The 57,105-nt window shown below is 46.1% G+C and carries 61 protein-coding genes (2 of these 61 only partly in view); 29 read left to right on the top strand and 32 right to left on the bottom strand.

The features are described 5' to 3' along the window. Nucleotides 1-39 carry the start of a tetratricopeptide repeat protein gene (locus tag WH96_RS05010; protein ID WP_053005695.1) on the bottom strand. The gene continues 372 nt to the left of window position 1, outside the view, so only the first 39 of its 411 coding nucleotides appear in the window; its start codon is at nt 37-39; its stop codon lies beyond the left edge, outside the window. 123 nt (nt 40-162) lie between these two features. Continuing rightward, nucleotides 163-1,056, bottom strand: a complete 894-nt coding sequence (locus WH96_RS05005; protein WP_053005694.1) for a LysR substrate-binding domain-containing protein — start codon at nt 1,054-1,056, stop codon at nt 163-165. Between the two features lie 192 nt (nt 1,057-1,248). On the opposite strand from WH96_RS05005, the gene WH96_RS05000 reads away from it, so the two are divergent. Beyond that, nucleotides 1,249-1,677, top strand: a complete 429-nt coding sequence (locus tag WH96_RS05000; protein ID WP_047763026.1) for a carboxymuconolactone decarboxylase family protein — start codon at nt 1,249-1,251, stop codon at nt 1,675-1,677. A gap of 155 nt (nt 1,678-1,832) precedes the next feature. Here the strand turns inward: WH96_RS05000 and WH96_RS04995 are convergent, their stop codons facing one another. The 3 genes from WH96_RS04995 to WH96_RS21155 all read right to left on the bottom strand — a co-directional run bounded on the left by WH96_RS04995 (nt 1,833) and on the right by WH96_RS21155 (nt 8,302). Next, nucleotides 1,833-3,263 carry a tetratricopeptide repeat protein gene (locus WH96_RS04995; protein ID WP_156176701.1) on the bottom strand — a complete coding sequence of 477 codons (1,431 nt, stop codon included), beginning with the start codon at nt 3,261-3,263 and terminating at the stop codon, nt 1,833-1,835. A gap of 46 nt (nt 3,264-3,309) precedes the next feature. After that, a complete protein-coding gene (locus WH96_RS04990; RefSeq protein WP_047763024.1) occupies nt 3,310-7,218 on the bottom strand; it encodes a tetratricopeptide repeat protein in 3,909 nt (1,302 codons plus the stop codon). 100 nt (nt 7,219-7,318) lie between these two features. Beyond that, entirely contained in the window at nt 7,319-8,302 is a 984-nt protein-coding gene (locus WH96_RS21155) for an SEL1-like repeat protein (protein WP_053005693.1), read from the bottom strand. A 302-nt stretch (nt 8,303-8,604) separates the two neighbouring features. On the opposite strand from WH96_RS21155, the gene WH96_RS04980 reads away from it, so the two are divergent. After that, on the top strand, nt 8,605-9,483 hold the full coding sequence (locus WH96_RS04980) for a hypothetical protein (RefSeq protein ID WP_047763023.1): 879 nt from the start codon (nt 8,605-8,607) through the stop codon (nt 9,481-9,483). 112 nt (nt 9,484-9,595) lie between these two features. Here WH96_RS04980 and WH96_RS04975 read toward each other — a convergent pair whose 3' ends face one another. Genes WH96_RS04975 through WH96_RS21150 form a run of 3 tightly spaced genes read right to left on the bottom strand, consistent with a single transcriptional unit; the run spans nt 9,596 to nt 11,713 of the window. Next, on the bottom strand, nt 9,596-10,120 hold the full coding sequence (locus WH96_RS04975; RefSeq protein WP_156176700.1) for a hypothetical protein: 525 nt from the start codon (nt 10,118-10,120) through the stop codon (nt 9,596-9,598). Between the two features lie 8 nt (nt 10,121-10,128). Further along, the gene (locus tag WH96_RS04970; protein ID WP_047763021.1) at nt 10,129-10,605 is read right to left on the bottom strand and encodes a hypothetical protein; all 477 of its coding nucleotides are present in this window, start codon (nt 10,603-10,605) and stop codon (nt 10,129-10,131) included. Next, nucleotides 10,583-11,713 (bottom strand): helix-turn-helix domain-containing protein, encoded by a 1,131-nt coding sequence (locus tag WH96_RS21150; protein ID WP_053005692.1) that lies wholly within the window; start codon nt 11,711-11,713, stop codon nt 10,583-10,585. Before WH96_RS21150 ends, WH96_RS04970 begins: the two co-directional genes overlap by 23 nt. A 113-nt stretch (nt 11,714-11,826) precedes the next feature. On the opposite strand from WH96_RS21150, the gene WH96_RS04960 reads away from it, so the two are divergent. The 3 genes from WH96_RS04960 to WH96_RS22745 are packed head-to-tail and all read left to right on the top strand — an operon-like array spanning nt 11,827 to nt 13,002. Beyond that, nucleotides 11,827-12,207: a Rap1a/Tai family immunity protein gene (locus tag WH96_RS04960; RefSeq protein WP_047763020.1), complete on the top strand. Its 381-nt coding sequence runs from the start codon at nt 11,827-11,829 to the stop codon at nt 12,205-12,207. Between the two features lie 24 nt (nt 12,208-12,231). Continuing rightward, nucleotides 12,232-12,588, top strand: coding sequence for a Rap1a/Tai family immunity protein (locus WH96_RS04955; protein WP_047763019.1), 357 nt, complete (start codon nt 12,232-12,234; stop codon nt 12,586-12,588). 36 nt (nt 12,589-12,624) lie between these two features. Beyond that, nucleotides 12,625-13,002, top strand: coding sequence for a Rap1a/Tai family immunity protein (locus tag WH96_RS22745; RefSeq protein ID WP_047763018.1), 378 nt, complete (start codon nt 12,625-12,627; stop codon nt 13,000-13,002). 20 nt (nt 13,003-13,022) lie between these two features. Here WH96_RS22745 and WH96_RS04945 read toward each other — a convergent pair whose 3' ends face one another. Together WH96_RS04945 and WH96_RS22110 are read right to left on the bottom strand one after the other, a co-directional pair. Next, on the bottom strand, nt 13,023-13,682 hold the full coding sequence (locus WH96_RS04945) for a hypothetical protein (RefSeq protein WP_047763017.1): 660 nt from the start codon (nt 13,680-13,682) through the stop codon (nt 13,023-13,025). 134 nt (nt 13,683-13,816) lie between these two features. After that, the gene (locus WH96_RS22110; RefSeq protein WP_162200119.1) at nt 13,817-13,993 is read right to left on the bottom strand and encodes a hypothetical protein; all 177 of its coding nucleotides are present in this window, start codon (nt 13,991-13,993) and stop codon (nt 13,817-13,819) included. A gap of 422 nt (nt 13,994-14,415) precedes the next feature. On the opposite strand from WH96_RS22110, the gene WH96_RS21145 reads away from it, so the two are divergent. The 7 genes from WH96_RS21145 to WH96_RS04915 all read left to right on the top strand — a co-directional run bounded on the left by WH96_RS21145 (nt 14,416) and on the right by WH96_RS04915 (nt 20,537). Then, a complete protein-coding gene (locus WH96_RS21145) occupies nt 14,416-15,222 on the top strand; it encodes an XRE family transcriptional regulator (protein ID WP_053005691.1) in 807 nt (268 codons plus the stop codon). A gap of 224 nt (nt 15,223-15,446) precedes the next feature. Continuing rightward, the gene (locus tag WH96_RS04935) at nt 15,447-15,980 is read left to right on the top strand and encodes a hypothetical protein (protein WP_047763016.1); all 534 of its coding nucleotides are present in this window, start codon (nt 15,447-15,449) and stop codon (nt 15,978-15,980) included. 122 nt (nt 15,981-16,102) lie between these two features. Then, nucleotides 16,103-16,531: a hypothetical protein gene (locus WH96_RS04930; protein WP_047763015.1), complete on the top strand. Its 429-nt coding sequence runs from the start codon at nt 16,103-16,105 to the stop codon at nt 16,529-16,531. Between the two features lie 81 nt (nt 16,532-16,612). Further along, the gene (locus tag WH96_RS04925; protein WP_053005690.1) at nt 16,613-17,386 is read left to right on the top strand and encodes a substrate-binding periplasmic protein; all 774 of its coding nucleotides are present in this window, start codon (nt 16,613-16,615) and stop codon (nt 17,384-17,386) included. Nucleotides 17,387-17,583: 197 nt separating this feature from the next. Next, entirely contained in the window at nt 17,584-19,551 is a 1,968-nt protein-coding gene (locus WH96_RS04920; RefSeq protein ID WP_047763014.1) for a methyl-accepting chemotaxis protein, read from the top strand. Nucleotides 19,552-19,891: 340 nt separating this feature from the next. Next, on the top strand, nt 19,892-20,047 hold the full coding sequence (locus WH96_RS21885) for a hypothetical protein (RefSeq protein ID WP_156176698.1): 156 nt from the start codon (nt 19,892-19,894) through the stop codon (nt 20,045-20,047). A gap of 130 nt (nt 20,048-20,177) precedes the next feature. Next, on the top strand, nt 20,178-20,537 hold the full coding sequence (locus tag WH96_RS04915; RefSeq protein ID WP_053005689.1) for a hypothetical protein: 360 nt from the start codon (nt 20,178-20,180) through the stop codon (nt 20,535-20,537). Between the two features lie 79 nt (nt 20,538-20,616). Here the strand turns inward: WH96_RS04915 and WH96_RS04910 are convergent, their stop codons facing one another. The 4 genes from WH96_RS04910 to WH96_RS04895 form a co-directional block, all read right to left on the bottom strand. Beyond that, nucleotides 20,617-21,714 (bottom strand): hypothetical protein, encoded by a 1,098-nt coding sequence (locus tag WH96_RS04910; RefSeq protein WP_047763013.1) that lies wholly within the window; start codon nt 21,712-21,714, stop codon nt 20,617-20,619. Then, nucleotides 21,699-22,889 (bottom strand): ABC transporter permease, encoded by a 1,191-nt coding sequence (locus WH96_RS04905; RefSeq protein WP_047763012.1) that lies wholly within the window; start codon nt 22,887-22,889, stop codon nt 21,699-21,701. Before WH96_RS04905 ends, WH96_RS04910 begins: the two co-directional genes overlap by 16 nt. 290 nt (nt 22,890-23,179) lie before the next feature. Continuing rightward, entirely contained in the window at nt 23,180-23,767 is a 588-nt protein-coding gene (locus WH96_RS04900) for a hypothetical protein (protein ID WP_047763011.1), read from the bottom strand. Between the two features lie 111 nt (nt 23,768-23,878). After that, nucleotides 23,879-24,742, bottom strand: a complete 864-nt coding sequence (locus tag WH96_RS04895; protein WP_047763010.1) for a LysR family transcriptional regulator — start codon at nt 24,740-24,742, stop codon at nt 23,879-23,881. Between the two features lie 200 nt (nt 24,743-24,942). On the opposite strand from WH96_RS04895, the gene WH96_RS04890 reads away from it, so the two are divergent. Then, nucleotides 24,943-25,698, top strand: coding sequence for a class II aldolase/adducin family protein (locus tag WH96_RS04890; protein ID WP_047763009.1), 756 nt, complete (start codon nt 24,943-24,945; stop codon nt 25,696-25,698). Between the two features lie 63 nt (nt 25,699-25,761). Here the strand turns inward: WH96_RS04890 and WH96_RS04885 are convergent, their stop codons facing one another. From WH96_RS04885 to WH96_RS04865, 5 genes are all read right to left on the bottom strand, one after another. After that, entirely contained in the window at nt 25,762-26,208 is a 447-nt protein-coding gene (locus WH96_RS04885; RefSeq protein ID WP_047763008.1) for a methyltransferase family protein, read from the bottom strand. A gap of 148 nt (nt 26,209-26,356) precedes the next feature. Further along, nucleotides 26,357-26,923: a Crp/Fnr family transcriptional regulator gene (locus WH96_RS04880; RefSeq protein WP_204248127.1), complete on the bottom strand. Its 567-nt coding sequence runs from the start codon at nt 26,921-26,923 to the stop codon at nt 26,357-26,359. Nucleotides 26,924-27,031: 108 nt separating this feature from the next. Continuing rightward, complete coding sequence (locus WH96_RS04875; RefSeq protein ID WP_053005688.1) at nt 27,032-27,928, bottom strand: substrate-binding periplasmic protein; 897 nt, start codon at nt 27,926-27,928, stop codon at nt 27,032-27,034. A 126-nt stretch (nt 27,929-28,054) separates the two neighbouring features. Continuing rightward, a complete protein-coding gene (locus WH96_RS04870) occupies nt 28,055-28,936 on the bottom strand; it encodes a hypothetical protein (protein WP_047763006.1) in 882 nt (293 codons plus the stop codon). Between the two features lie 117 nt (nt 28,937-29,053). Beyond that, nucleotides 29,054-29,944, bottom strand: a complete 891-nt coding sequence (locus WH96_RS04865; protein ID WP_082130343.1) for an AraC family transcriptional regulator — start codon at nt 29,942-29,944, stop codon at nt 29,054-29,056. Between the two features lie 183 nt (nt 29,945-30,127). Between WH96_RS04865 and WH96_RS04860 the strand changes: the two genes are divergently transcribed. Then, entirely contained in the window at nt 30,128-30,580 is a 453-nt protein-coding gene (locus WH96_RS04860) for a VOC family protein (RefSeq protein ID WP_047763005.1), read from the top strand. Between the two features lie 94 nt (nt 30,581-30,674). Here the strand turns inward: WH96_RS04860 and WH96_RS04855 are convergent, their stop codons facing one another. Beyond that, nucleotides 30,675-31,751, bottom strand: a complete 1,077-nt coding sequence (locus WH96_RS04855) for an NADH:flavin oxidoreductase (RefSeq protein ID WP_047763004.1) — start codon at nt 31,749-31,751, stop codon at nt 30,675-30,677. A 130-nt stretch (nt 31,752-31,881) separates the two neighbouring features. Further along, on the bottom strand, nt 31,882-32,550 hold the full coding sequence (locus tag WH96_RS04850; protein WP_245629441.1) for a type 1 glutamine amidotransferase domain-containing protein: 669 nt from the start codon (nt 32,548-32,550) through the stop codon (nt 31,882-31,884). Nucleotides 32,551-32,750: 200 nt separating this feature from the next. On the opposite strand from WH96_RS04850, the gene WH96_RS04845 reads away from it, so the two are divergent. From WH96_RS04845 to WH96_RS04820, 6 genes are all read left to right on the top strand, one after another. Beyond that, complete coding sequence (locus tag WH96_RS04845) at nt 32,751-33,644, top strand: LysR family transcriptional regulator (protein WP_047763002.1); 894 nt, start codon at nt 32,751-32,753, stop codon at nt 33,642-33,644. Continuing rightward, nucleotides 33,637-33,873: a hypothetical protein gene (locus tag WH96_RS04840; RefSeq protein WP_047763001.1), complete on the top strand. Its 237-nt coding sequence runs from the start codon at nt 33,637-33,639 to the stop codon at nt 33,871-33,873. Before WH96_RS04845 ends, WH96_RS04840 begins: the two co-directional genes overlap by 8 nt. Before the next feature lie 177 nt (nt 33,874-34,050). Then, nucleotides 34,051-34,932, top strand: coding sequence for an FAD binding domain-containing protein (locus tag WH96_RS04835; RefSeq protein ID WP_047763000.1), 882 nt, complete (start codon nt 34,051-34,053; stop codon nt 34,930-34,932). Nucleotides 34,933-34,934: 2 nt separating this feature from the next. Beyond that, on the top strand, nt 34,935-35,411 hold the full coding sequence (locus tag WH96_RS04830) for a (2Fe-2S)-binding protein (RefSeq protein ID WP_047762999.1): 477 nt from the start codon (nt 34,935-34,937) through the stop codon (nt 35,409-35,411). 1 nt (nt 35,412) lies between these two features. Next, nucleotides 35,413-37,728, top strand: a complete 2,316-nt coding sequence (locus tag WH96_RS04825; protein WP_082130342.1) for a xanthine dehydrogenase family protein molybdopterin-binding subunit — start codon at nt 35,413-35,415, stop codon at nt 37,726-37,728. A 129-nt stretch (nt 37,729-37,857) separates the two neighbouring features. Further along, a complete protein-coding gene (locus tag WH96_RS04820) occupies nt 37,858-38,106 on the top strand; it encodes a MoaD/ThiS family protein (protein WP_047762998.1) in 249 nt (82 codons plus the stop codon). A gap of 29 nt (nt 38,107-38,135) precedes the next feature. Here WH96_RS04820 and WH96_RS04815 read toward each other — a convergent pair whose 3' ends face one another. Beyond that, nucleotides 38,136-39,398 carry a type II toxin-antitoxin system HipA family toxin gene (locus WH96_RS04815; RefSeq protein ID WP_204248126.1) on the bottom strand — a complete coding sequence of 421 codons (1,263 nt, stop codon included), beginning with the start codon at nt 39,396-39,398 and terminating at the stop codon, nt 38,136-38,138. A gap of 38 nt (nt 39,399-39,436) precedes the next feature. Next, complete coding sequence (locus WH96_RS04810) at nt 39,437-39,688, bottom strand: helix-turn-helix domain-containing protein (RefSeq protein ID WP_047762996.1); 252 nt, start codon at nt 39,686-39,688, stop codon at nt 39,437-39,439. A gap of 342 nt (nt 39,689-40,030) precedes the next feature. Between WH96_RS04810 and WH96_RS04805 the strand changes: the two genes are divergently transcribed. Beyond that, the gene (locus tag WH96_RS04805; protein ID WP_047762995.1) at nt 40,031-40,381 is read left to right on the top strand and encodes a hypothetical protein; all 351 of its coding nucleotides are present in this window, start codon (nt 40,031-40,033) and stop codon (nt 40,379-40,381) included. 190 nt (nt 40,382-40,571) lie between these two features. Here WH96_RS04805 and WH96_RS04800 read toward each other — a convergent pair whose 3' ends face one another. The 3 genes from WH96_RS04800 to WH96_RS04790 all read right to left on the bottom strand — a co-directional run bounded on the left by WH96_RS04800 (nt 40,572) and on the right by WH96_RS04790 (nt 45,382). After that, entirely contained in the window at nt 40,572-41,933 is a 1,362-nt protein-coding gene (locus WH96_RS04800) for a cytochrome P450 (RefSeq protein ID WP_047762994.1), read from the bottom strand. Between the two features lie 63 nt (nt 41,934-41,996). After that, a complete protein-coding gene (locus tag WH96_RS04795) occupies nt 41,997-44,279 on the bottom strand; it encodes a di-heme-cytochrome C peroxidase (protein WP_047762993.1) in 2,283 nt (760 codons plus the stop codon). 200 nt (nt 44,280-44,479) lie between these two features. After that, a complete protein-coding gene (locus tag WH96_RS04790; protein WP_047762992.1) occupies nt 44,480-45,382 on the bottom strand; it encodes a LysR family transcriptional regulator in 903 nt (300 codons plus the stop codon). A 151-nt stretch (nt 45,383-45,533) separates the two neighbouring features. Between WH96_RS04790 and WH96_RS04785 the strand changes: the two genes are divergently transcribed. From WH96_RS04785 to WH96_RS04775, 3 genes are all read left to right on the top strand, one after another. After that, the gene (locus tag WH96_RS04785; protein WP_082130341.1) at nt 45,534-46,199 is read left to right on the top strand and encodes a cytochrome b; all 666 of its coding nucleotides are present in this window, start codon (nt 45,534-45,536) and stop codon (nt 46,197-46,199) included. 64 nt (nt 46,200-46,263) lie between these two features. After that, nucleotides 46,264-46,872 (top strand): YceI family protein, encoded by a 609-nt coding sequence (locus WH96_RS04780; RefSeq protein WP_047762991.1) that lies wholly within the window; start codon nt 46,264-46,266, stop codon nt 46,870-46,872. A 273-nt stretch (nt 46,873-47,145) separates the two neighbouring features. Then, on the top strand, nt 47,146-48,144 hold the full coding sequence (locus WH96_RS04775) for an NAD(P)H-dependent flavin oxidoreductase (protein WP_047762990.1): 999 nt from the start codon (nt 47,146-47,148) through the stop codon (nt 48,142-48,144). Between the two features lie 117 nt (nt 48,145-48,261). On the opposite strand, the gene WH96_RS21720 is transcribed toward WH96_RS04775, so the two are convergent. The 3 genes from WH96_RS21720 to WH96_RS04765 form a co-directional block, all read right to left on the bottom strand. Then, nucleotides 48,262-48,423, bottom strand: a complete 162-nt coding sequence (locus tag WH96_RS21720) for a DUF1737 domain-containing protein (RefSeq protein ID WP_082130340.1) — start codon at nt 48,421-48,423, stop codon at nt 48,262-48,264. Between the two features lie 133 nt (nt 48,424-48,556). Next, nucleotides 48,557-49,333 carry a substrate-binding periplasmic protein gene (locus WH96_RS04770; RefSeq protein ID WP_047762989.1) on the bottom strand — a complete coding sequence of 259 codons (777 nt, stop codon included), beginning with the start codon at nt 49,331-49,333 and terminating at the stop codon, nt 48,557-48,559. A 195-nt stretch (nt 49,334-49,528) separates the two neighbouring features. Further along, nucleotides 49,529-50,476 (bottom strand): substrate-binding periplasmic protein, encoded by a 948-nt coding sequence (locus tag WH96_RS04765; RefSeq protein ID WP_047762988.1) that lies wholly within the window; start codon nt 50,474-50,476, stop codon nt 49,529-49,531. A gap of 573 nt (nt 50,477-51,049) precedes the next feature. Between WH96_RS04765 and WH96_RS04760 the strand changes: the two genes are divergently transcribed. Continuing rightward, nucleotides 51,050-51,502 carry a PAS domain-containing protein gene (locus WH96_RS04760; protein ID WP_047762987.1) on the top strand — a complete coding sequence of 151 codons (453 nt, stop codon included), beginning with the start codon at nt 51,050-51,052 and terminating at the stop codon, nt 51,500-51,502. Between the two features lie 122 nt (nt 51,503-51,624). On the opposite strand, the gene WH96_RS04755 is transcribed toward WH96_RS04760, so the two are convergent. Continuing rightward, nucleotides 51,625-52,479 carry a tetratricopeptide repeat protein gene (locus tag WH96_RS04755; protein WP_047762986.1) on the bottom strand — a complete coding sequence of 285 codons (855 nt, stop codon included), beginning with the start codon at nt 52,477-52,479 and terminating at the stop codon, nt 51,625-51,627. Nucleotides 52,480-52,591: 112 nt separating this feature from the next. Between WH96_RS04755 and WH96_RS04750 the strand changes: the two genes are divergently transcribed. The 3 genes from WH96_RS04750 to WH96_RS04740 are packed head-to-tail and all read left to right on the top strand — an operon-like array spanning nt 52,592 to nt 54,632. Continuing rightward, nucleotides 52,592-52,855, top strand: coding sequence for a hypothetical protein (locus WH96_RS04750; RefSeq protein WP_156176697.1), 264 nt, complete (start codon nt 52,592-52,594; stop codon nt 52,853-52,855). Between the two features lie 50 nt (nt 52,856-52,905). After that, the gene (locus WH96_RS04745; RefSeq protein ID WP_047762984.1) at nt 52,906-53,799 is read left to right on the top strand and encodes a class I SAM-dependent methyltransferase; all 894 of its coding nucleotides are present in this window, start codon (nt 52,906-52,908) and stop codon (nt 53,797-53,799) included. Nucleotides 53,800-53,852: 53 nt separating this feature from the next. Further along, nucleotides 53,853-54,632, top strand: coding sequence for a hypothetical protein (locus WH96_RS04740; RefSeq protein ID WP_047762983.1), 780 nt, complete (start codon nt 53,853-53,855; stop codon nt 54,630-54,632). A 200-nt stretch (nt 54,633-54,832) separates the two neighbouring features. Here WH96_RS04740 and WH96_RS04735 read toward each other — a convergent pair whose 3' ends face one another. After that, entirely contained in the window at nt 54,833-55,018 is a 186-nt protein-coding gene (locus tag WH96_RS04735) for a hypothetical protein (protein WP_047762982.1), read from the bottom strand. A gap of 565 nt (nt 55,019-55,583) precedes the next feature. On the opposite strand from WH96_RS04735, the gene WH96_RS04730 reads away from it, so the two are divergent. Continuing rightward, nucleotides 55,584-56,582, top strand: coding sequence for a sterol desaturase family protein (locus WH96_RS04730; protein ID WP_204248125.1), 999 nt, complete (start codon nt 55,584-55,586; stop codon nt 56,580-56,582). Here the strand turns inward: WH96_RS04730 and WH96_RS04725 are convergent. After that, a protein-coding gene (locus WH96_RS04725) for a PAS domain-containing protein (RefSeq protein WP_245629455.1) crosses the window boundary here: on the bottom strand, nt 56,579-57,105 show its 3' portion. The gene runs 7 nt beyond the window's last position; the window shows 527 of its 534 coding nt (coding positions 8-534); its start codon lies beyond the right edge, outside the window; its stop codon occupies nt 56,579-56,581. The two genes, WH96_RS04730 and WH96_RS04725, sit on opposite strands and share 4 nt — an antisense overlap.

Here is a 57,105-nt window from a genome sequence, read left to right as displayed (position 1 = left end):
GCTACAGAGAAAAAAAGCAAGGCAAAGAAATTGTTCCATAATAATTCCGATTTTTAATAACATTAATAAAACCACACATATCCGCTTAGCTTAGCATATCAGCCAAGGTTGACGATAAATCTTATATTTTACTGACGAAGAGTTACCGTACTCGAAAGCGCTCTAAAACTTTGCGTGCTCAGCCAAAAAATCGAGAAAAACACGGATGTGTCTGATCACTTTATGTTCAGAATAATAAACCGCAGATACAGGTATGCTGTGCGGAACGACTTTATCCCCAAGGATGGGAACAAGTTCGCCGCTTTCAAGTTCTTGACGGACCGTAAAATCCGATAGACACAAGATCCCATGACCATGTACTGCCAGTTGTTTAAGGGTTTCGCCGCTGTTGGCGCTCAGATGAGGTGTAATTTCATACCATTCGCCACTCTTGGTCAGAATTGGCCAGCGATTGAGAGAGGGTGTCTGCTGTGAAAACCCCAGGCAATTGTGATCGCGCAAATCATTCACATCAACGGGTACGCCCCTTTGTTCAAGATAATCGGGCGATGCATAAAAAGCCCGCTGGATAGACCCGATCCTTTTTGCTTTCAAGCCAGAACTTTTCAACTCCCCAAGACGAATTGCCACATCGACCTTTTTTTCGATCAGGTCTGCAATGTCTTCGTTGCTTTCGAGGGATAGACGAACTTTGGGGTGCCGACGGGTGAATTCGGAAAGAATAGGCGCAAGCATATGAAGGGTGAAAGGCGTCGGCGCATCAATGGTTAATTTACCTCGAAGCTCTGCGTTTTTATCACGAAAGTACGCGGTGATTTCGTTCAGATTATCTAAGGTCTTCGCGGCATGATCCAGCAACCACTGCCCCTCGCCCGTCAAAGTGATCTTGCGGGTCGTGCGATTAAACAAGGTGGTATTCAGCTGAACCTCTAGGTTCTTGATACTTCGACTGACAACTGATGGCGCAACATCCATATGATATGCCGCCCCGACAAAACTGCCGACCTCTGCCGTTGCGATAAAAATCTTCAGATCATCGAGTTTGAACATAATCATTTATGAATCAATTCGTGCTGATTTAGCAATTATTAAATAGCAAAACCAACATTTAAAACATTAATCAATTCAGATACAACGTGATTCATAACGTTTGGATCTTTTCAAACAGGCATAAGGTTACGCACCTCGAACACCATTAGAGTAAAAGACCCAGATCTTTGAATTCATTAAAACAAAGAGAATATTAACATGACCAGAGTAAACATTCACAAAATCCAACCTGCCGCCTATGACGCAATGTTCGGGTTAGAGAAATATCTCGGCACAACAGACCTTGGCACCAGTTTGCCAGAGTTAATCAAAACCCGCGCCTCACAGATTAATGGCTGTGCCTATTGTATTCAGATGCATACCAAAGCCGCATTGGAAAATGGCGAAAAAGCAGAACGCTTGTTTGCCCTGTCTGCCTGGAAAGAGTCCCCGCTTTTCTCTGAACAAGAACGCGCCGTTCTCGCCCTGACCGAAGAAATGACCCTGATCACCAATCACGGGGTCAGTGACGAGGTTTATAATCGGGTTCAGGAACACTTCACCGAAGAACAGATTGCCCAGATCATGATGGTCATCGCAACGATCAATGCCTGGAACCGACTTGCAGTCGCCACACATACACAATAGCGAAAAGATCAACTACCCCGCTTGGTCAAAAAGCAGCCTGGCAGGATAAAAGAGATCCCGGATACAAAAGAACGGAAGGGAGAGAAGCCTGTGCCCTCTCTCCCTTTGAAAGACACGCCGAAGACAAGTTGAACGAGATCCAGGTATCGGAACGATCAACAGCCCTTGAAATTTCTTTGACGGCATTTAGCAATCATTTTCCCCACTAAATCCCGCCGTTCTGCCGTCAGTTTTTCTCTCACTTCTTCCTTGAAAGGCAAAGCATCGCTTTCTCCCTCTTCATACGCCAGCGTGAACCACATATAGGCCTTGTTATAGTCCCAGGATACACCACCCAGTTCGCGATAATAGGCAAGTCCCAGCTGAAACATCCCGACCGGATCTCCGTTTTCCGCAGCCCTGCGATACCACTTAACCGCAGTCCTGTGGTTTTCAGTAACATCTTTTCCATCCGCATAGGCATGACCCAAACTAACCTGTGAGACAGGGTTTCCTGCATTCGCCTCCTTGTGGTAAATATCCATAGCGGTCTGACGGTCCACGAACCCCGCACTTCCCGTAAAATAGATATAGGCAAGATTGTTTCCTGCGTCACTCACGCCGTTTTTATAGGCTGCCTTGAACCATTTAACAGCAGCCTTATGATCCTTGGTTATGCCAAATCCACGATCAAACATTTCCCCCATATAGTACTGAGCATAGGGAACCCCCTTTTCCGCGAGCGGGTATAACCGTTCCAGTGCAAGGGAAAAATCACCGTCCCAATAGGCATTGGCACCCACTAAAAAATCATCCCGGTCATCTTCCCAAACACGATCAGATGATTGCCGTGCTGCTTCATCCGGGTACTCGACAGCAATAGTGCTCCCAGAAGAAGAAGAAGAAGAAGAAACAACCTTCCGACTATTACCAGTTGTCTGTTTGGCCGCAGCATTTTGTGCCTTTAGTCTGGCCAGTGGTTCCTTTCCATGCTCATCCCCCTCATCAATGGCACGCTGATACCATAGTTTTGCATTATCAATCTCACCGATCTTTTCATAAACACGCCCAAGACCCAGATAAGCCGGGGTAAATCCTTTATCAGCCGCCAACAGATACCATTTAAGAGCACGTGCATTACTTTGGGCCACCCCGGCTGAACCCTTTTCATAAAACTCTGCCAAGGTAAACTGAGATGCATCATTATTATTATCTGCCCCTCGACGGGCATGATATAACGCCAAGGTATCACTTTGTTCTCCGCCAAAACCACTCTGATAAAGAAGCGCGAGCCGACTATCGGCATCGAAATTGCCCCGTTCAGAAGCGCGCAAAAACCATTTTCTGGCTAAGACAAGGTCACGTTCCACCCCGTGGGCCAAACCATACATTTCACCCAGGTAAAACTGGGCCTCGCCATCCCCCAATTCGGCAAGCATATGAAACTCCCTGAGAGCGATGGCATATTCTCCATCAAGGTAGGCGCTGAGTCCCTTGTCAAAATCTTGAGCGAAACTTGGCTGGACAAAACTTGGCACAGCCAGAAAAACCATCGTCATCCACGATTTAATGATCCGCATCAAAATACGCTGTCTGGCCTGTTTCATTACTTCTCCCCCCCAATCAAAGGCATAAACCGCCAACAAGATCCCATCACTCACAGTTCCGGTAGTTTTGATCAATACAGTTGCGCGCCATATTTTCCACTCGCGTGACAAAGCTTTCAGAAAAATGTTCTTTTGATTTGTCAACGTTTGACTGTGAAAGTTTATCCCCTCGAATGGCCGCGACGTATAACCACATCCATCCTTCCTTGTCGTTTGTATCAAGTGATGTAAGTCCAAAACCCAATAACGATTGAGCGTCAACACCCCCCTGTTCCGCAGCGAGCCTGAACCATTTCACAGCCTGTCTTAATCCCTGATCACTTTGATCTTTGTCTGCAAGAACAAGCCCCATCGCCTCTTGCCCTAGGGCATCCCCCTGAACAGCTGATTTCAATGCCCAGTCCTGCGCCTTTTCAAGATTTTTATTGGTACCAGTCCCCGCCAAATAATGATAGGCAACCTTGGCCTGTGCTCTCGAGTAATCTAACAACGCTGAACGTTCGAAAAGAAGGAATGCCTGTTTAGTGTCTCGTTTAACTCCTAATCCTCTGAAATACATATCAGCCATAAGATATAAAGCTTGGGGATTATTTGCTTCGACGAATGGATGCAGTATCTCAAGTGCTTTGCCATAGTCACCCGCAGCATAGAGTTTCTTATATTTTTCCATGGACGAGGCAATAGATCTAGAAGACGACGAAGACGGGAAAGTCCCCTTGCTTTTCCCCTTAATTATCGGGGCTTCCTCGGCAATCTGTTTGGGAACCGGACGCGCAGGAATGTTATCAGGCTTTCTCTTTGGTTTGGGAATACTGGACAAAACTGCTCTCAGTTCTTCAAGCTTTACCTGTGCTTCTTCATCCCCGGCCTTTGCCGCCAAAGCGTAATAGTGCTGGGCGCGCACAAGATCCCTTGCCCCCAAATCCCCATTTTGATACATCTCCGCAAGCGAGGTATAGGCCCCGGTTTCGCCCAATTCCCCGGCCTTTTCATAGTATTCTGCCGCCTTTTTAAGATCCTGGGACACCCCCAGGCCGTGATGATAGTGCATGGCCAAGCCAACGTGTGCTCTGGGATTTTTTTGTGCAACTGCCGACTTGTGAAGTTCATAGGCTTTTTCAAAATCCCGTGTGACGCCCTTCGCGGCAAGATAGTGCGATGCCAGTAAAGTCTGGGCAGCAGCATCGCCTGTTTCTGCGGCACGAGAGGCCCACTTGAACGCCTCTTCATGATCGGGGGGACTTTTTTTGGCATAGATTTTCGATATCAGGATTTGGGCTTCGAGATCACCCGCTTCAGCAAGAGGCAAGCCGGTTGATATCGCAAACTCATAATCCTCCATCCGAAATGAAAGCATCATAAGTCGATAGACAGCTTCGTTATCGGAATCACTTTCAGCCTTTGCCTGTCGAGAAGTTTCTTTCTTTTTAGTTGCTTCTTTTATTGCTGAATCTTCCCCTTCTTCTGGATCTTTTTGGGAAAGGGATTTTGCCGCTTTCTCTGTCAACTCAACGGGTTCTATTGTGTCAACAGGGGGCTGAGCCGATGTTGTTTCGGATGACTGAGGTTGCACATCTTGCAACCGTTCCATCGCTTCGATGGCAAGCCAATAATCCTGATCCGCAGATTTCTGGTACCATTCCCGGACCTGATCCAGATCTTTTTGCACCAAAAATCCCTGTTCATACCAGTACCCCAACTGGAACTGGGCATATTCAGATCCCTGTTCCGCATAATGAATGGTAAGTTCCTTAGCCTTTTTATAGCTTCTGGGAACACCCTTTCCATAAACATGGGCTGAAATAACCTCGGCAACAGCGCGGTTTACCCCCTGATCCGCAGCGCGCTTATACCAATGATATACCTGTTGTAACCCTTCATCCTCAAATGAATAGATAGCCAAATCACTTGCATATTGTTCCTGAGCCGGGGCATAGCCGTTCTCTGCAGCCTCTTTAAGCCATAATTGGATTTGATCGTAATGTTCAGTGAAAGACCACTTAAAATATTTTGTTGGCAATTTTAACTGTGCAGGTGCATACCCCTTTGATGCCAAGCGAAACCATATATCCTTAGCTGTCGCACGACGATTTTTTTCATATGCATCAACCGCTCTGTAATATTCCCTGTAATGGTCTTCAGGTTCCAAAGTTTCGGGTGCCATGGGATCCATAATCAAATCAGGAAATGTTCCAGTGATCAGGGGCAAGGCAATCTTGGCCAAATCATTTTGGTTATCAACTGCATGGCGAAACCACCTTACAGCTTGCGAAGTATCTTTCCCTATCCCCTCACCTTTGTCATAAAGCTTAGCCAACAAGTATTGAGCTTCAGCATTCTCCTGCTCTGCGGCTAAATAGGCCCACTTAAAAGCAGCCTGAAGATCTCTGTTTTTGTTATCATTATAATAGTACTTGGCGAGCTTGAGCTGAGCACCATGAAATCCCGCTTTGGCAGACTTTTCAAACCACTTGAAAGCTTGAAGTTGGTTATCAGGAATATCTGTTCTGTTAAGATATAATTCCCCCAGGTCATTACCAGCATAATCAACGCCGAGCTCGAAAGCCTTTTTGTACCAAAAGACAGCCTTATCAAAATCTTGCGGTATGGACTTCCCTTTACTGTAGAGCTCACCCAAACGATGCATTACAATAGCCTGATCGTTATCATCCCGGGCACCTTTTTCAAGGTACTCCAGCCCCAACGCAATATTTTGTGGCCTATCTTCCCCTTTTAAATAAGCATAACCAAGCCCAACCAAAGCATTGCTATCTCCTTGTTGTGCCAAATGTTCAATATTGTTGAAGCTTTCTTCCATTTCAGTTATGCGCAGGAATTTCTCAACCTCAAACACCCTGTGCCCTTCGACATCATCAACAAAGGAACTATAGCCCTCAAAATACCCGCCCCCAAGAAGTGAGAAGGTTAATCGAGACCTTGCTTTAGAGTGTCCTTGATCAGCAGCTTTTCTAAACCAATAGATGCTTTTATTCTCCTCGCCCTCGACACCAAAACTGTTTTCGATGATGAACCCAAGCGAATACTGTGCCTCGGCATGGCCTTGTTCGGCTGCTTTTCTAATCCACGCCAGTCCTTTCTTTTCGTCCCCCTCGACATCCAGAGCCTTTCGATAGATTTCACCAACCAGATACTGGGCTTCGGCATTTCCCTTGATCGCGTGGGGAAGAAGAACTTTGAGAGCTTGCTCATAAAGTTTATTCTTGAAAGCCTGCTTCCCATCCACCAAAGATCCAGCCATTTCACCCGCTGCCACTTCGATGAATGTCTCAGTTTTTGGGCCTGTCTTCTGGTCGATTTTTGGGATCGTTTTCTGATTGGCTGGTTCTTGTGTATCAGATGATATATCAGAATTTTGTCCATCTCGGTGTTGTTCATCTGGCCCGTTCTTATTATCAAACAAGGACACCAGCATTTCCCAAACGCCCTTGGTCGCTTCCTTACCTGTTTCTATTTCTGTTTCTGTTTTTGGACCTAATTCTGGTTCGTTGTTTTTTACACTCTGTTTTTCAACACCGGTCTCAGGTAATTTTTCCGCATCCATTTCGACAACAGGCAGGTCGTCACCTAGATCATTGTCGTTCTTATCGGTGGTGTTTATATTAACCGTACCATCGACCCCTTGACCGAGTTTCTGAGTAATAATCTCAGACAGCTTAACCAAAGCGCCTTGATGTCCCTGATCCGCGGCAAGCCGATACCATTTCCGGGCAAGATCAGTATCTTTGGAAACACCCAACCCTTGTTCGTAAATTTGCCCGAGAACATACTGGGCTTCATCATATCCGTCCTCTGCTATGGGCGTCAGGGCCTCGCGGGCAATACCATAGTTTCCTTGCTCAAAAGCCTCAAAGCCATCTGGATTTTGTGAAAAGAGGGCAAAAAAACCAAGCCCGACCAGCGCAACAAACAGAGGTAAAAGTAAAAAACGGATCATGAGAAACCTATGGAATAAACGTAACAGGAAAGTAAATTTACCAACAAAGCCTAGATGGCACCCAACAGGGAGATACACCGAATAGAAACATCGCGCCCACTCAACATCTCATAAGGGTTTTCTTCAGGCACTTTTCGACAAGGGCGTCCCCCTTTTCGATCTGGTCAGGTGACATTCTTTGCATGACGTTCATCAAGGGCGCTTTCGCAGATGAATTTTGGCCCGACTGATTTTGACCCAATTCATTTTGTAGGGCATGGGCAACAGATAACCACATATAGGCTTTCACAAGATCTCTGGGCATCCCCTCACCCCGCGCATACATTTCTGCAAGACTGACCTGGGCCTCGGTTTCCTGTTGTTCCGCAGCAAAGACAAAGTATCTATGCGCAAGCTTATAATCCTGTGGCACCAAAACCCCGGCGTGATAGATCTTGGCAAGTTTGTTCTGGGCGAAAGGAACACTTTGTTTCGCCGCACGTTGGTATAGATAAAAAGCTCTTTCCGAGTTTAAGGGAACGCCATTGCCTGTTTCATAAAGGTAGGCGAGAGCAGCTTCGCTGAATGCATCCCGCCCATCGACAGCCTTTTGCAACCACTTAACCGCCTTGGGCAAAGTCTCGCCCTTTGGACTATTCAGATACATCCGGGCCAGACTTCCCTGTGCCGAAACATCCTCCTGATCCGCCGCCATGCCATACCACAACAGCGCCCGATCAAAATCCTTTGTCCCCCAATCACCGTATTCATACGCCTGCCCAAGCCTGTTTTGGCTTTCGACATTGCCCAGTTCAGCGGCACGGGTGAACCATAATTCTGCCTCATCATAATTCTGTGTCACGCCTTGTCCCTTTTCGTACATCAGGGCGACATTGAACATAGCAACAAGGTTCTTTTTCTCTGTACCACCTTCGGCAAACGGCAGGTAATTATCCATCGCGGTTTCATAATCACCGATGTCATATGCCAGTGCAGCCTCGTTTAAATCAGGCCCCCAATGGTGAGTCCAGTAAGTATGAAGGGCAGGGCCAAGCCCAACCGCCAGAACAACTAATCCGCCGACAATAATTAGAAAACGTTTCATTTTGGTCCTTTTAAGATATGGGCCGTTTCAGAGATGTACCTTTATATGAACAACCCTACGAGCACACAGGATCAACAAGAACAAGAGAAGAACTAAACAGGTAAAACTGAGATAAAAGAAGAGATTAGGATTCCCCCCGGATCACAAATAATAACGCAACTATAAACATTTTTGCAACCGGGGATATAGATCAATTATTTCCTTGTTTCCTTATCTTCTTTTCTATCTCAATAGAGTTTCAGCGTATAAAAGGGTAAAAAACGCACCTCACCCCATCCCAAAAAAAAGGATCACAGACGATTATGCAGGGGGAAATTGATCAGCTTTTAGTCTTGTCATCTGCGGCCAATGCCATGCCCCTGGAGAAGGTCGTGGAGGTGGTGACGGCAAGCCCGGCACCCCTAAAACTGCCCGCGGCACAGGCCAAACGGCTTAGGTATGCAGAAGATTTGTCCTTTAGTGATCTCTGGGAAAGAAGCGATGGTACATTTAAAGAACAGCTTCGTTTCACAAGGCTTTCTGACTGGCTGGATGATCTACGGGGCAGACAGGTTTCCGCCGCGTGGCTGGATTGGCAGCTGCAGGAACAGACGGATACCGCCACGATAGATACAGATAGCGATACCCACCTCGAGCATATGCAGGTTGCCTTTGCAGGGGCCACAAAATCCTGGTCTCTTATCACAACTGGCCCCGGCTTTACCGAACAGTGGCGGGCAAACTGGCAGCTCGACGACAGGGCATCGGAACAGACGGTGTGGCAGGTCCATTACGGCTGCGTCCAAAAAAGCGATCAGGAAACACCCCGGCCAACCATAAGCCTAGCACAGACAACCGCCCGACTGGAAAAGATACTACGAGAGATTTCAAAACTGGCCAGCCGATTGGGCTATGACAACTGGCCAGCCGTTTTTAGTAAAGCGCTTGATGCTTTAGAGGGAAAACCCGGTACTGCCCTGCCCCCGGCACTCAGGCCGCCTTACTATGCAGTCTACCCCAAAGAGGCCCACCGTTTGCTAGCGGCGGCCTATAGCGGCTGGGTCTTTGGCGGCATGGGATCATGGAATGATGTTGTCTTCTCCAACCTCGAAGATCAGGCCGAATATGACCGCTTGACCCCGACGCTTTATCAATCCCTATGCCATGCCATCGTCGCGGTTAGCTGTAGTTTTCAGAAATAGTAATTTCTAACATCAGCGACAACCAGCCAAATATCCTCTTCGCAGATACCTTGTTTTAGTCCCTTTGCCCCGGAATTTATGCGCCTAATCAACAACAAAGACACAAAGGCTGTTATTCTCTCCCCCGCCTTTCCTTGCGCTCTTTGGCACGCCATTGGTCCAACTGATCCAGACAATCGGCGAGTGGTATGGTTTGTATCCGTGGCATCTGTTGGTCTTTGCAGAGGAAACGTAGCGATTGGGTGACCACAGCAGGTAAACCGCGCAGGTAACGATGATAAAGTGCGCGCAATTCCGCTTCTTCATCACTCATTTCTGCGCCATAGCCTTTGGCTCCACCCGAAAAAGGTTCGTAACGGGCTACCCCTTCGGAGTGGTAGAGAAACTCGTAGAGTTCCATAAGCCAAAAGCCATTGTCCCGACGACGTTCAGCACGACCATCCCGGCTGTCTTTCGGACCAAGAACACCACGATCATATAGCTGTTCCAACAAAGCGGATTGATTACCTTGTGGGTAACTCATAGTCTCATTCGATTTTTCATGATCCATATCTTCAACCCGCGCTTTGTTACTTATTGCCTGTGCTCTGTTACTTACTGATTGTTCTGGGTTCCCAGTTTCAATCGATTTTCCCATATCAGAAATCATCCCTTCTGCTGTCGTTTATCCATTGCTTCTTCAGAAACCATTTTCTCTGAATGTCCTTCGTAAAAATTCTTTTGCAGGCTATTTAAAAAATGCCCCAATGTTTTAGGATCATTGTTGTATCGTCGCTCCCTGTCACTCCGCCCGGGAATCAGGTTATTTCGGGCCTTCAAGTCATGTAACAGACGCTTTCGTAAGCCCTGTAACGGCGTAATCAGAGCTTCCAAAGTTCCCCAATCCGGCCACCATTTTTGTCGCCCCGCATCCTGCAAAGCCTGAAGCACGCAATCTGCCGGAAAGCCCATCAATTCATCCGCATAGACCTCTAGCTGTAATTCCAGTGATGCCGCATCCATATTCCGGCTGTTGGTCTTAACCTTGAGCTTGAGTAACTCGCGGATAATCTCTACCCGTGACAAAGGGGCCAGAGACAACGACAGAATACGCGTGACCTCATTCTGCTGCGCCGTCGTCATAGACTTGGGAAAGATCACGTCCTCCAGCCTGCTCTGAGTACCCCCGCCCCTGGGAAAGATCGTCTTGTATCTCAGCTCGACCGAGGACCCGAGCACCGATCTCACCGAGGTCAAAACCGCCTGATCGTTGTCCGCAACCCGCTGCCCTTGACGAATAACCTCGACCAGTCGATTGGCCGCCAATCGTTTTGTTTCCGGCAAGATTCCCTTTGCCTGGGTAGCCTTGGGCTGGGTGACCTTTGGCTGAATTGTTTCCAAAGTGGATACGCAAAATCCAGTTCTGCCAGGTACGGTGCCAGTCGATTTTACACGCCCTGCGCCCGCCAAGACTGGTCCAGTAATTTCGGAATTTAAGGGCCTCTGTGGCAATATCTTCTTCCTCTAGTCCACGGTTACGGGCAAAATCCTGATCTCGCTCGTCCGGCACCCAGTCAGTATCAAGGCGGCTTCCCCGCCGATTAGTTTGTTGTTGATTAGCGTGTGAGCGCGCATCAGATGACCCCGTTTCTTCCAACTTTTGCTCTGCCAAAGCCTTCTCCCTATCTTGATCAGGATCATGAGGGGACTTAACTCCCTTGGGAGTTAAGGGGAGAGTCTGGTCTCTGGCTTCTGGACTCTGGGGTTTATCCTCGCCGTTAAGAGGGACCTTATGCCCCTCCCCCGGATCTGGCTTAAGCTTCGCTCGCTTTTTCCTTTTAGACGAAGCACTTGGTCCAGACATTGAAGCAACACCTTCGCCAATCGGCGTACGCCCCGTCACTAGGGAAGGATTCCCCCCTTTGCGCCCATTGTTTCTGGCAACAGACGATTTTTTCAGATCACGCAGCATCCGTCGCGAATACAATCGACCTTTGCGATCCCGGCTGAAAACCCCGGCCTCTTCCAACTCACCCAACAAAGCGGTGATTTCCTGAGGCGTTGATCCAGACAGGGACGCAAGGGCCAATGTCGTGACGTTGCTGCCATTGATCTCTAAATATCCCCCGGCCTCGTGCATGATACAAATCATCTCAAGCCATAACCCTCGCGCCGCGAGCGAACAGAGCTTTAACCCCACATCCGCCCGCCAGTCCGTCGGGAAAAACTTGAACCACGGAAGTTTACTCATGGATAAGCCTCTTTCTTGGTCGTCAAAACACCGGGCATTAATACAGTCCCTCGAAACTTGACAGAATCAGCTACCTTGCTCAATCTTCGAACACACGTAATAAGGGAGAGATCGTGATCAAAAAGTTTGTGATAATCGTTACTTTTATGTTGCTTGGCACAAGCTATTCGAGTGCATTTCCAACCCAAGGTGACCTTATTTACGACACCTGTAAAAGCGGAAAACAGGTCGCTGAACGCGTCTATCTTAAAGACGAATTGCTGACAATGCCTGGTAATTTTCTGGCTGCAAAAAAAGGGATTTATTGCGCTGGTTATATTATGGCTGCAGAAGATGATCTTAGAGAAAAAGGTATTATCTGTTTGCCTCCTCATTCCAGTAAAGCATCGATTAATGCGGTGATTGACTACTTCGAAAAGCACCCTGAATTGCAAAAAGAAAACGCACGCGTTGCTGTTGATGCCGCCATTAAAGCCAAGTTCCCTTGCCCTTAGCCAAAAGTCTGGAAAACATCCGAGATGAGTTTTATAATTTCCGTCATAACCGCGTCTGTCATATTGGCTTCTGGCACACCACAAGGAACGAGTGAAAGCACGACACCATTCCCACGCCCCAATACTGGTGGTGCCCTTTATGCTCAATGCAGTCCATCGACTGAAACCGCCAAATCTGAGAGTGGTGGCCTTTACTGCAATGGTTATATTATGGCTATTCACGATAGCCTTAAAGAACGGGCTGATTTTTGCACCTATGGCGACCCGACCAGCTATTTTGTTGATCAGGTTATGGCCTATCTTAAAGCACATCCCGATGAATGGCCTCAAAGTGCTCCTTCTCTGATACGCAAGATTTTGATTAAGGAAAATGACTGTTAATTTTTGCTCTGTTATTTTGAGAAAAGTGAAAACCACATGAAATACATTATGCTCCTGATAGCGGCACTGACATTGACAGCTTGCCCCCATCAAGCGTCTCGTCAATCGCTCCAAACCGCATACGATTTGAGTAGAGATTCTGAGTATAGCGGAAAAGAGTTTTATGACAGATGCTCTAACACTCAAACGGATACGAGAGAAAATCAAAGAGAAAGGGATATTTGCACTTGGTACATTGCTAATGTTACATCTAACAAAGATGTTAAGCAGATCACATGCCATCCTCAGTGGCCGAGTGCCAGAATGAGGCACGACATGGTCGTTGATTACATGAATAAAAATCCTGATATACAACATAATACAGCAAGACAGATCATTATTAATGCCATGAATAGTAGATACCCATGCTCTTGAGCTAATTGCATTAATCTGCATCAATAAAGCCCCGTTGTCAGATCGGACAGGCCGGAACCGTCGGTGTCGCCTTCGGGGGTGTAGGGGTTATCCGGGTCTTGCCAGGTCGGGGTCAGCTTGCAATCACCACAGATCCGCATGCCAATCCATTCGCTTTTGAAGGTCTTTTGACAGGACAGGCATTTGCGTTCCTTGCATGCACTTTGGCTGCCGCTCTGGTTATCCGGTCGGGAATGCTGGCTGGTCTTGCGGGCATAGCGCTTGACCTTTTCAACACGCGTGGGATCAACTCGCAAAATCACATAGCGATCGCGATGGGGGCCAAGGCACTGGATAATGCCCTTTGCGACCAACTCCTGTATATGCTTTGGAAAGGAATTCACCTTTGTCATGCCACTATTTACTTTCAGAGTCCCATAGGCCAGCTCCTGCCCCGGTGCATCGGCAAGGGTTTTAAAAACCGCATAGGGGGTCGGCGTTAACTGGATTTTGGCATCAGACATACTGCTTTTGGCAGCTATCTTTCCCTGAATAGGGTTTTCGGAATCTGGCTTTTTTTGGCCTGATGATAGGCCCGATGATAGGCCCGATGATAGGCCCGGTGATTGACCCGGTGATTGACCGTGTGAAAATCCAATAGAAAGATCCGGTTGCAGGTCTTCGGCGGGTGTATATTTCATGAAACTATCTATCCCTTAAGTCGTTATTTCTGTTGAGACTTCTGTCTCGGTTGTTTGGCTTGACTGGGGTGTTTGGCTCCCCGAAGTTTTGCTCTCCGGGATTTGTCGTCCCAACAGGAGCCAAACTTTCTTGTTTAACGCGCGGGGGCAGTACCTTTGGCAGGTGTATTAAGTTCCCCATGTTTTTTGCTTGTTGGCGGTAAAAAACCTGCCAGTCTTTCCGGTTTGTCATCCATCCCCCTCTTTAATTGCCTACGATCGTCCTGGTCACTTTTTATTGCGAACTGCGAAAAATCATGTAAATTGTTCATGTTTTGTTCTTTATTCAGTGTAAAAGTTTCCTTTTTGGAAACTCAGGCGGCACCAATTTTAACGATATTCAAGTATGGCAGAAGACAAGAGATCAATAACTCAAAGCATTAACTCAACGGATACAGAAGTCATCATTGTTCGATAATTCTTCTTGAATACAGAGAGATAGATGGCAGTAAATTCAGTTTCCGCTTGACTTGATGGCGCAAATGTATCCATAGTGGAAACTGAAGTCAAGAAAAATGTATCCATTTTGTAAACTTATTTTTATTCATTTTGGATACTTATGAATTGACATGAAACAACGTGGTCACTCAAAGGAGCTTAGGAACAGTAAGCATTATACCAAAAGCTTTTTGACCTCTGCGAGTGCGGTAAAATACAAACTATACCAATAGGATAAAATCGTCAGGCTGATGATATGGAAAACAGAATCAAGGAAATACGCACTCAAAAGGGCATGACCCTTCAACAGGTTGCCGACAAGGCCGGAACAACCAAGGCACAGGTGATGAAACTGGAAAAGGGCGACCGGCGTTTGACCGATGTTTGGATGGTCCGCCTTTCTATCGCCATGTCTTGTGATCCGAAAGAATTGCTCAGCATTAACCGTACCGCCCGCCAGTCTCTTGAGATTGATAATGCTGATAATTCTGATGGATTAGCTGGCTTTGACGAGGATATTTCAGCGCACAAACCAACAAGGGCAGCATCTCCTTCCCCTGCTCGCCCTCTGGCTCATCCTCTGGCTCATCCTCTGGCTCCGGCCTCGGGCTGCGAAGCTGTTGCGGAAATTGCAGTGCGTGGCGGTATGGGCGGCGGCGGAGAAGCCGGTGTATCCTACAGCGATGATGGACAGGGTGGTGTTGCTATTGCCGATGACGTCAAAGGTAACTGGTTTCTACCTACGGATTACCTGCGTTCCGAACTAAGCGTCAGCCCGGTCGCCGCACGTATTATAGAGGTTCAGGGAGATTCCATGACACCGACACTGGTATCCGGTGATCGCGTGATGATCGACACCAACGACCAACGTCCGACCCCACCGGGTATCTTTGCCCTCTGGGACGGTTTCGGTGTTGTGGTTAAGCGTCTGGAACTCATCCCCAATTCCGACCCACCCCTATTGCGCATCAGCTCTGACAACGCCAACCACAACGAATACCAGCGCACCATCGAAGAGGTAAACATCATTGGCCGCGTCGTCTGGTACGGCCGCCGGATGTAACGATATCATTTATAAATTTCGAACGACTCGCAGGTAATTTTTTATTCTGGACCACCACCATTGCGTTAAATAAAGTCGATTTATTATGATAATAGAATAATTCACGATCACATTCCTCAAATGAGGGATGTTTGTTCCTGTTAAATTTATACCGTTCAACAATTCGCCAACATACCCTTAGCAAAAAGACCCACTTGTTGCTCAGACGATCAGGAAAACCGCATATGAGTTACAAAATATTTCGCCTGATTTCCGGCCTCTATTGGGGGCTTGTGAGTTATCTCTTTATCCTGTTGGTTATGGGGTTGGGGGCCGATAATTTCTATCCCCAACTTTCATTTCAAAAACTCTTGAGCTTCAAGCAGCTCACCGCCTTCCTCATCGCGTTTCCCGTGGGATACTTTGCTCTCCCGCGCTTTCTCAACAATCTTCAAGGTGCCAAACGCAGAGCTTTTATCGGGGGAATGCTCTGTTTTGCCCTGGCGATGTTCTGTGCCAATACCTTTTTTATATTCACAGGCTTTCTGTTTACTGATTTTATGTTCACTGGCGATTACGCGGATTTAAATTTCCTTGGTCCAGAACCTTCTGATCTTTCAAAAGTGCTTTTCCATCTTTCCGGTATTTTGATTTCATCCGCCATCATCTCGCCCCTTGGCGGCCTCTTTGCGCTTATAGCTTTGTGGATACTCCCTACACCGGATCAAGAGCCGGATCGAAATCAATATTTAAACCAAAGTAATCATACACGTTTATGATTCCGCCCCCCGTGAATATAAGCTCGTTTAGTCCCCAGATACTTTGCGCACGCCCCCCTTCTGAAGATAAAATTATTGCCCGTTAATGATCAGACCCGTTATTAGTCAGAAAGGTCAAAATAGTGGCGCAATCTTCTCCTCAATTCATATCGTTGGCTCGTTCATCCTCTACACCGCCGAACATCCCTTTCGCAAAGCTGGAATTGACTTATCCTTATCAATGCGGAAAACGGATCGCCGCCGAGTTTGATGCTCGTGTGACGGTCGGGCTGGAAGACAATGTACTTTTATTGGGAGACGTTGATCTTTTTAGTTATGATGACAACCATCAAGGTGCTTACGAAAACTGCACTGACACCGCCCTTTGCCAACAAATCAGAACCTATGTCGAAAGCTCGAATACGGAACGCGAACGAGCCTTTGAACTGTTGCAACAGCAAGAAAAATCTCAAATAATCTCATTTAATACAGCCCCGAAAAGGCAACAAAAACAGGACTTTGAAAGTTTTGTACTCACCTATGCAGAATGTTTTGCTCCCTTGCCAGATTAAGTCTCTTCCCCCTGTAATGAAACTTCCTCCATAAGCATTTTCATAAGATAAAATTAAGGAAATCCTCTCTATAATCGGGGCATGTTGAAGCATCGCAAAACCATTCTTATTATCATTTTTCTTTGCAATCTGGTTATAAATCACCCGCTGATTAGCCTAGCCAAAGCGCAGGAAAACAACGCTGTATCCCCCAGATCATTAAAGCTAGTCACAGAAGAGTACCCTCCACTCAACACGATGGATAAAGAAGGTAGAATAACCGGATCTGCTACTGAACTATTGCGGCTTGCAGCAGAAAACAAGAATATACATCTGGATATTGAAATGCTGCCCTGGAAACGGGCTTATCAAATTACCTTAAACCATCCCGCGACCTGTATCTATTCTACCTGGCGCACACCAGAGCGTGAAAAGACGTTCCAATGGATTGGACCATTGGGCAATGATGCATGGTCATTTTTTGCACCTAAAAATAAAAAAATACAGATAATCTCACTCAATGATACTTATCAATATCGCGTTGGAGGTATAGATGGCTGGGCATTTACGCAATATCTCCAAAGCAATAATCATCCCTATCTTGACTTGATTCCTGTTGAAGACGAAACAAATGCCCTGAAATTACAAAAGGGTCGGATTGATTTATGGGCGACAGGCCGCATATCCGGCCATCAGATTATAAAGCAAACAAAAATCTCTGACATTGAAGAGGTTTTTGCCGTCCGCGAAATAGGTTTATGGCTTGCGTGCAACACCGATACAGACCCGAAAATAGTCGATGATCTGCAAAATGCACTGGATCAATTTGAGCGTGACGGTACGGCAACAAAAATTCGGACAACATTCAAATTTTAAACCTGCAATTCTCTACCTTACCCCATTAAGATCTCACTTAATAAGAATCCTCTTTATTAATACTTCTTTATCTCAAATATCATACGACTGTATGTATTCGCTCTTTGAGACACCAGAGTAACCCACTCAATCAGAGCTACATTTTTATCAACGCAAATAAGTAATACATCCTGTTCACAAAGGATGAAGGAGACATAATGAGGCTGAATTTCTTTACAAACCTTGGCATCCGGTTACAAATTTTGGCTATCTGCTTTTTCTCTCTACTGGGTTTTATTGCAGTTGGCGGGGTTTATTTTGTCAACAATCAAATTCAAAAAGGATATCTCAATAACCAAGAGGAAGCACGGCATGTTCTGGAACTTGAAGAACTGTTGGATAAAGAATTTCTCAATGCGAGACGGCGCGAGAAAGATTTCCTCTTAAGACTTGATGAAAAATATGTTGGGCAACATGCGAAGCTTATGGGTGAAATCCACAACTCGCTTAAAGAGCTGGAAGAACACGCACAAAACCCTGAAGAGATAAAACACATCAACATTCTAAAGGAATTAGCAGATGCCTATGAAAAACAGTTTGCAACAGTTGTTCACGATATAACCGAAATTGGCTTAACAGAAAAAGATGGCTTACGCGGAGAGCTTCGCGGGGCAGTTCATAATATCGAAGAACGCTTAAAAACCATCAAGAATGATAAACTGACCGTATTGATGCTTATGATGCGGCGCCATGAAAAAGATTTTCTTTTGCGTATAGATCCAAAATATATTGATCGTATTGATAAACGCATAACTGAATTCTCAGCATCAATGAAAGCTGATGGTCTTGAGACAAGTATGTCAAAAGAGCTCACAGATTTGCTTTCGAAGTACCAAGCTGCCTTTAAAAAGTTAGCAGATCTAAAGCTTGCACTCGTAAAAGATCAAAAAAAACTAAGCACTGTTTACGCAGAGGGCGTGCCCTCTATTCACGCGCTGGAAGAAGCAGCAAGTAAGGACTACAAAAATGCCAAGCTGCTCGCAGTATCAAATGGCGAGAGAACAACAATCATTATGGCAATTGTCATTTTTGTCACCGCGATCATTGTTTTCGGTGTTGGCTTGTGGATTAGCAGTTTTCTTTCTCGCCCCATACAGGGATTGACATCCGTTATGGAAGATTTAACCAACGGAAACCGTGATGTTCGTGTTCCAAATACAGCAGCGACAAACGAGCTGGGACAGATGGCCAACTCGGTCCTGTTCTTCAAAGATCAGCTTATTGAAAACGAGCGTTTGAACCGGGAACAACAGGTCGCACAACAGGAGCAGCTGGAAAAAGCAAAGGCAATGCGAGAACTGGTTGCCAGTTTTGATACCGAAGTAACCAATGTAATTGCGCATGTGGACAAGGCTATTGATACAATGGCGCAAACAGCACCGTCAATGCGGGCCGCCGCTAGTGAAGTGAAAGGTAAATGCGATGTATCAGCGGAATCAGCTTCACGCGCTACTGAAAATGTACAGACAGTTGCAACAGCCTCTGAAGAACTATCCGCGTCGATCAAGGAAATTGGCCGTCAGGTAGAGCAATCCACAACAGTAACACAAGAAGCCGTGCAACAGGCAGACAACACACGCGGGATCATGTCAGAGCTGGCCGAATCAACCACAAAAATTGGCGAGGTCGTTAACCTGATTACTGATATAGCGGAACAAACCAACCTTCTTGCCCTGAATGCAACAATTGAAGCCGCTCGTGCTGGCGAGGCAGGGAAAGGTTTTGCCGTTGTTGCCAGTGAAGTGAAAAATCTGTCCACCCAGACATCAAAAGCAACCGACGAAATTGCATTACAGATTAATGGCGTACAGGCCGCTTCGATACAGGCCGTAGAAGCCATCACGAATATTACGACGACAATCCAGCGTGTTCATGAAATTGCTTCGGCCATTGCAGCCGCTGTTCAGGAACAGGCCGCGGCAACATCTGAAATTGCGCGTTCTGTCGAAGAAACAGCAGGCATAGCGCAATCTATGCGTCAGGATCTGACAGAGACATCAGACACTGCCCAGAACACGGAACAAGCCGCCGGAAATCTTTTGACAACCGCTGATGATCTGAGCAATCAGTCAAATGATCTCAGTAGTTCTATTCAAACATTTCTGGGAAATATTCGCTCTGCATAACGTCACATGTCGTTCAGATTAGGGACGGCGCACAATTTCATAAAAGCAGGTCAGCAGTTCTCAGTTGACCTGCTTTTTTATTACTCCCCAAATAAAATCAATATTCGTGTTTAGAAAATCATTTCAATCCGTCACGAAGACGGCGTGAACAAATCCACTCGGCAAAAATATACGATGAACACTCAACAAAATAAAAAAACAAACATAAGAAGTATAAATAAATAAAATAACGCAATCTTCAAATAAAAAATAAAATAATAATAAAGTTGAATTAAAAAAATTACTTACCACCTATTAATAAGCAGGATATAATTTCTGCTTTAAAGAAAGTGAAAACAATATGTCTTTCAATAAATATGCAAAGTCCGAAGGCTCACCCTCAAAAGAAACATCAACAAAACCAGAAAAAGCAACGCCAATGGCGACCCCCGCTGGTAAAGAGGTGAACTCAACGGACAAACCTTCAACCGATACAAAATCGGAAGTCAAAGCTTAGAATTTTTATTCGCAAAAGCGAATAGTCATGCTTCAGGACTCGCTGCCGGAGAGGGATACAACCTCTTTGGCAGTTTTTGGGCAGTTTTTGGGTTAACAAAAAGGCATTTGGCTTCACAGAGAGGTCTTTGATGACAACACGTACTACAAAAAAAACAGTCTCCTTCTCAAACCCTTTTTCTTTTAGAAATCTTAGCGAGGTATTGCCTGCGGGCGATTATCTAGTTGAAACCGACGAAGATTTACTCCTTGGTCTTTCATTTTCGGCTTATATTCGTATCGCAACCAGAATTTATATCCCTGGAACTCAAAAAAATTTACAACTCAAACAGGCCTTAACGATTACTCCTGAAGAGTTGGAAATGATACTCATACGGGATAGGAAGGCATCGGAAAGATTTTCTACGAAAAATTCCCATGCACGATCTTCCGAAGATTTCAACGCAATAGACTGCGCAGAAAATGAAGGAATGATGGATCTTAGGGGTTAATCACAATTGTAAGCAGGTCAGTTTCTCACAAGACTGACCTGCTTTCTGCTCTAGGCTTGCGATCAGACATTTTAACGCCTCACTGTAGTCCAATCGCCTGAACTTTGGCATCAAACCATGCAGGATAATCATCGATTAACTGCCCCGGCTTTAGCTTTTCCAACTCGGTCAAAGATTCTTCATAAATGCGTGTGCGCTCGGCATGATAATAGGCCCGCCGCATGGGGCTGATATAACGATCAGGCAGCCCGCTATTCAACTTGTCATAAAGCTTTTGCACGCCCATTGGAATTGCCGTGATATTGCGGTTGATATCAACCCGTGTCACGGCCAGTGCCTGGCGAATTTTTTCCCCTGGCAACCCCGTAATACGTTCCAGAGAGTCCAACTGTGCCTGAATAGTTCTCACCATAAACTCTGCCCGCCAGTCCACACGTTTTTGCAGCAGATCATCAAAGTAGGCAACGGTACTCATTCGCGCAGATGTAAGCCACGAGCTCTCGACCACAAGCTCTTTGTCTTCCCCTGCCGCCCCAACAACAGCGCGGGCTTCTTCGGATGACAGGTAAAGCGTGTTATTCTGCCCCGGTCCTTCATAGCGGGTAAACAGCTTGTTCCAACTGACCTGTTCGGGAACTGTAATGCTCCAGCTTTTTTCCCCCGGTTTGTTCGGGATACCCAGGTCCAACACCAAACCATAGCGCTGACCGGGCTTATCTTTCTCACGCAGGATCAGCTTTAGTTTCACATCATAGAGCGCCAGTTGTGACCAGCTTTCTTCGGAAAGTTCACTTAATCGCGCCCGCCCACCAGGTGTAGTCGGCAGAGGCAAATAGGTATTTGAGTGAATGTTCCAGATAATCTGCCCCTGAACAATAGCATGGGGCGTAATAGCCTGTGCGCCACCGTTTTCGACGCGCCAGCGAAAGCTGTAATCAATGCCCGGTAAAAAGACTTTTTGCTTCTGATTGTTTTGCTCATGAACAAAAAATTCACTATTTGCTTTCCTGCTAAAAGACAGGAACTGGTGATCCCCCTCTCCACGTCCAGACACATCAGCATAAGCCGTGATATCATTCAGCCCCAATATGCTGGTGACGAAAACAGCTACAGCCAAAATCTGGATAAAGAAACATTTTGCGAGCTTCAATTTTCCAAAACCTAGTTTTCCAGCCATGTATCAACCTCCTTCACAAAGAGGTTCACACGCTGTAATCGACTGTAATTCAACTCATTTGGCTGCAATTGAACAGCGCCCGTTTTAAGCGGGAGCTGGCTTTCTTCTGCCAACTGAAAGTAACCTTCAATCAGGTAATTCGCCGCAATGGGCAAAACAATTTTTTCATTGTCCACAAAATCACGAACCTGCGGGATATGATGTGCCCCATAGCTCAACAAAGCAAAGGCAACGCCGCCATAAAGCGCATAACGAAAGCGATATCGACTGAAGATAGAAACGATAAAAACAACCAGCAAAACAATACCAGACAAAATACCGATATTGATCCACTCATTCCAAGCCATTGCCGGGGTTAACAAAGGAGAGACCAAAGCCAGTGCAGGCAAGGCAATATAGACGGCCAGTACAATCAGTCCGCTGACAAAGCCCAAGAAACCGCCACGCGATTTTTCATCCACATCACTATCCCAGACATAGGGTGACGGATCTCTTGTTTTCCTATCCGTCCCTCTATCCAGACGATGATCTTCATTCGTTTTCTGCTGATTGGCCTTACGATCTAGAGGCGAAAAATCATCCAGATTAATTCCCCCTTGTTCCATACCAATATCGGCATTGTCGGCCAGATTTATATCTGTATTTTCAAACTTAGATTCTCTTTTAGTTTGTATTTCCCTTTTTGTTTCAGCTTCCCTTCTCATCTGGGTTTCAGCTGGACGCGGGCGGGTCAACTTTTCTAACAAAGGCTGTTCAGCAAAAAGGGGCTTTTCTTCCAACAAAAGAACATCTTCATCCTGATCTTCTTTATCAGACAAATAACTATCCAGAGAAACTTCAGCGACGTCATCCTCTTGCGCGTCATCTTCGTTATTGGAGTCATCGTCTTCATCTGATGCGTCATCAATTGACAGGACATCAGTCGCATCAACATTTTTCACGTCTTTGCTCACAGAAGAAGAATTTGATTTTTCTGAAAGAATACGACGGACAGCTTCGTCAAAATTCGCTGTCTCAATCAACAGCGATCGTTCGTCCAGAGGGGGATCTTTTTTTGCTAGACTGGTTACGAAGGTTTGCCGTGCCTGAAGCAGATAATCAACCAGATCATCCGTTTCCATGTCATGTAATGACGGCAGTCCCTCTTTTAAAACTCTGACTTTTTCTTCTGGCAACCTCAACTCCGGCCTTATTTGCACACTTGTTCACAAACACGATAACCAACCTATTTTCGAATATCCTCACTGTCCTATAACCTCTAACTCTTTCACAGAAGCCCCACAGGCCCCGATTGGAAAGCTCAGCGGCAGAAATGTTCGGGACAGGGAATATTCACCCCCACATGTTATCTGCTATTTGTACCATCTGGCTGGTATCTTAACTCTGTTCCCGTAAAAAGGGAGGTCTTTTTCGTGATTTCATCTTCCAATCTCTGATTTTATGTTTTTACGTCAGTATCTTGGCTTTAATCAGCAAGCACTTTACGGGTATTGTCCAGACATCTACGTTCAAAACAATCCTCTTTATAAGGCATAACCAGTTCAGGGTTATCTTGGGCATAGATAATTTCCAAATACTCATGGGGAAATGCTTCCCAATAGCTCTTTTGACCGATCTGCTTGGCAAAGCTTGCCTCTATCGTTTTCCCCATATGCTCAAACCGCAATAGCACATAGAAACCGCGCCCCATCCGGGACTTTGTCCCCATGACCTTGGCCTTGGCAACCTGTCCACGGCTATAAACATGGGCCATACTTCCCACCATTTCGATCAGGGTCCACCAGATATAAAGCGCAATCAATGCCCCGAAAAACACAGGAATAGTCAGGTCGGGATTAAATGAAAGCCCCTCTGCCGGGTTAAAGATAACGGCCCCCATGACCCACAAAATCACAAGCGCAACCATAACTGCCAAAAGGCTATAGAACAGATAACGCCAAAGATAATAGGAAACCGCCTCGGACCTGATATGCCCGGCGGCTTTCAGATCACGATAAAAAGGCAGGAAATCCCGCGCCCCGATTTTCAGGAATAGTTCAAATAAAGCTGTCATGAAGAATCTTGAATGATGAGAATTAAAAACCGCCCTCAGTGTGCCCGTCTCATACTCCAATGGCAAAAGATATTATGAAGCTTCATTAGCCCCTCTTTCCTTAAAAAGCCTTTAAGAAAACTCTTCTTCCAACCACTCGATAAAGGCACGGCTGGCGGGTGTTTGGCTGTGGCGGGCGGGTTGCATCAGGTAATAGGCTTCTTGCATCGGAACCTCATGATCAAAGGGCTTGACCAAACATCCCTGTGCCATCAGATCTTGAACCAGAACATCATGCCCCATGGCAAGACCCGCCCCGTGAACAGCGGCATTGATGGAAATACTATAGGTTGAAGCCAGGTTGATTGACTTACCTTCGGGTAAAGACGTTTTCTGATCCCCCAGCCAGGCATTCCAGGAACAGGTAATACCGCTACAATCAAACAGGCGATCTTTGTGCCAATCGACACCTTCAGCAATTGTCGGTGCGCAAACGGGATAAAAATGTCCCTGAGACAGCAACTTTGCATCCGTCTCTCGCGCCACATCCCGGCCAAAGCGAATAAGAAGCGATGCAGAGGGTTCTGTTGAATTGGTCCAGAGTTCCGGGACCACGTTTAACGTCAGCCAGGGATAACGATCAAAAAGACGGCTCAGCCGCGGTGTCAGCCAGAAGACCGAAAAAGACATGTTGCATTGCAGAGTCAGCCGCTGTCCCCTGTCCCCACCCGTCAGGGAAAGCGTTCCGCTTTGCAGGCGTTCAAAGGCATCCTGAATAATGGGCAGGTAGTTTTCTCCGGCTTCCGTGAGTAACAGAACCCTCGGTTGGCGCACAAAAAGCGGTAATCCCAGTGATTGTTCCAGACTTTTGATTTGTTGAGAGACAGCGGATTGCGTCATGTTCAATTCACGGGCAGCCCCCGTAAACGATAAGTGCCGGGCTGATGCTTCGAAGGCCCGTAACCAGTTCAGAGGAGGAAGATTTTGACCGTTCATGCCTTGCTTTACCTCCCCTTCTCTCTGCCTCATACCTTTGCCGCCAGCTATTTTACACACCCGGATGTAAAGAATTACGCTCATTCATAAGAAATACATAAGTTTAACTAATGACAGTACTCTATTTTTCTCGTTTGTAAATCTTCAGGGCCGCACGCAAACTGCTATGCGTTATTGCTACTGCGTCAGGAAATCAGAACATGCAGAATATTCATGCTACCGAAATCGAGACCAAAGAATGGGCACTTCGTGTCGATCTCGCTGCTGCGTTTCGCCTGGCTGTTCATTTTGACTGGCATGAGTCCGTGGGAAACCATTTCTCGGCTGCGGTATCCGCAGATGGCAAGAAGTTCCTGCTCAATCCAAAATGGAAGCACTTTTCTGAAATTCGTGCCAGTGACCTGTTATTGCTGGATGCCGATGATCCAGAAGTGATGAACGGTCCCGAAGCGCCAGATCCCACCGCCTGGTGCATTCATGGTGCTGTTCACGCAGCTGTTCCCAACGCCCGTGTCCTATTGCACTGTCATCCAACCTACGCCACGGCACTGGCAACCCTGAAAGATCCCACCATTAAACCGATTGACCAAAATACCGCCCGCTTTTTCAATCGTATTGCCATCGACCTTAATTTTGGCGGCCTTGCAGATGAAGCCGAAGAAGGCCAACGCATCGCCCGCGCCTTTGGCAACCAGTCCGTCATGATGATGGGCAATCACGGTGTTTCTGTCGCCGCAGATACCGTTGCCGAAGCCTTTGAAGATCTCTACTTCCTGGAACGTGCAGCCAAAACGCTGGTTCTCGCCTATTCCACCGGACAGGAACTCAACGTCATGAGTGACGAAATCGCCGAAAAAACTGCCCGCAGCTGGGAAGATTTCAGCGAGGCCTCTTTCGCCCATTTTGACCATCTAAAAACCATACTGGACAAAACAGATCCATCGTACAGGGAATGAGGGGCATCTCAGCTACTCCCTATCCCAAGGCCTCTATCCAAGAGAACGAAAAGAGTTTTACGACTAGATCCAGCGGCGCACTTTTTGACAATAAGCATCGTAATCCGCTCCGAATTTTTGGCGCATAACTTTTTCCTCAAAAGCAATATACCAACGATCTGTGATCACCAGAAACACAACCGCCAACGCCAATGAGCTATAAGCCCCGCCCATAATAAAAGCGAGCGCAAACAAGGAAATAACAAATCCCAGATACATCGGATTACGGGTCCAGCTAAAAGGTCCGGAAGTTACCAGTTTATCCGGCGCCCCAAAGGTCATGATATTCGTTCCAATTTTCCTGAAGAGACTGCTTCCCATAAAAGACAGACCCAGCCCCAAAAGGACAAAAGGTACGGCGAGAAGATTATAACCTCCCGACAAATGATGTGGAGATCCTTGCAACGAGCAGGCCACAGCCATCGCAATCACAAAAAACAGAAACAGGACGGGCGGCAGAAGCTTTTTCATTTCATCACTCCACTCAGGAAACTTTTAATATCAACTGTATGGGTGTTGTTTTTAAATGATACTTCTGTTGTATGCCTTAACATATGTTAAGTGCCTAAAGACAATATGAAAAATTGCTATATCGGTTTTATTTCAGGTCAAGTTTATTTCAGATTAATGCCATTTCTTTGCGAATACGGGACAGGCTGACATCTGTAATTCCCAAATACATCGCGACCTGTCGCAAGGGAATAAGGCGACTCTCTTCGCCAAATTCAGCGAGAAAACATTCGTATCTCTGTCGCGCAGAAAGCATTAAAAAGGCCGCTTCCCGCCGCTCTTTTTTAAGGGCTAAGTTTTCATAAATCCGGCGTAAAAAAAGTGCCCAGTTTTTGTTTTCATCGGACAGCATTATCAAGCTGCGATAATTGATCGCCGCAGTTTGGCAGGGTGTTATGGCTTGAGTATAAAAGTGACTGGCTTCTCCACTCACTAGCGTTGAGATACTAGCAAAGGCCCCTCCCGCCTGAACCAGTGATTTGTTTTTCTCTCGCCCTTCGCTATCAATATAAAAATAGCGGCCAATACCTTGGGTTAAAAAATGAATTTCCTCTGGCTTGTCGTCTGCCGAAAAGATAATTCCATCATCTTCATAAGACCGAAAATGAAATAAGTGCTCCGCACGTTCCCACTCGCGAGATGATACAGGCGCCAGTTTCTGAATTATCTGTAACATTTTACACATCAGTACTGTATAGGGATGACCTGCGTCTTAAGCAATTCTAATTACAGAGAATCTTAGCCTTTAGATAGGTCTAGTTTTCACCCAGTTAATTATCTTAATTCAAGACGTCTCGTCATCTGTCAGGCGTTTCATGTAACGGTCATAGGCACCGCTTTCCCGAAACTCTTTCAGGCCCCTGTTAAAACGGACAACAAGTTCGGCGCTGCCTTCCAATGCTTTTGGGAAAAGAACATAACTCAGATTATTGAGAATTGGCTTGGGGTGATGGGTGATCTGATCCCGATCTTCGGCAGAGAAATGGTTCATAAGGGCAAAATAACCGACTGATTTTTCCTGGGGATAGATTTGAATGCGCCCTGTCAGTAGTTTGTGAAAATTCACTTCATCGCTTGGCCCACGGTCCATGAACAGCGTTCCGTCGGTTACCGCGGCATCCAATTTCGGGCCATAGCTGTATTTAATACCACCCCCAAGGCGATAGTTCTTGAGATCAGACATCTTATCCCAATCAAAATCCATATCCTTGCGGTGAAAAAAGACGAATTGCTCATGGAGGATCGGTTCACTAAAAAGAAATTCTTTCTCGCGTTCTTGTTTGTGCATCCAGACACCCATGGCCTGAAATTCACCAATAGAAGCTTCGTAATACCCCCGTCCCCAAGGCAAAAAGGTCAGTTCAGCTTCGATACCTTGCGACGCAAAGATCTCAATGATCATTTCCGCAACAACACCGTTGCCTTCCAGTTCCTGAGTCAGGAAAGGCGGCCATTCACCTACTGTAACAGTAATTTTGTCCGCAATCTCGTTTGGGATCTGGTTTTCTGTAGCCGGCTTTTCTGTGATCTGGTTTTCTGTGATCTGGTTTTCTGTGGCCAGAGCCATGTTTGACGAGGATAAAATAATCGCCAAACAAAAAAGGAACGCAAGCGAAGTCGTCCGAATAAAAATTCGGCTCAAACAACCGGAATGCAAACGCGTCAACGCACCTTCTGTCATACAACCTGCACCTTTCTTACACATGCCAAGACAACAAGGCCTATCACAACCATATAGAGCAGAAATCAAAAGACACTCCCCTACACTATCAGGTAATACACACCAGTGTTATCAATTTTTCATGAGCTAATGCGTGCCATTTTGCGACGCGAAGTAAAAATATTTTTGATAATTCGAGACAATGTGTACTAGATTTGGGTTGGGAATTGACAGGATTTTCCGATGAACCAAACCAACCTGATCAATACTATCCTGATACTGGGCTTTCCAAAGTTTCAATAAAGAGCCGTCATCATAGGCACGAACCAATCCTTTCATTATGCGCTCTGCCTGTGCTTCGTTTCCTCGTGTCGTGTAGAAAAACTTGGGAAAAGGGTAATACAGAATAAGTCCCTCATCATAGGATAGATTTTCAATATGCTTGTTGGTTTTCCATTCCTTGAGAAACTCATTAATCCCCCGAGGGAAAAGATCTACCCGATTGCTGGCAACCATCTGGAACATACCATGATAATCACTGGCTTCAGCCACCTGAAATCCTGCGTTTTTGAGGATTTCACTGTCGCTCCAGCCAAGTCCCTGCACCATTCGGAATTTTTTTAAATCCGCAAGTGATGACACCGAACGAAGTCTCTCTCTGGTTTCTTTTGATGCAAAAAACACCCGATACCCCAAAATGCCCAGATCAATAGGAAAAGGCACAGGCACCATATCTTCCAGGCGTTTTGGCGTGGCCGCATTAGCCACAAAATAGTTTTCGTAAAGGCCTGTCTCTACTTCCCACATGGCACGCTTGGTATTAGCCCCCATGCGGGATTTCACGAGGGTAAAGTCGCCATAGTCTTCACGGGTTTTATCCAGCGCCAGTTCCAAAAGCTTTTGTTGATAGTCATAGCGATGATCATTTGGCGTTTCCGGTCCGCGCGCCGTAAAAAGCGCCTGCGCGGAAACACTGCTTATCCATCCTATAAACAGCGTATAGACAAGAATTGTAATAATAGACTGCATATAAACTCTTCTAAAGCCAACAGGCCCCCAGGCCTAGTTCGAAAAACCAGTGCCGAACATATCAGGATAATAAACAAAACAGATACAAACCTTAGGGTTGATAGTCTAAATAAAGGCTTAAACTATCTCGCTCGGAGACTGATTAAATAATCGCTTGAATTCACGGCTAAACTGGCTTGGGCTATTATATCCCACTGCATAAGAAGCATCCCCTATCGGAGTTCCAGACAATATCAGTCTACGCGCTTTATGCAGTCGAAAATTCTGAATAAATTGTAATGGGGTCATTGTCGTTGCTTCTTTGAATTTCGTATAAAGCGACGAGGCCGACATCCCGGCAAGTGCGGATAATGTTTCTATCGCGATAGTCTTGTTATAATTATTTTCAATATAATGCACCAAGGGCGCTATCTTATGGGCATAAATATCCTGTGCAACACAGTTACGTAACAACTGACCTCGTGGTCCGCGCAGGATCTCGTAATAGAGTTCATACATAATCACTGGTGACAAGATTTTGGCTGCAACGGGATCATCCAATGTTTCCAGTAATCGTAAGACAACAGCGTTTAACCCCGGCGTCATCGGGGACGACAGCGAGATATCCAGATTATTGGCAGTATCCGTAGAACATTTTCTTTCTGCTCCATCTCCATCCATTTCGGCAACAAGCTTGCTCGCCAGGCTCTGATCAATATCTATTTGGATCGCCAAAAACGGTTCTTCAACACTAAGATCATAGGCATCGGATTCAATTGGAAGTGAGACTGAATTAACCAAATAATTTTCAGGATTATAGTCATTGAATTTATCCTGATTGCCAATTCCCCCATAGTACATCCGTTTTCGCCCCTGTACCACGATACAAATACAAGGCCCGTACATATAAGGACGCCTGCGAAAGCTCTCTTCATGGCGATAAAGTTTTATCAACGGAACTATCGTAAGGTTTTCACCTTCCATTGGCGCTAATCTATTCACAATATCAAGCAAAATGTCATGACTCAAACTACATCACCTACCGTAAGAAACATCATCATAGGATTATGACTGGATACGCTCAAAAAATATATACACTTGCTATTATTTTGGAGAATTAGGCAAATAATACACGAGATCAATATAACGGCGCCTAGTCATTACTGATTATAGTTTCTTCACAATATTTACAAACTATAGCAGGAATATGAGATGCCGTTTAAATCGACAATTCTCCCAAATACGTCCAGTCCCTTTTCCTCTCTCAAAGCAGATCATTTAGCACTTCGCGTTCCGGATTTTGATGTTGCACAAACATGGTTGTGTGAAAAACTGGACTTTAGAGTTCTTCATCAATGGCCATTAGGAGATCTGAAACTTGCTTATTTGGCCCCAGCAGTCGACGATAATTTTCTCATCGAACTCATTGGTGGTGACTTGGATTTCCCAAAACAAAAACATGATGATCTTGGGGCAAGCCTTAATGAAGGCGGAAGCCATCACATCTGCTTTGCGGTGAAAAACTTAAAAGAAACCCTGGAAGAGTTAAAATCACGTGGTGTTACAATTATTGCAGAGCCTTTCTTGGTCGAAGACATAAATAGACAACTCGCTTTTTTCACAGACCCTTGGAACAATCTGTACGAGTTATCGCAAGAAGTCTAAAGCTATTGTCTAGTAGGTACGAGTGAGTTTCATTAATTCCCGTACCTACTATTTATTGATAAAAACTAGATATCAATTCGATTATTTATGAATTTCACGCCTGAACAAAACCATCCCAACCGGACATGTAGGTAATGAACTTTTCGCCCAGACCTTCCTGTTTAAGATGATCCGCATTAACGGGTAATGCTACCGGTGCAAAGTCCGCATTCTTTGCCAACTGTTCCGGGAAATCATGATGCAAGATCGCGCCTCGGCCAATCAGAACAAAATCAGCCCCGGCGTCCAGGCAATATTCCACATCCTTCTGGGTCATGATCTTACCCGCGACACCCAGTTTCACCGTTCCCCGATCAAGCTCTGTAAAGTAAGAGATCAACGGACGTCCTTTAAAGGACGCATCTTCAGGTTCCTTGCAAGCATCCCACAAGGACATATCGAGAAAATCAATATCACCGGCGGCAAAGACATCTTTTGCAACCTGAATGACTTCGCCCAAATCCATATCAAAACGTTCCGGTGACAGACGCAAGCTAACATTGAAATCAGCCCGGCATCGTTGCCGAATGCCCTTAATGATTTCCTGAATAGGGCGCATCCGGTTTTCAAGGCTGCCACCAAATTGATCACTACGCTGATTGATTGTCGGACTCAGGAATTGAGCCAGGATATACCCGTGCGCACCATGGATTTCGACGCCATCAAAGCCGGCTTTTTCCGACCGTTCAGCAGCTGCAATAAAATCTTCGATCAACTGCTCTACTTCGGCAGTCGTCAACGCCCGTGCGCCATATTCCTCATTATCCGAAGGACAGACAGGACTTGCGCCTATTAAATCCGACGGCGACCTCATACCAGCGTGATGCAACTGAACAATGGCCAAGCTGCCCTCGGCCTTGATTGCTTTTGCCAGACGGGTCAAACCCGGCAAGTGATCGTCAGAGAAAACACCCAGCTGTCCGGGAAATCCCTGTCCATTAGCCTGAACATGAGCTGCACAGGTCATGGTCAAACCAAAGCCGCCCTTGGCACGCATGGTCAACCAATGAAACTCGTCATTAGAAAGGGTTCCGTCTTCGTGGCTCTGGGTGTTGGTCAGTGGTGCCAGCATAAATCTGTTTTTCATTGCTGGACCGCGGGTAAAGGAAAGGGGTTCAAAAAGTTTTTGCATTATCAAGTTCTTATCAGGTGTTTCATAAAATGTAAGTCACATATAGTACGGATATGCTGTGCGTGAAGGGACAGACCAAAACAAAAAGGCGAAAAACAAAGTCAGACTTCTGCCCCTCTCATGAAAAAGATCAGGCTTTCATTGCCTCAAGCAACAAACGAGCCGTTGAATCTGACGATCCCGGGTTCTGTCCTGTGACAAAATGACCATCACGAATAGAATAATCAGCCCAGTCATTCGCAGATTTAAACGCCGCACCAACTTTTCCGAGTTCCTGTTCCACAGAAAACGGAACAAGGCCTGTTGCACCAACGGCTGCTTCCTCACTATCTGTAAAGCCGGTAATTTCCCGCCCTGCAACAATCGCCTTGTTGTCTGCATCAGTTGCTTTGATCAAGGCAGTGACGCCGTGACAGACAGTGCCAATCGGCCTTTGGTCCGCATCAAATGCACGTAACAAAGCCAAAGAATGCTCATTATCCGTCAAATCATAAAGCGGGCCGTGGCCACCGGGATAAAACACAGCATCAAAACCATCGGCTTTGATTGAACTTAAAGGTTTCGTATTAGCCAACAGGTTCTGTGCTTCACTGTCTTCATTGAAACGGCGGGTATCATCACTCTGAAAATCATCGCCCAGACTTGCGGGATCAACAGGTGGCTGTCCACCCGCTGGTGAAGCCAAGGTGATATTTGCCCCGGCTTCCTTGAAACGATAATAGGGCGCCGCAAATTCTTCCAGCCAAAGGCCTGTCTTTCTGCCGCTGGTGCCAAAATCTTCATGTGAAGTAACAACCATCAATATTTCCATGTTCAAGTCCTTCTTTTATCTTGCATAAATAAAATTATCACCGTGTGTTGAATACAAGATAATTCGCTACCCATAAAAAGATAATAGACCTACAAACATACACATTGTCTAATTTAATTAGACAATAAAGCCATAAATCAGTACTCATCTAAACAACAACAGCCCATTTCGGTAAAAGGATCAAATTTATGGACGATCTTCGCGGCATGATAACCTTTGCACGTGTCGTGGAAAGCGGCAGCTTTGCCGCAGCGGCACGCAAACTCGACGTGGGGCGCGCCGCAGTTAGCCACCAGATCAAACTTCTTGAAGAGCGTCTTGGTACCAGATTATTACACCGAAGCACTCGTAGTCTGAGCCTGACCAGCGCCGGACAGGATTATTATCAAAGCTGTAAATTAATTAGCGAAGAAGCCGAAGCCGCAACACGCCGCATCCAAAGCCTGAGTGATCAGCCTGTTGGCCGTATTTCGCTAACCTGCTCAACCAACTTTGGCCTCAAGCGGATTGTGCCCTTACTCAGTCAGTTTCGCCTCACTTATCCTGGCATTGAGCTTGATATAGAGCTAACGGACGATATTACTAACCTGATAGAAGGGGGATATGACATTGCCATCCGCTCTGGTCCCTTGGATGATTCAGATATGATGTCGAAAAAAATCTGCAGCACCGTTCGCCGTATCTGTGCAGCACCATCTTATCTCACAGGTAAACCCAAACCATCCACGCCTGAAGATCTCGCCTCACACGATTGGGTGACCTATAGCAGGCATTCAGGTCTTTTATCCCTGACAAAAGATAACCGACAATATAAAGTTCGCATACAAGGCCCCGTACATACAAACAATGCCGGTGCACGTCTGGAATTTATATTAGGCGGCCATGGATTGGGATTACTACCCGAGCACGATATCAAAGATCAGCCCGACGATAGCCTGGAAATACTCTTGCCGGATTACAACATCCCCACGCTTGACCTTTTTGCCGTCTATCCACGCGGGGCTGCATCCAGCCTCAAAGTACGCATGCTAATTGATTATCTGGCAGAACAACTGTTTATCATTAAGGGAAGAGATGCATGATCTTGAAGCTGCAAAAATCGTTTCCTATATCTCCCCTAAATATCCTAATATACTTAATCTTAGAGATAAGCCTGGAACAGACCCTACTATTGATACAGGAACACTAAATCCACGTAACAAACGAGTAATTCCATCAAAATTGATGTTTTTATTGAACACCTCCATTCTTAGAACAGGCAAAAAAATCAAAGAAACCTTGATTTTAAAAAATAAACAGCGCACGCTGTGAATAAAATGTAAAAAATAAAGAACAACATATTACTCACGGTTCGTGTTTCCTTTGCAAACTGAGATGCGACCCCCTAAAAATAAAAAGCCCAACAAAAAAAACGTACGTTAAAACGAAACAAAAACACGTCAGCTCAAGCTGATACACCAGAGATGATACAGATGGATCTAGATACACATGCGTTATGAATCCCCTCAAACCGTAGAAGCCGCCTCTGCCTTGTTGGCAGGTGAAGAAGGTCTGGCCCGCGTCTTGGCGGGTGGCACAGACCTTTTGGTACAAATGCGTTCAGGCATGGTAGAGCCTGATCTCATTGTCGACGTAAAAAACATCCCCGCCATGACCTCAATTACCGAAGAAAACGGCGGCTACCGCATTGGTGCCGCAGTTCCTTCGGCAGAGATGAACGAACACGAGGGTCTCTGTGCGCTCTGGCCCGGTGTCATGGAAGGTGCTGACCTCATTGGATCAACCCAGGTCCAGGGCCGCGCCACCATGGTTGGCAACCTTTGTAACTGTGGCCCCGCGGCCGATAGCGTACCGGGAATGGTTGCGGCCAACGCGATCGCAACTATCATTGGTCCCAATGGACGCCGCGACGTTCCTGTTATTGACATTCCCGTTGCCCCCGGGAAATCCACCCTTGCCAAAGGGGAGTTAGTCGAAAGCGTTTTCCTGCCCGCCCGCCCGAAACGTGCGGGAGATGCCTATTTGCGCTTTATTCCGCGCACAGAAATGGACATCGCCGTGGTTGGCGTTGGCGTCAGTCTGGAACTGGATGATGATGGTATCTGTACCGACGCCCGTGTTGGTCTCGGCGCTGTTGCCATCAAGGTTCTATTGGTTGAAGACGCGGCCAAGGCCTTGATCGGGAGCAAGCTTGACGATGCTTCGCTGAAAAAAATGGCCGCAGCCACATCAGCCGCCTGTAAGCCGATCAACGACAAGCGTGGTACCATTGAATTCCGCACCAAGGTTGCTGGGGTTCTGGCAACCCGTGCCGCAAAGATTGCTCTTGAGAGAGCCAATACAAGAGCCTCTAACGGGGGAGAGAAATAACAATGTCCGGTATTCATGTTTCCACCAAAATCAATGGCGATGCTGTTGAATATGTCTGTGACGTCGAAGAAACCCTTCTCGATGTCCTCCGCGACAAACTCGGGATGACTGGTTCTAAAGAAGGCTGTGCCTCTGGCGATTGCGGTGCCTGTTCTGTCACGGTTGATGGTCGCCTGACCTGTTCCTGCCTGATGCTGGGCGCAGAAGCTCAAGGTCGAGAGATTGGCACCATCGAAGGTGTCGCCAAGGGTACGGAATTACATCCTGTACAACAAAAAATCCTCGACAATGCTGCCTTGCAATGCGGTGTTTGTACTCCGGGTTTTGTTGTTGCTGCAAAGGCCCTTTTAGAAAAGAACCCCGACCCGACCGAGACCGAAATTCGCTATTGGCTCGCCGGGAACCTGTGCCGCTGCACAGGCTATGACAAGATCATTCGCGCGGTCATGGACGCCGCCGCTGAAATGAGAGGGAATTGATATGGCTCGTAATCCTGACGCAGATAACGCACCTGTAAAGAAAGAAATCGAAAGCCCGACATCAAAGTACGATGCCGAAAAAGCAGCATCTTTCAAGGTTGTCGGCAGCCGCCCTGCCCGTCCCGACGGTATGGATAAAGTAACGGGAAAAGCACGCTTTGGTGCCGATATGGTCATGCCCGGTCAGTTGGTCGGCCTGATCCTCCGCAGTCCGCACCCTCATGCTGTCATCAAAAGCATCGACAGCTCAGAAGCTGAAGCCCTGTCCGGTGTGAAAGCCGTTATCACGCGCGATGACTTCACCCCGAACGACGATCACGCCGATGTTCTCTATAATATCATGGCGCGCGAAAAAGCACTCTACGAAGGCCACGCTGTTGCTGCCGTTGCTGCAACCAGCCGTGCTGTCGCCCGCAAGGCACTCAAGCTGATCAAGGTTGACTATGACATCCTGCCTCACGTTACAGACGTGGACGAAGCCATGTCACCGGATGCCCCTGTGCTTCATGACAACATCATCACGCGCGGCGTCAGCCCGACACCGACAAAGCCATCCAACGTCGTCGCACGCAGCGAATTCGGCCACGGCGATATCGAGGCTGGTTTTGCACAGGCCGATGAAATTATCGAACGCAGCTTTAAAACTGCCGCAACCCATCAGGGTTATATCGAACCTCATGCCTGTGTCGCCAACGTCGGCACAGATGGCATGAGTGAACTGTGGTGCTGTACTCAGGGACACTTCCATGTTCGTCAGGTCTGTGCATCGTTGCTCGGTATTGATGTATCCCGCCTGCGGGTCACCGCCTCTGAGATCGGTGGCGGCTTTGGCGGCAAGACAACGGTCTTTATTGAACCTGTCGCCCTCGCCCTTTCCCGTAAGGCTGGCCGTCCGGTAAAAATCGCCATGACACGGGACGAAGTATTCAAAGCTTCCGGCCCAACCGCAAGCTCCAGCATGGATGTAAAAATCGGCGTCACCAAAGATGGCCGTATTACCGCAGGGTATGGTGTGTTTCGTTATCAGGGTGGTGCCTTTGCGGGTGCCCCGGCTGATTTCGGGGCCATGTCTGCCTTTGCCTGTTATGCTTTGGATAACGTCAAGACCGAAGCTTACGACGTGGTGACCAACCGCCCGAAAGGCGCGGCCTATCGTGCGCCCGGTGCCCCAATGTCCGTCTATGCTGTCGAAAGTGTGGTTGATGAACTCGCCGCGCGTATCGGCATGGACCCGATTGATCTTCGCCTCAAGAACGCCGCCAAGGAAGGCAGTAAAAGCTCTTACGGGCCAAAGTTCGGGTCTTGCGGACTTGTTGAAACCCTCGAAGCTGCCAAAGCCCACCCGCACTACAGTGCGCCGCTTGGCCCTAACCAGGGCCGAGGTGTTGCCAGTGGTTTCTGGTTCAACTTTGGTGGCGAGACCTGTTCCAACCTGAATATCAATGCCGACGGCACCGTTACCATTGCGGTGGGAACGCCCGATATCGGTGGCTCCCGTGCCTCCATGTGCATTATGGCCGCCGAAGAGCTAGGCATTTCCTATGACAAAGTACGTGCCATAGTGGCTGATACCTCGGCCCTGGGTTACAATGACACGACAGAAGGCAGCCGCGTGACCTTCTCTAGCGGTATGGCGGTGATCAAAGCATCACAGCAAGCCGTTACCGAAATGTGTAAACGTGCCGCCATGATGTGGGATATTCCTGCCGAAGCAGTCACCTGGGAAGACGGTTACGCCAAACCTTCCGGTCCCAATGCCGGGGATTTTGAGCCACTTTCCCTCGCCGAAATCGCGGCCACCGCTGGCAAAACAGGTGGCCCCATTGCAGGACATCACGAATACAATGCCGATGGTGCTGGCGTCAGCTTTGGTACTCACATTGTGGATACAGAGGTTGATCCGGAAACGGGCAAGGTGGATATCATTCGCTACACTGTGGTTCAGGACGCAGGAAAAGCCATCCATCCGGACTATGTCGAAGGACAGTTCCAGGGCGGTGCCGCACAGGGCATTGGTTGGGCACTGAACGAAGAATACATCTATGGCGATGATGGCAAGCTGCAAAACGCAGGCTTCCTTGATTACCGTATGCCTGTGGCATCCGACCTGCCGATGATCGACACGGTCATTGTCGAAGTTCCCAACCCCGGTCACCCTTATGGTGTGCGTGGCGTTGGTGAAACCGGAATCGTCCCGCCGCTGGCCGCCATTGCCAATGGTGTCTCAGCCGCTGCGGGTGTGCGCATGACAGAATTGCCTATGTCACCACCACGGGTGCTCAAGGCAATCGACGACGCCAAAGTAGCTGCGGAATAGGGGCGATTGCCCCTGTTCAGTTGGCGTAAAAAAGATCAAGCGACCTCTTATCAATAAAGGGGTCGCTTGGCACTTTAAAACTCTGGAGATATAAATTCAGGGGATATGTAAGCTCAGGACAGAGTAAATATGGTTCAAGTCACCCTTTCCGGAACAATCCAACAGGCCGCTGGCGGCATTTCAACGCTTGAGATAGAAGCAAAGAATATCCGCCAGTTGCTAAACGCTCTGGAAAAGCTGTGCCCTGCACTAAAACCCGAACTGGAAAAAGGCGGCATTGCCGTCGCCATCAACGGCACCATCTACCGAGACGACTGGTTCCAACCCATCCCCGAAGACAGCGAAGTCTTTTTGATACCGAGACTGGCGGGTGGTTAGGGTTGGCGGGCGGGCAACAGGTAGAACTTCTACAAAAGCTCGGACAACCTCTGCTTTAAAGCTGTACAGATTGAATTTGTTAGATCTCTCGGAAAATCGCTTGGAAGGATTTTGAAAACCGCCTCAATAGCCTCGTCGGCTGTTTCAGAAATGTCCTGAAAGATCTCTTGCACCAGCTCTTTTGACAAGCCCGAAGCAGCGGCTGTTTCATATATGTGTCGCGCACAAATATCCCCAACCCGATAATGATTGGATTTGCCAAAACTCATGGCGAGCCTGAAATTCTTTTGCTGAATCTGCTTTTGGTCAAAGGTTGGCTGAACAGTGAGAACATCATAGAAAGGCGTTAGACAAAATCGTCCCTCTGGCATAAGGGCTATGCTGAAGTTCTTCGCATGACCGTCGGTTGCCCCTATCAGCCAGAACAAGACATTGGCCTTGAAGAAATCCATTCTATCCTGCATCGGCTCATCACTACCGCGCAAATTTTTCATGATCTCGACAATGCCGGGCCCGCCTTCATTTTGGTATTTTCCCGTTGGTGGAACCGAGAGCACCTGACACATGTCTTCCTGCGGCAAACGGATAAGGCGACCGTCTTTTGTCCAACGACGATCAAAGCGCTCAACAACCAATGCCTTGCTATCACCAAACATTGCCATTTCAACAGACGCTGTACGCAAGCCAAAAGCCGCAAGTAATTTCAGGCAAACGTATTCATTCTCGACGCTATTTGATAAATCCATGCCGTTTGATAATCTGCCGATCTGTGGCTTGATTATATGCGTCGTCGGTGTCGTTCCCGATGGCAGAACCCATTGCCCATCATGATTCAACAGTGCTGTTTTATCCTGCGCCCCTGCCACAGAAATTCTGAAATCATGATCATTACGAATGCCAAGAGGCGCGACATCAAGATCCTTTAGTATCTCTTCAATTTGTGCTTCATTGACGATGTCACCAGCCAGCTTTTCTGCGTCTGATGGCTCTTCTCCTTCGGGCAGGAACTGTAACGCGCCAACACAATCCCGTCCGATTTTAGCCAACATGCTATAGGCATCTATCCCTTGCGCACCAACACGCTCGGCAACACGTCGGCGTATACTATCATTATCTGGCAACAAGTTTTCAAAGACAGCGATAACAGGTGCACCGACATAACGATCAGCGCGTAAGGGTAAGGAAAGAGAAACTGCGATTGCACTTTCCCATTCCAGCCATGACTTGCCGTAAGTAAAATGAATAGCCCCTGAGCTTTCGCGCACAAGTGCTCCAACAAGACGCCTGTTCATAAAAACACTCAAAGGGTGATAACTTCGACGACGCCCCATTAAAACAGATCGTCCATATCTGTCGTCTCACCTTTACTTCGCGTTTGCATTAAAACTTCAAGGTCCAATGCTGCGATCAGGTCAAAAAGTGTTTCCAATTTTGTACTCGCGGCACCATTTTCCAGCTTAGAAATTGTTTCCTGCCACACACCACTTTTGACAGCCAGCTCCTTTTGAGTCAGTTTCTGGTCTTTACGTGCCTCGCGAATAGCACGCCCCATATCTTTGGGCGTTCGTATCAATTGCTTCATAACCATGTCTCATAAAATATGACTCACAAATCATAAAAGAACATTATGACCCTTAGATCATAAAATGTCAATATGACCTCTAGATCATAAAATATAAATAGGTAATTTAAACGCAGCAAAAGCGAATCTGCTTTACAAAAAATCAGCATCCCTAGATTAGAAAACCAAAAAAACACAGTGTCTAGATCAAGCCTCTTCACCAAAAAAAATTAAAGTTCATGTCCTTATCAAATACTGCAGAATTGAGCTTTTTAAGTTCGCCGAATCATAGTACGAAGACATTATCAATCACGCATAACGCGTGTACTCGCATCAATAAAAGCCGATACTTTTGGAGGAACCATGAAATATTTAGCTGTACTGTTTTTAGTATTTTTTACCGTTGGCTGTAGTAATTCAGCCTATCACCGCCAAATTGGCACAGGCCCAATTACCTTGAGTGAACCAGCTCAAAAATCTTTTGAAAGATATCTGGACTCTAACCCCGCTGTTTTTGCCATAACTAAAGATGGTTCAACAAGCTGGGGGTGGTACTATTGCCCAGAAAATAATGGGTGCCGCGGTAATAACTTTGTTTCAATGGCTCCAGCCATTAAATCCTGTGAAGAACGTGCGCATGGCAAGCCATGTAAGGTTTATGCAATTGGACGTAACATAGTCTGGAAAACCGAAGAGGTAGAAACCGGGTCCTAAAAACGAAACAGGACACTGGCGGCATTAATTCTAAACTGCCGAAAAATGCCGCCAGTGTCCATTAACGAAGCTAAAAAGCCAGCAACCACAACGATCTCACTTTTCATCACAAAAAATCTTCTCACTTAGCTTTATATTTCAAAGCTATACCGTTTTTTGCACGAAAATGACGATTCAAAACTTCTCAAATTCACGACCAACTGACTTCATAATCTTCGGGAAACGGTCCTTCGCGGTCGGGGAAGAGCGGGTTGACATAGCTGATTTTGGTCTCGCTGCTCAGGTCGCTTTGTAAGACAACTTCGCGGACCATTGCCGGAATCATTTCCATGCCAACGTATTTACCCAGGCACTGGTGCGGACCATACCCAAGCGCAAAGTTATGATAAAAGTTTCGATCGGGATTAAAGCTATCAGGGGCTTCATAGGCGTAGGTGTCAAACATGGCAGAATGTATCAACAAGCGAACGATTGTGCCCGATTTGATCTCTGTTTCATGGTTTGTGCCTTTGGCCATTGTATAGTCACTGGCAGCCTGACGGAAAATATCCGGACGGATTGGTCTGAAGCGTAAAGCTTCCCAAACCATCGCATCAAAAGCAGCAATATCACTGCCTTGCGCCTTATCTTTTGCCTGCTTCAAGATGGCAGGATGCTCAATGAAATACTCCACAACCTGCGCCACGGCCTGTGATGTTGTTTCGATTGCCCCGATCAAGAGGCCTCCAGCATTGGTACCCACACGCGTCAGCGGAAAATCAACCTGCTTTGCAAACTTCGTCCGGATCATGCGCATAACCATCGTATCTGGACGCTCTGGCAAGGCCATGCCCAAGACCCTGTATATCAGTTTCTGGATCGGACTTAAAACCATATAGAGAAAGTCCATAACTTTTACGTGGATGATCTTGCGCAACATTAGAGAGGCTATATAAGCAACCAGTTCTTTTGAGGCTTCATCGTGGTGTTCGACAATACGCTTGTGTTCCTGATCCGATAACATATCAAAGGGCTGGTTATTAAAAGCATCGTATTGATTCCAATAGGACCACCGGATCAATTTCTCGCGGTCAATACCATCCAGACCAAAGTATTCCTGTACCAATCTGACCGGCACCATACGGCAATAATCATTGACCAGCTCTATACCACCACCAGCTTCATCCAGAATTTCTCGCGAAAACTCGGTAACCATTTTACGCACACGCGGCAGATCATTCCTGTTCAACAGTCCCTGCATCAGTGACTTCTCACGATAGTGCAACGCGTCGTCATCGTGCGCCATAAGATATCCATCATCCGGTCCGGTCACACTCATCTTGACCTTATAAAGATCCACGGTGAATATCTTGGGCATCTGCAACATATCCCGCACATCGGTAAACTTGGCAACCAAGGTACATTCCGGGGTTTGCAGAACAGGGCGTTCTTCGCGCAGCTGTTTGAAGAAGGGCAGAGGTTCTGTCCTCATCCAACCCTGAACCAAAGGATATTTTTGATCTTCTGGCGCAGCGTCGTACTCTTTCAGATAATCTTTTTCAGCGGCATCCATTCGCTCGCTCCCCTTCTGCTTTATCTCTAATTGTCACTAAGATTTTCAGCTCTTTGGTAACTCTTATAGAGATTTCAGATATTCGATCAGATCCCAACGATCTTGCTCGGAAAATTTGCAAGCCCCATATTCATGACCAATATTCTGATTACCCCTGATAGAGGTATCAAACCTGAAGCCGTTATAGCCCTCGGTCAGGAAACCAACCTTTATCGGATCAAATTCACGCGCACCAACCATAAAGGAATTGGTTCGGACAGCTGCCGACGTACAACCCCGATCATTACCCTCTTTGTCCTGAAGTGATTTGGGTAACAGCAGTTCGTACAAACTCGGGACAGATCCGTTGTGTAAGTATGGCGCCGTGGCCCAAATGCCGTTCAGAGAACGCGCCCGATAAGCTTTCAGACTGTTATAAGGTTGTGCCGTTGTGTCCGGCATATATTCACCGGCCTTCATACTGGCCTTTACCGGATTATCGAACAGCGTCATAACAAGCGCATAAACCCATTCAACAAAGCGTCTGGGCCACCATTTATCCGGGTCAGGTGTTGTAACGGTGCCTCGCGTCGCAGCCGTTAGAATTTGCGCAACAGGTGCACTTTCCCTGACAATAACCTTGCCAACGCCCACATCCTGATAGGTATCTTTAAAGTTACCAGAATTCCCAAGATAACTTGCACTATTCGCCGCCATCGCATCATCCGTTGTTTCAGGATGATCAATGCCAACCATATTACTGACGACCTTCCGGTTCCAATCATCACGCACAATAACATCGTGACAGGATTGGCATTTATCAGCGTATATCACCTGTCCACGGGCAATCTTTTCCGCATCCAGTTTATGATCGCCCTGTGCGCACTCCCGCTCATCCACAGGACTATCTGCGACACCTGTTGGTAAATAATATTCGCCCGTTGCCTTTGCACGACAGAAAGGCCATCTGGGTGATTCCAAGGTGACAAGGTGACTTTCAAGACGCTGGAGATTAAAAAGATCAATGGATGATTTAAAGTTGATAACCGTACCTTTGGTCGTCTGTCCGCTAATAAAAGCCGGTAAGCTAAATTTGGAAAACTCAGCCCAAAAGCCCGTTTGTTCGTGCCAATCCAGGGTAGCAAACACCCCTGTTACCTCACCCGCATTACGCCCAAGAGGTCCAATGGCAGCATTACTTGCCAGTGCATTCCATTGAACATAATCCGCGCGTGTTATATCCCACAAAAAGGGATAACTGACTGGCGCATTAGCCGGATTAAAGATTTTATCCCGAACTCTAAGCAGGTCACGAATACCCAAATTAGGATAGCCCGGTTGATCGGATTGCAGGTTAACGAGAATTTTCCAAAATTCCTCGTCAGTCAGAATTGTCTCGCCACGAACATCGGCCAAAACCTTATCAACTTCGGCATCGGTCAGGACTCGTTGTTGGACGCCATTTCGTTTTACCGTGACAAGCTTAAGCGTTGTTTCAACCTGTTCATGATTAATCGTATGTTGCAAAACACGGTTAAAAATCCGGCCAAAAGCATCCAGACGAGCATAACCATATCTCACACGTTTATTTTCATAGGTACTGCGATTGACGATATTATAAAGCGATCTGATATTAACCCACTTTTCAAGGTCAGCTTCGATTTCTTCTGCTGATGAATAATCATTATCCATCGCCAACACCCGCTCAACAAATCGATCCAGTCTTGGGTTTTCCTGATCCGCTACTCGTTGCGTTTCTTTTAAAGCCGTTGTTAATGAAGTTAAAAAATCAACCATATCCGCCATGGCAGGGCCACCATCGATACGAAGGGCACGACCTTTATAGTTCACCTGTGCCGTATGACAGGCAGCACAGGTATAGCCGACGTAATCCATGCCCTGATATGTATCTTTGACAAAACCAACCGGCAGGGCATCAGGATTAAACAGAGTATCTTTTTGCGGTAAATATCGGAAATAGTCGATGTTTTCATCGCACAGAAACCATGGGCCATTTTCCCCGTTCCGCTCACACTCAAAGCGCTGGGTTCCCTCTGGTTGCTCTAAAGCCAGTAAAAAATCGTAAGGTAAAAGATCCGATCCCTGCGTGGTATTATAAAACCAGAGGCTATCCTGCCTTTTCCACCCCTGAGCCAAATATTCAGGCGTGGTATAGCTTTCGCCAAGTGTCACTTCACTAACAGCGATAGCACCCCGGCTTTCGTCCTGATCCATATTTTGGTAAATTTTAGTCCCGACAATCCCGACAAAGGGAAGCCCGACAATAATAAAGAGAAGCCCGAAAACAAACCACTTCGGTTTTTGCGATATGAATAATGCGATATAATACAACAGCCGACTTATCATGGTACTCTCCCGAACCAATAAATTGACTTTTTTGGAATTAATTATACCTATGATAGTTAAAAATGGAAGCTGTAACACGTAAACAGATAAAAAGAATCAAAAATCAGTAAGAAATACACAATGTTAAAACCGAAGAATTGTGCGGCTTTTCTAGAACTCTATTCGTAACTATCCTGCTAAAAGCTCAATTCTTTATAGAGTTAGCCTTCCGACACGCCGTCATTATCTTTCACAATCAGATCCCAAAAAACTTCAGCAACCGGGCCAAAGGGATGGCTAAGGCTACGGGAAATATAGGTTTCTATTTCAACAGGACCAAAGTCCGGCGAACTCAGAGCAATCAAATCGCCCGAAGCCAACTCGTCGCCAATCATATGCCTGGGAACACGCCCCCACCCCAAGCCGGAAAGAATGATTTGCTTTTTCGTCAGAAAATCATTTACCCGCCAGGGGACGCTGGTTTCCAGAACGCCGTATCTTCGCTCGTCCCTGTTACGACTTCGATCTGCAACAACAATCTGGGTGGCGCCACTCATATCTTCAACGGTGAGTTCAGAAGCATCCTTTGCCTGCACCGAACAACCTGACACCACCGGGATCAAGCACACAGGACATAGTTTTTCATAGCGGGTCATTTCGATCTTATCAAACAGCTCTCCCCCTGCCACCAGGGCAATATCGGCTTCTTTGTCTTCCAAAATTTCCAACGGCGCATTAAAATTCTCGACAAACAAAGTCAGACGGGTTGCCGGATATTGGTCCCGAATGATCCGCAGCGCATCAAGGACGTGTTGAATATCAAAAACTTCTGAGACCACAATACGCAGTTCGGCCTCAATCCCCTGCGCATAGTGTTGGGCCAGATCACTCAACCCCTTGGCCTGAGAAAGAACAGTGCGGGCCTTTTGGAGCAAAACTTTACCGTGGTCGGTCAGGGTCGGGCGATAACCATCCCGCTCAAAAATTTCAACTCTCAACTCTTCTTCCAGATTTCGGATCGCAATCGAGATCGCCGATTGGCTCTTATGCAAGGCTTCGGATGCAGCACGAAAGCCGCCATGATCAACAACACTGCAAAGTGCCCGTAACTGTTCCAGGGTCATCAATAAACTCGATTTAAAAAATATATCAATTCAATCTAATATTTATACTTTTTTAAATCATGTTTCATCCGATATTTCAAGCCTAAGACAATCAATGATTTCCAGATTCAACCAACAGAAGACTGAAATCAAAACTTAAGAGACGGAACAGATGCTCAACACGCTTGAAAATTATGGCTGGCTCGCCCGATTATTTCACTGGAGCATAGCCCTGGCAGCGACAGGGCTTTTCGGTTTGGGCCTCTACATGGTCGAACTGAGTTACTACGAACCTGCCTACAAAACCTATCCAAGCCTGCACAAATCAATTGGCCTTCTCGTCGCAGTATTAATGATTTTCCGATTGATCTGGCGGTTGATCAATCTAGCACCCTTACCGCTTTCAAGCTCGGCTCACTCAAACGCAACGGCAATAAAACAAGTCTTAGAGCACAAGGCAGCTTCGATGGTTCATTTTTTACTCTATGCTTTGCCTTTTGCCCTGTTTCTATCTGGCTACCTGATCTCGACAGCAGATGGCCGTCCAATCTTTGTTTTTGATATGATGGAAGTTCCAGCCCTTTTCCCCCCAAGTAAGGGGATGGAAGATACCGCCGGTTTAGTTCACGAGATCATAGCCTGGTCGCTGGCGGGCTTTGTTGTTTTGCATGCACTTGCTGCACTCAAGCACCACTTCATTAATAAAGATCGTACCTTAAAACGGATGCTTTGGGGCGAACAAGAACCCAGCCAAAAGACCAAATCTGTCGAAAAAAATAACCTGACACACGACAAAAAACCAAAGCAAGAGACGTTAAACATTCGCTCCACACCTTAAACAGACACAAGACTTTCTACACTCAACACACCTCTATTCAATCATCAAGAACAGGAAAATACAGATGTTTAAATCCAAAATTAAGTCCACTCTCGTTGCCTCACTTCTGGCTTTTGGGGTTTCTGGCGGCCTCGTCGGAAACTTTAATTCTGCACAGGCAGAAACCTATCAATTGGATACGCAGGGTGCCCATGCATCGATCCAGTTTAAAATCAGCCACCTTGGCTATTCATGGATACTCGCACGCTTTAACAAGTTTGAGGGCCAGTTCGAATTTGATGAAAGCAAACCCGAAGCATCGTCCATTTCCATTACCGTCGATACAGCCAGCCTTGATTCCAATCACGCAGAACGCGACAAGCACCTGCGCAGCGCAGATTTTCTGGACGTGTCCAAGTTTCCAACGGCAACCTTTCTCAGCACCGGACTAAAATCCGTCAACGAGAAAAAGGCGGTTCTGAGTGGTGATCTAACCATCAAAGGAATTACCAAGCCAATCACAATGGACGTAAACTGGATCGGCGGCGGTGATGATCCGTGGGGATATGTACGTCAGGGCTTTGAAGGTTCCGTGGTTATTCCGGTCGGTGAATACGGCATGATGGACATGGGCCCAAGTGCACAGGAAGTCGAAATCCTCGTCTTCTTCGAAGGCGTCCGCCCTAAGGGGTAACGCGCTTAGCGTAAACTTTTTCCTTATTACTGCATCCAAATAATAAAGCACAGTATTAAGGGAACGAATAGTAGAGGAGGCTGCCGCCTCCTCTTTTCTGTGTGAAAATTTCTTTTCTCCTACAACACAAGCACCTGTCGGTATCTTCTAAATTCAGATGTTGTCGTAAATCGTTTCAAAAATGTTGTGAGATGCTACCGACTTGCGATCTGAAACCCATAGAATTATATCTTACTCAAAATGGGAAACATCACACAAAAGAAGAAGCAATTAATGCAACCAAAAATCAGAACCCGCTTGACCCACTTGCTCGGCATACAACATCCCATTCTCTGTGGTGGCTTGATGCATTTGTCTGATGCAAATTATGTTGCGGCTGTGGTCAATGCCGGGGCCATGGGGTTTATTTCTGCATTGACCTTTCCCGACCCAAAACAGCTAGGGGATGAAATCCAAAAATGTCGCGATTTGGCAGGCGACAAGCCCTTTGGCGTCAATCTCTATATTTCTCCCAGACAAGATGCTAATGACCGTCTGGAAAAACTGTTGACGGTGGTCCGGGATGAAAAAGTTGTGGTTGTTGAAACTGCGGGCGGTAATCCCGGCCCAATCATCCCCTTTATGAAAGAAGCCGGGATCAAGGTTATTCACAAGGTTCCTGCCGTCCGCTTCGCCCTTTCTGCTGAACGCGCAGGTGTCGATGCTGTCAGTCTGGTCGGGGCAGAATGCGGCGGACACCCCGGCTACATGATGGTCGGGTCCATGGTCCAGGCTGCTGATGGTCCGCAAAAACTATCTGTCCCTGTCATTCTCGGTGGTGGCATTGGTCACGGCAGCCAATTGACCGCCGCTCTTGCCATGGGGTGCGAAGGTGTTTTGATGGGAACCCGCATGCTGGTTTCCAGCGAACTCCAGGCTCACCAAAATTACAAAAAGCGTGTGATCGAAGGCACCGGACTGGACAGCATCGTTGTGCAAAAAAAATTGAATAACCACCACCGGGTTCTAGACAACCAAACGGCACAGGCCGTCCTCGCGCTGGAAAATAAAGGCGCGGAAAATTACGAAGATTACGCGCACCTACTCAATGGTGACCTCTCAAAAGAAGCCTATGCGTCCGGCAATACGGATCAGGGGTTACTCGATTACGGACAAAGCGCCTGTTTTGCCAATGCCATTGAACCTGTAAGGGCAATTGTCACGCAGTTCATGCAAGAAGCATTCGACGCCAAAGAAAGACTATCAGAGTTAAGGACGGAATATTCAGAATAAGTTGATATTACGAAGAGCGATATACCGATACAAACAATCTTAACAGATACTTCCGCTCAGCAGAGGTACCTTCTGCAAGCAAATTGGCAGCGCCATAAAAAGACCCTCAAAGTATTATCAATCACGCTTGATCATGGGTTGGTAAAAATAAGGGAAACCTTCATCATCTTTATTGATAATCAGACTACCGCAAACATCCCATCCCTCATTAAGCAAAGAGGTCACTTTTTCATTGAGATCTTCGCGACTGTGTTCAAGAACCAGTTCATATTTCTGCATCTGAAATTCGCTTCCCTTTTCGGCGTGGTTATCTGATTTTTATTAAGCATGCATCAGAAAGATTAAAAGGTTCTGAAAATTTGCAATTAATAAGGCTCAAACAATAAGACGAAGACATTGATAAGGCATGATCCTAGCTTTGCGGGATAATCATATCCTGTTGAATAATAGTGTTTAACTTCTTTAACAGACCTGGTGGCATGCTGTTTTTACCCAGCATTATATGTACAGGTCCCAATTCCACCTTGACCTTTTCATGGGGGATAACAACGCCGCCCAAACCATCTGCCTTGATCCGAGCTTTGCCTGTTTCCTTATCCACCAGAAATCCATCCACACGATCACTGATCAACATCTGGAAATTCTCGCCGCCTATCGCTTGAAAAACCCTATCTTTGAATTTGGGCTTCTTCATTAAAGCCAAGAATTCTTCGCCGTAATAAGCATTGCGGGATACACCCAATCTGAACGATGACCCGATGATATCCTTCAATCCCGTAAAGTGATCAAAGTCATGCCGATTAGCAAGCATGAAAAGCCAAACCGTTTCATTTCGATAGGGAGCACTGAAATTAGCGTATTTACGACGCTCTACTGTATTCGACATTCCCAAAAGAACGTCCAAACGCCCCTCTTTCAAGGCCTTTAGCAAACGTGCCCAGGGCTTGGAGACATACTTCAAATCACAGCCCAAAGCCCCTAGATACTTTTCCGCTGCGCGGATATCCACGCCAATCGGTTTGCTGTCGTCGCCGTTTTTACCAACCATCTGATAGGGGGGCCAGTCAATCCATCCAACTGTAAGCTCACCACAAGCCTCTTCAGCCCGTACGGATGACGCAAAGGTCAAAATAAAACCAGCTAAAATACCAGCCAAGCTTTTGGCATCCGGCTTTCCCCCCCAAATCATTTTGTACCCCTCTTTTCCCAAAGAAATTCGGCAATTCCTTCGGGTAGATTGCATTTTACAAATATTTACAGTGATATTGCCCACGGCAACACCTAGAGATCAAGTGTTTATGTTTTAAGGGAGTAGTTTTAAGAAGCGGTTAACCGAAGTGCTTCTTTTTATTAAAAAATTATGTAAACAGTCGCGCCTTTAAATTCAGGAACATTGGCCCGCGACAATCATCATTCCGTCTTCTACCGTCTCATTATCTTTCGCATTTAGCTCGATATTCTTCAGAAATAAACTTTTTCTCTGTTCATCCGGCAAAGCAGATACCAAATGATATTTCGCCATTATGGTAATCCACTCAGGATCTCTTTTCATAGAGATCACAATCTTGTCCAAAAACTTTTTAAGCATTGGCATATAACCATTGATCAAGATCTGGCGGGCATAAATGCTCTGTTTTCTCTCTCCCAAATGGATCTGATCTTCCAGACCGATTTCTTTGATCAGATATCTGGCCGAAGATTGAGACATAATCCCAACATCAACACGATGATGGGAAACCAAACGAAGCAACGCGCGCTCATCCGGGACATTTGTGCGTTTGACAGTTCCCCGACGTACACCTTCATCCACCCCCCGATACCGATAACCAAGAAGTCCAGCAACCAACTTGTTAGTCAAGCTTGAGAGATCGCTGACTTCAACCGGATAATTACTTGCAGAAACAAACACATTCCCATCGGTCATCAGGGCGCTGGTCCAACGATAACGATATGAGTATGTTCCCTGAAAGGTTTGCGTAGAAGCCCAGGGAACAATAACTTTACGGCCTGATTCGAGTTCTCGTTCAAGACGTTTTTTAGGCAAGTGAGTAAGGACAAAGTGATAGCGCCCTGCTCCTTTCCTATTCAGATATTCGACCAGGTCATAACTCAAGCCTTGTTCAGGCCCGATAACAAACGGAGGTGTTTTGTGATAATTATAAACGTCAACTGTTCTGGCCCTGACAGTTGTTACTTTTGGGGTTGTTGTTATTTTTGTTGCCGAAACTTCCGCTGATATTGCGCTTAGCGGCCACAAAAAACCAACTGCAAAGACAACAGAGAAAACAAGGACTATTCGAAAAAAGAACAACGCACGCACAAGGTATAACATAACGAACACCTATCGCTTGTTTACCCCCCATTTTCGCATGCAAGGGCTTATACTACCACGCAAGGCACCTCCCTTGAACCCGCCAAACGCGTAAATTACTCTTTTCGCCGCCAACTAAAGTTGCAAAAACCCCATATCAACGCACCAATAGCTTGGTAAAATTCAACAAAAGAAGCTTTTTGTTCTGAACAAACAATTACTTAAATAATGGAAAAAAACATAATCAAAAAATTACTTTTATTTAAACACCAAAATAATAATTCACGATCAATTCACGTAGGCAAAGAAAATATTCTTAGAAAGACTCCAGTCATGACATAAAAATTATGGCGAAAACACCCTGTATTTCCTCAGGCATTTCATGTTTTGGAAATAAAACAGGTTTTACCTTTTCTTATTGAGATCTCAGAAGGTATAACCTGCGACGATAGGCGTTAGAATAAATAAAATAAGCCCAATAATGGACAGAAATGCTTTATTCACTAATTTCATGGCAAAATAATATTGCATGAGTACATATAAAATAACGTCGTTACGAATAACACTTAATACTCGTATTGGATAAGAATTAGCGTGGCAGAAATACACCGGGATTTGGAAGAAAGCAAAAATCATCCCGCCATCAAAGGGTTCCTTGAGCTTTGTGATGAGGCTAGAGGTGACAGTGCAATGTCTCTAGCCCTGATCCAAAGCCGCCCCTTTGTCAGCTATTGGCCTACACTCATCCTCAATCGCTGGCATGAGGATAGAAAAGATTTCCTCTATAGTTTCTGGGGCTCAAAACTGTCCACCGTTTACGGCATGGATCTTACGGGAAAATATATTCTTCGCGGTGAATTCAAAGAGACCGAAACGATATTCTGGACTGCCCATAAAGATGTCATTACCGACCTCAAACCAGTTTATCTAAACACCAGTATTCATTGGCTCGACAAAGAGCACCAGACTTTCAATGCCGTTATCATCCCGTTGGAACGTGACGGGAAAATAACCGAGACCATCGCCTACGTCGCCTTTGATAGCTGATCTGTATTTTAGAGAATTACATTTGGATTTCGACAAAATACAATCCAGTCAATTGACCAGCCATTTTACCGGACAATTTAAATATCAAAACAGATCAATATTTCAGGCTTTAATAATAGATTTTAATAATACTCGCTATACATCTGACAGCTTGATGCGATACAGGCTTTCAGCGCTTCGGTTGTCGCATCACTTGCAATGCCATCTACTGTACCGGAATAGTACCCGTTTTCGCTAAGCCAGTTTTGATCGCCCTCAATGCGTTCCTGACCGCCAACTTCCTGTGCTTTCAAATAGGTTTTCAACGCTTCTTCAGGCTGCCTATCCTCCACATAGGCAGCGGCCAGTGTGTCCCACGTTTCATAATCATTGGGGTCCAGTTCGATTGCTTTTTTAGCAAAAACAACGGCTTCTTTTCCGTTACGTTCGTCCCTATCCGGATTGATTGCAAGAAGCCAAGCCAGGGCATTCAATGCATAAGAATCTTTGGGATTGAGCCGAACCACAGCTCTGTAATCCAGAATAGCCAAATCAAGTTGATCACGATCTGAAAAGATCCCCGCCCTGTAATAATAAGCATCAGCGTTTTTTGGGTCTCGAGAAATCACCAAATTATAATCTTCAAATGCACGATCATAATTATCCAGATTTTCGTAAGCAGATGCTCTTTCGAAATAGTTAGACACCCGCTTTGGATCATAGGAAATCGCCTGCGTCAAATCCGCAACGGCAGCTTCATACTCCCCATCTTCAATTTGTGCCAATGCCCGCAATCGATAGACAATTCCATAGCCTTTATCCGGTAAATCACCGGAATGAATAAGCCAACCACAGGCCTCTATCCGCAAAGCCGCTGACGCATCCGGGTCATTGCAATGTTTCGATTGCGTTTGAAAACTCTGCGCAAAGACAATGTTGGGCAGAAAAACAAAAGCTGCAATCACTGCGCAAATGAAGATAGGAAATGATCGAAACATAGATATTCTTTTTATTCTAGACCTCAACAATCCGGGAGCCTTACAATCAACAGATGTAATTTATAGCCTATTACATGAATTGCAAACCTTTAGGAGAAACCAGGTGGATACGATGAACGAACTTCTTATTACCGGAACGACCGTTATTCTAGCCCTTTCCATTCCGATGGTTCTCTGGCTCGGGCATCTCAATCGCAAAGGTGGCAAGGATGGAGAAACCCGGGGGATTGGGTGGCAATTTATTCGCTATACGGTGTTGAGTATTGCCTTACCCATTGTGGCGATCCTTGCACTTAATGGTGCGTTAGAAGGTGAAGCCGCGACCATTATTGCCGGGGCACTTGGTTATGCTTTTGGAAAAAAGGATGATAGCTGATAACTTCGTTATCGCTTTGATATTCCTTCCCCCTTTACAGATGCCCCATCATGATAAGAACAAACAACCACGCAAACGCAGCATTTAAACAAACTGAAATAGAAGACTGGGCGCACGCGGCCGCTGCCTGGCACAGATGGATACCTGAAGTAAATGATTTCCTGAATGTCGCCACTGACATCATGCTCGATCAGGCAGATATAGAGATTAGTCACCATGTTCTGGATATTGCCGCTGGTGATGGCAGTCAGTCACTCATGGCCGCAGAGTTAGTTGGTAAAACAGGTTCTGTCCTTGCTACCGATATTTCGCCTGCTTTTGTCAAAATTGCTGGGGCAATCGCACAGGCAAAGGGTGTCGAGAACATCACGACCGAGGTAATGGACGCAGAAAATCTTACCCTGAAAGATAACAGCTTTGATGCCGTCATTTCACGTCTGGGTTTGATGTTCCTGCCCGATCCACTGAGAGGTTTACAGGAAATACATCGCGTTCTGAAACCTTCGGGATCTTTTGCTGCCGTTGTTTTTACTACGGCCGATAAAAGTCCCTTCTTTACAATACCGTCGCAGGTCATCCGTGATCAGTTAAACTTGCCCAATCCTACGGATATGTCACCCGCTCAACAAGCCCACCAACCCGGTCCCTTCGCCTTGGGTGCACCGGACGTTCTCGCGGGTCTCTTGTCCCGGGCCGGATTTGTTAATATCGAACAGGAAATTATCGAAGCTCCCTTGCGGTTTAAAACCACAGAAGACTTTGTCCAATGGCGCCGTGATATTGCTATGTCACTACAAAAAATGCTGACCGGACAAGATACACAAACACAAGAAAGAATATGGAGAGACATCACCGAAGCCATGCGCCAGTTCGAGACCAGCGACGGCTTTGAGACACCCAGCGAGCTTCTGATCTGTTCGGGGCAAAAACCGGGAAATTTCTGATCGATTTTACTTAATATATTTATTCAAATGTAATTAGAGAACGTACTTTTATTATGATAAATAGCTTCGGGTTCAAACAACGCCTATTTCTAATCTTTTTTACAATTTTAATGGGAAGCCACATCCATATATTTCAGGAAGAAATTCAATTTCACCTCAATCAGCTTGTTCAAACAAAAACACTTTCTGGAGAGGTAAAATTTAGTATTAACAAATTTAGCATCGAATTCCTTATTCAACTCATTACTTCTTTTGTATGCGGCGCAGTTGTGATTCCAATTTGGTTTAAAAACATCCGTTTTACATCACGTACTCGAGCTATGCTGAGTCTGTTCTTATTCATACCTATTGCAAGCTTCGCAGATCAATTTTTTCTTGAGAGATTTATGCTTGAGTCAATTTTTTTATCAAATTTTGTCACCAAACTTTATTTTACCTCTCTCTTTTTAGTCGCTGGCTTTTACATCTTGCCGAAATTCATATCTTTATCTGAATATCAACCAGGGAAAGCCTTAAAGGGAGGCATTTTAGCTTGTGCCTTTATTATGCCATTTGCTTTGGTTTATGACACTATTTCTGAACACTATCCTTTTTTCATTACCTACCTGTTAGACGACAGCTTAAAAAATTCTACTCAAGAAAATTATATCTATTATTTTATTGGTTATTTAATTCACCATTACACCACCCTAGAAACCTATATCAGCTCTTACGGTATGATATGGTTTAGTGTTTCTTTCTTTGCTAGTGGCATCAGTGCCTGGTTTGCCTATTTTATCATTTACCAAAGCAATTTAAAAAACTGGCAGAAAGAAGTGACTGTATTTGAATAACTGAACTCTGGATTTTGCTGATCCATACCCAGGATTATAACCAACTACGCACTAAAAACCACACAAAGAAAAACCCCCGCGCCTTTGAGCCGGGGGGGTTTTCTTTACACCAATCCTTTTGGATAAAGCGTCCGAGTATTCACACAGTTTTTAAAAGTGTTCTAGATACACAATTCTAACGATATTATTTACTACATTCCTTACTGAGGAATAATGTCACGTACGAGGCGTGGATCCAGATTGTTCAGGATCTTGGCAACGCGGCGTTCTTGGCGTTTTGCTTTATGAGCAACGATCGCGTCTGAAACAGCGGTTTTAACAAGAGCAACGATACCTTCTTTGAAGAAGGAAACGGGCTGTGCAACATTTACTGACACATGTGCCATAGTCTTTAATCCTAGTTAAAAGCTCGGTCCCGCAGATCCCGACAGCCAAGTTGTTTTTACTGATTCCTAGGTACGCTCAGTTGATCAAATCGACAATTGAAATTTATTCATTCTGGCTATGCGTTTTCAGCATAGGACTACCCCAAAAAGCCCCTATAGGTCAGGGTCTTGTCGCAGTTAAGACAAAACAATGTCGCATACAATATTTGTCCCTAAATTGCCTCATTTTAAAAAGCTTTTAGCACTTAAAAAAATTACTCATTGGGTTCTCTTTTTACGTCGTAAACAGCATACAAATGGCGTAATTTTTACACTTTGTCTTTATGGCGTCATTGCACAAAGCATTTCCTGTTTGTCACCAAAACAAAATCAAGCCGAGTCTTATTAAGCCCCCCCTACTCAGCGGCGGGGTTAAAGGGATTCATCCATAACTTTCTTTGTCATGAAACCTGAAGGCAAACGACATAAAGAAACGACACACAGTAGAAAATCTATTTATATTCAAAGCTATTTTAGAGTACCATCACGAGAATTGTGGATTTAGGTCGTTTAAGATATACAAACGGTGAGATATACAAACAGACCGATATTAGAGTTTAAGTGGTGGGGATACATGACGATTGAAAATACAGCAGCCAGCGAAGGCTTGGGAAGGAAAATACTCGCAAGAACAGCCTGGCCCGTGCTTTTGATCCTTTGTATCTGCACCACCGCCTATGGCTTTGCCATTGATCGCCCTGTGATTGTCTTCAACCTGACCTATCTGGCGCTGGCCGTTGCGCTCTATCTTTTGGAACGCAATATGCCGTTTGAAAAGACGTGGCTGGAAAACGATGGACAGACCTTTGCCAACATCGCCCACACCCTGACCAGTAAAGGCCTGGTTCAGGGTTTAGTGACTTTTAGCGGTGTCATCGGAATTACCGCCTACATCACCCCCATGCAGGGCGAAGGTTATGGTATCTGGCCACGCGACTGGCCACTGGCTATTCAGGTAATCATGACGCTTGTTGCGGCTGAATTCGGCCTCTATTGGGCACACAGAATTTCCCACGAGTGGAAGCCGCTTTGGAAATTCCATGCCATCCACCATTCCGTCACAAGGCTGTGGATCGTCAACACCGGACGGTTCCACTTTATTGATTCCCTGCTGTCGATTGTACTGGGCATCAGTATTCCTCTGGCGCTGGGTGCCCCGTTAGAAGCAATCACCTGGCTATCAGCCATCACCGCCTATATCGGCATGCTGACACACTGTAACGTGGATATGCGCTTTGGATTACTTTCTATGGTCTTCAATACCCCCGGCCTGCACCGCTGGCATCACAGTAAAAAGATTGTCGAAGGAAACAGAAACTACGGCGAAAACCTGATGGTATGGGATATGATTTTTGGCACTTGGATCAATCCGGACCGCCGCCCCCCAGCCAGAATTGGCATTACCGAGGAAATGCCCACAAGCTTTCCGGCCCAACTGGTCTGGCCCTTTAAAGAAATCAAAGAACTTGACCAAGAAGGCTGGACAACCCTGATCAACGAAGAGAACACCAAACCTAAAGTTTAATCTTGAAAACTGGAAATACCCGCACCTATATCCATAAAATCGCGACGCATAACCGTGACATTCTCCAACCGGGCATTATCACCTATATAATCATCTGTGTCCGGTTTAATCTCGTTACTCTGACATAAAACAATGGGGTTTGGGCTCATGTCGTTTTCCAATGGCAGCATAAACACTTCCAGAAACATGCGCCGCCCCGAAGACATACCATGGTTTGAAACCACCCGCATGCCACAAGGTTGCTCAACAACTGAAAAAAAAGACTGACTTGCCTTTGCCTTACGCTCATCAGCGACAAAATCCAGATAATTTTTCCCGGTAGGATCAAAGCCCATTCGCTCGCGCACTGCAGTTCCCGCAAGGCGAAATCGAATAAAATTCTCACTAACCATCTCATAGATAATCAGGTTGGGTAAAAGCTGCGGTACTTTTTCAGGAAAAAAACTACTCCGCAAAGGCAAAACCCCATCACGAGGCAAACTTAGCCAGCAGTCCAATAACGCCTGACTATGGGGGTGAAAAA

The organism is Kiloniella spongiae (genome assembly GCF_001026905.1).
Lineage (GTDB): Bacteria > Pseudomonadota > Alphaproteobacteria > Kiloniellales > Kiloniellaceae > Kiloniella > Kiloniella spongiae.
The sequence above is the reverse complement of the archived record's forward strand: the minus strand, read 5'-3'. Positions and strand labels throughout refer to the sequence as shown.

Bases quoted from the DNA above. Each gene is read 5' to 3' on its own strand.
- WH96_RS05005 (WP_053005694.1), bottom strand. From the start codon at position 1,056: ATGATTATGTTCAAACTCGATGATCTGAAGATTTTTATCGCAACGGCA.
- WH96_RS05000 (WP_047763026.1), top strand. From the start codon at position 1,249: ATGACCAGAGTAAACATTCACAAAATCCAACCTGCCGCCTATGACGCA.
- WH96_RS04995 (WP_156176701.1), bottom strand. From the start codon at position 3,263: ATGAAACAGGCCAGACAGCGTATTTTGATGCGGATCATTAAATCGTGG.
- WH96_RS04990 (WP_047763024.1), bottom strand. From the start codon at position 7,218: ATGATCCGTTTTTTACTTTTACCTCTGTTTGTTGCGCTGGTCGGGCTT.
- WH96_RS21155 (WP_053005693.1), bottom strand. From the start codon at position 8,302: ATGAAACGTTTTCTAATTATTGTCGGCGGATTAGTTGTTCTGGCGGTT.
- WH96_RS04980 (WP_047763023.1), top strand. From the start codon at position 8,605: ATGCAGGGGGAAATTGATCAGCTTTTAGTCTTGTCATCTGCGGCCAAT.
- WH96_RS04975 (WP_156176700.1), bottom strand. From the start codon at position 10,120: ATGGGAAAATCGATTGAAACTGGGAACCCAGAACAATCAGTAAGTAAC.
- WH96_RS04970 (WP_047763021.1), bottom strand. From the start codon at position 10,605: ATGACGACGGCGCAGCAGAATGAGGTCACGCGTATTCTGTCGTTGTCT.
- WH96_RS21150 (WP_053005692.1), bottom strand. From the start codon at position 11,713: ATGAGTAAACTTCCGTGGTTCAAGTTTTTCCCGACGGACTGGCGGGCG.
- WH96_RS04955 (WP_047763019.1), top strand. From the start codon at position 12,232: ATGAGTTTTATAATTTCCGTCATAACCGCGTCTGTCATATTGGCTTCT.
- WH96_RS22745 (WP_047763018.1), top strand. From the start codon at position 12,625: ATGAAATACATTATGCTCCTGATAGCGGCACTGACATTGACAGCTTGC.
- WH96_RS04945 (WP_047763017.1), bottom strand. From the start codon at position 13,682: ATGAAATATACACCCGCCGAAGACCTGCAACCGGATCTTTCTATTGGA.
- WH96_RS22110 (WP_162200119.1), bottom strand. From the start codon at position 13,993: ATGAACAATTTACATGATTTTTCGCAGTTCGCAATAAAAAGTGACCAG.
- WH96_RS21145 (WP_053005691.1), top strand. From the start codon at position 14,416: ATGGAAAACAGAATCAAGGAAATACGCACTCAAAAGGGCATGACCCTT.
- WH96_RS04935 (WP_047763016.1), top strand. From the start codon at position 15,447: ATGAGTTACAAAATATTTCGCCTGATTTCCGGCCTCTATTGGGGGCTT.
- WH96_RS04925 (WP_053005690.1), top strand. From the start codon at position 16,613: ATGTTGAAGCATCGCAAAACCATTCTTATTATCATTTTTCTTTGCAAT.
- WH96_RS04920 (WP_047763014.1), top strand. From the start codon at position 17,584: ATGAGGCTGAATTTCTTTACAAACCTTGGCATCCGGTTACAAATTTTG.
- WH96_RS21885 (WP_156176698.1), top strand. From the start codon at position 19,892: ATGTCTTTCAATAAATATGCAAAGTCCGAAGGCTCACCCTCAAAAGAA.
- WH96_RS04915 (WP_053005689.1), top strand. From the start codon at position 20,178: ATGACAACACGTACTACAAAAAAAACAGTCTCCTTCTCAAACCCTTTT.
- WH96_RS04910 (WP_047763013.1), bottom strand. From the start codon at position 21,714: ATGGCTGGAAAACTAGGTTTTGGAAAATTGAAGCTCGCAAAATGTTTC.
- WH96_RS04900 (WP_047763011.1), bottom strand. From the start codon at position 23,767: ATGACAGCTTTATTTGAACTATTCCTGAAAATCGGGGCGCGGGATTTC.
- WH96_RS04895 (WP_047763010.1), bottom strand. From the start codon at position 24,742: ATGAACGGTCAAAATCTTCCTCCTCTGAACTGGTTACGGGCCTTCGAA.
- WH96_RS04890 (WP_047763009.1), top strand. From the start codon at position 24,943: ATGCAGAATATTCATGCTACCGAAATCGAGACCAAAGAATGGGCACTT.
- WH96_RS04885 (WP_047763008.1), bottom strand. From the start codon at position 26,208: ATGAAAAAGCTTCTGCCGCCCGTCCTGTTTCTGTTTTTTGTGATTGCG.
- WH96_RS04880 (WP_204248127.1), bottom strand. From the start codon at position 26,923: ATGTTACAGATAATTCAGAAACTGGCGCCTGTATCATCTCGCGAGTGG.
- WH96_RS04875 (WP_053005688.1), bottom strand. From the start codon at position 27,928: ATGACAGAAGGTGCGTTGACGCGTTTGCATTCCGGTTGTTTGAGCCGA.
- WH96_RS04870 (WP_047763006.1), bottom strand. From the start codon at position 28,936: ATGCAGTCTATTATTACAATTCTTGTCTATACGCTGTTTATAGGATGG.
- WH96_RS04860 (WP_047763005.1), top strand. From the start codon at position 30,128: ATGCCGTTTAAATCGACAATTCTCCCAAATACGTCCAGTCCCTTTTCC.
- WH96_RS04855 (WP_047763004.1), bottom strand. From the start codon at position 31,751: ATGCAAAAACTTTTTGAACCCCTTTCCTTTACCCGCGGTCCAGCAATG.
- WH96_RS04850 (WP_245629441.1), bottom strand. From the start codon at position 32,550: ATGGTTGTTACTTCACATGAAGATTTTGGCACCAGCGGCAGAAAGACA.
- WH96_RS04845 (WP_047763002.1), top strand. From the start codon at position 32,751: ATGGACGATCTTCGCGGCATGATAACCTTTGCACGTGTCGTGGAAAGC.
- WH96_RS04840 (WP_047763001.1), top strand. From the start codon at position 33,637: ATGCATGATCTTGAAGCTGCAAAAATCGTTTCCTATATCTCCCCTAAA.
- WH96_RS04835 (WP_047763000.1), top strand. From the start codon at position 34,051: ATGCGTTATGAATCCCCTCAAACCGTAGAAGCCGCCTCTGCCTTGTTG.
- WH96_RS04830 (WP_047762999.1), top strand. From the start codon at position 34,935: ATGTCCGGTATTCATGTTTCCACCAAAATCAATGGCGATGCTGTTGAA.
- WH96_RS04825 (WP_082130342.1), top strand. From the start codon at position 35,413: ATGGCTCGTAATCCTGACGCAGATAACGCACCTGTAAAGAAAGAAATC.
- WH96_RS04820 (WP_047762998.1), top strand. From the start codon at position 37,858: ATGGTTCAAGTCACCCTTTCCGGAACAATCCAACAGGCCGCTGGCGGC.
- WH96_RS04815 (WP_204248126.1), bottom strand. From the start codon at position 39,398: ATGAACAGGCGTCTTGTTGGAGCACTTGTGCGCGAAAGCTCAGGGGCT.
- WH96_RS04810 (WP_047762996.1), bottom strand. From the start codon at position 39,688: ATGAAGCAATTGATACGAACGCCCAAAGATATGGGGCGTGCTATTCGC.
- WH96_RS04805 (WP_047762995.1), top strand. From the start codon at position 40,031: ATGAAATATTTAGCTGTACTGTTTTTAGTATTTTTTACCGTTGGCTGT.
- WH96_RS04800 (WP_047762994.1), bottom strand. From the start codon at position 41,933: ATGGATGCCGCTGAAAAAGATTATCTGAAAGAGTACGACGCTGCGCCA.
- WH96_RS04795 (WP_047762993.1), bottom strand. From the start codon at position 44,279: ATGATAAGTCGGCTGTTGTATTATATCGCATTATTCATATCGCAAAAA.
- WH96_RS04790 (WP_047762992.1), bottom strand. From the start codon at position 45,382: ATGACCCTGGAACAGTTACGGGCACTTTGCAGTGTTGTTGATCATGGC.
- WH96_RS04785 (WP_082130341.1), top strand. From the start codon at position 45,534: ATGCTCAACACGCTTGAAAATTATGGCTGGCTCGCCCGATTATTTCAC.
- WH96_RS04780 (WP_047762991.1), top strand. From the start codon at position 46,264: ATGTTTAAATCCAAAATTAAGTCCACTCTCGTTGCCTCACTTCTGGCT.
- WH96_RS04775 (WP_047762990.1), top strand. From the start codon at position 47,146: ATGCAACCAAAAATCAGAACCCGCTTGACCCACTTGCTCGGCATACAA.
- WH96_RS21720 (WP_082130340.1), bottom strand. From the start codon at position 48,423: ATGCAGAAATATGAACTGGTTCTTGAACACAGTCGCGAAGATCTCAAT.
- WH96_RS04770 (WP_047762989.1), bottom strand. From the start codon at position 49,333: ATGATTTGGGGGGGAAAGCCGGATGCCAAAAGCTTGGCTGGTATTTTA.
- WH96_RS04765 (WP_047762988.1), bottom strand. From the start codon at position 50,476: ATGTTATACCTTGTGCGTGCGTTGTTCTTTTTTCGAATAGTCCTTGTT.
- WH96_RS04755 (WP_047762986.1), bottom strand. From the start codon at position 52,479: ATGTTTCGATCATTTCCTATCTTCATTTGCGCAGTGATTGCAGCTTTT.
- WH96_RS04750 (WP_156176697.1), top strand. From the start codon at position 52,592: ATGAACGAACTTCTTATTACCGGAACGACCGTTATTCTAGCCCTTTCC.
- WH96_RS04745 (WP_047762984.1), top strand. From the start codon at position 52,906: ATGATAAGAACAAACAACCACGCAAACGCAGCATTTAAACAAACTGAA.
- WH96_RS04740 (WP_047762983.1), top strand. From the start codon at position 53,853: ATGATAAATAGCTTCGGGTTCAAACAACGCCTATTTCTAATCTTTTTT.
- WH96_RS04735 (WP_047762982.1), bottom strand. From the start codon at position 55,018: ATGGCACATGTGTCAGTAAATGTTGCACAGCCCGTTTCCTTCTTCAAA.